The following is a 57,671-nucleotide window of genomic DNA, read 5'->3' as shown; positions in this document are numbered from 1 at the left end:
TACGATAGTCTATAGATTTCTCTATCGTTTTCTCTGTTAAAAATATAGAACTAAAGGGATATACGTGAAAGATGTAGTTATGTTTCATTAAACAAGTGCTAGATTGAAAAAATAGATACGGAGGACCGAGAATAGCTTAAAAAATACGATTTGCTGCAAGTGCAATAGACTCGAAATTGATCACCAAAGAGATGTGATGGTTGATACTCCGATGCTTGAGTGAATACAACGCTCGTTATAATAATCAATATAGGACGTGACCACGCTATAAGCTTCTGCTTTGTTAGTAAATAAATTCGAATGTCGTGGCTCAGGTTGATAACCTTCTTCGTTGAAACACCTAATCGACAAAGGTCCTCCACAATGCACCCCATTTTGTGTCAAAATCCTACAATAGGGTCACATTTGTGCATTTTTTAATGATACAATCAAACCACATAAAATAAAAAAAAGCCCAGAGAATCAGGCTTTAGTACTGTTCGTAATGTGGTACATTTGTCTCATTAGACATCATCCCGCAGAATACAAGGATTGTATCAGGAGATCCTGCCCGCCGGTCGGGAATTATTCTGGCAGCTAGTCCGCTCGAAATTGGTACCGGGGCATCGCTAAAGCCCCGGTTCTGAAACCATGGAGCCCGGAGTATAAGTACATTACTGTTGCGGCGGTTTGGGTTTCGGATTTCTCTCGCGAGTAGAAATTAGAATGTTACGCTTGTTCTGCCCAGTTAGCCGGATATGTTACATAGATAAATCGTGCATATTCTGGCACAGAAAATTGAATCCTGCTTCCATTTGGAATCAGGATCACTTCTCCTGGTTCAACTGACACCTTTGTACCATCGATGATAACATCCAGATGTCCCTCAATCACATAATCAATTTCATCGTAGTTAAGTGTCCAGTCAAAGGTTGTTTTTTTCATCTCCATGATACCGCAGCCAAGTCTTGGACTTTCCTTTAGCGAAAAAAGATCTTTACAATAGACGATATCATTAGGGTTGCCTGTATCGAGACGATCCTCTTCTGTTACTTTCATATTTGGCACTTTAATAGAAGTAATCCCTCCAGGACCTCTATGAACGTTCTGTTCAATAGCATCAGCCCCTACTTTTTCCATGATGACTTTACGAACCATCTCTTCAATCATCTTTTTATCGATACTCATGGGTACCCTCCTCTACTTCTTAGGTGCAGTTTTTTGGAACCATTTTACTTGCAATGAGCATAGCAACCATTACAGCCGTGATACACTTTTTAACATCGATTCTGTTCTCGACTAAAAGAGGTGTGAAACAAATTTTTGCCATTTCCTCATCTCCCATACCAGAGAATAAACACAAAAAGGCCTAAAGTTATACCGCTTCCTAACAAGTAGGAAAATGCTATAACCTTAAGCCTCTTTGCTTTAGTAAGACTACGCCTTTGTAGTCCTCTATTACATTTTAAACGTGAATGAAACGTTTGTTTCACACGCTGTAGATTCAAATTGCACGCTCCCTTAAGTTTATCCTTAACATAGCTATTTACAATAGATAAAACTAAACTTTTTTGTGAACATTCTTCAACGTTGAATCCTTTGCCATCATCTATAACTCCAATCGTGCAAAAGCTGTTGTTGGCAACTCATAGAAATAACGATGTGTCCATGCTCACAATCTTGAAAAGCTATGCAAAAAAAGCGCTTGAAATGGCCATTTGCATTTCAAGCGCTAATAAAATTGTAAATATGCGAATATTCAAAACGTTTTAAAAGGCATCATGGCATCGCTCCGTACCGTTCCAGCACCCGGTAAATCGCATCCGTGCCGAACCCGACCGCTTCTACAGGAATGCGTTCATCAGCCGCATGAATCAGTTTGGTAAACTGCATGTCCTTGGGCAGCGGTATTGGCAGGAAACCATAGGTTTGGATGCCGAGCCTCGCAAACCATCTTCCGTCCGTCCCTCCGGGCAGCAGCATCGGCACCGGAACGGCCTCCTTATCCGATTCTTTCAGCACATCGGACAGCAAACCGAACATCCCCATGTCGGGAACCGCGGTGCATGGGTCATGGCGCAGAACTTCCAGCTCGATCGAATCATGAATCGCGAATCGGCGCAGCTCGTCCATAAATTGCTGCGGAGTGACGCCCGGTAGCGTTCGGCCGTCCAGCTCAACCGTAATTTCGCTTGGATGAACGTTGATTTTCTCGCCGCCGCGAACAACGGTCGCGCTGACCGTATTACGCAGAAGCGGGGCGAACGTCCCGCCCTTTTCCCCCAGCAGCTTCAGGATGAAGCCGCCCACCCGGGGACGCAGCAGCCCTCTCAGCAGCAGCGCCGGCAGCAGCGGAAGTGCGGCGGCCATGCCTTCAATCATCAGCCGTGCCGCTGGTGCCACACGTATCGGCAGCTTATTCCTGCTAAGCGATTGAAGCATGTTCCCCAATTGCGCCATACAGTCGGCTCCCGGCTTGCCCATGGAGCCGTGGCCTCCATCTCCTCGAATCGTCGCTTTGAGCCAACATAGCTGTTTCTCCGCCACCATAATCGGATAAAAGGTTTTCCCCAGGGCATGAAACGCAAAGCCGCCAAATTCGCCGAGCGCATACTTGACGCCCGCAAAATAATCGGCATGCCGCTCGACCAGGAAGGAAGCCCCGTATTCGCCCCCTGCTTCCTCGTCGCTGACAATCGCCAGAATGAGATCGCCGCGCAGCGGCAGCTTGCGGACATGCGCGCGGAGGAAAGCCGATACGAGCATCGCCACGCCGCCTTTCATGTCAAGAGCGCCCCGCCCCCAGATGAAGCCGCCCTCAATGTCGCCCCCGAACGGGTCGCGGCTCCAGGCTTGCTTGTCGACACCAACGACGTCGACATGCCCGTACAACAGCAGCGGCGGTGCTTCCCCGCTGCCCTTCAACCTGGCCAGCAGATTGGGACGGGCCGGATCAAGCGCCTCAATCTGCGTCTCAATGCCCGCATCCTCAAGCAGTTGCTGGATATACATGATGCATGCGGCTTCCTCGCCCGGCGGATTGGTTGTATTGAAGCGGATCAATGCCTGCAAAATCTCCACGGGAGACGGCAGCTCCGCAAGGCGCCGGGCTCCATCCTGTTCAAACTCGTTATTGGCCAGCCGGATAACCATGTCCCCGCTCCTTCCTATAAGAGGTTGTTCAAAAAGTCCGCTTTTGATAAGAAAACCAATCGAGGCAAATTCAAGGTTGAGCGACCGCGATTCAGAGGTGGGTTTTCTTGCGATATAGAATTTCATCAACTCCGTTGATAACTTATAAATCCTATATCTAACACGAAGTAACACTGAAAGCATATTCGACATCGAATCTTGAATTCAGCCGGGCCTAAGCAGATGCTTACGAAGTCATGTTTCCTGCGGAAACATCTCAGGTGCTCACGTACCCACTACAAGCCTATGCTTCCGAGGTCGTTTTCTACGAAAACGTGTAGCTCCGCTCCTCTGACCCTAGCTTCATCCAACTGAAGCGTTTTGAAAAAACGCACATCGGAAGTATAAGCTTCGGTGCTGAAAACTGACCTTTTTGAACACGCACTATAATAGACTGCCCGCGTATGATCGGTCGGCAGGAGAAACGCCTGGCAAGCTGCGCAGGTCGAACTCACTCTGCAGTCTTGCAAGCCGCCGCTCCTGCTCTTCGGCGGACGTGCCTTTGGTGCGAAACACCGATTCCAGCATCGCCAGCGCTTGCCGAACATGCGCTTCCGCCACTTGCTCTTCCGTCTCCCGCAGCCGATCGACCAACTGCTGCACGCCTCGATAAGGAGAAGCGACGCCTTGTTCATATTCGGCCGCGTTCCAGTTGCGGTTGCGGACGCAAGTGGCGATAGCCAGACAACGATTCAGCAGATCAATCGAATAGGCGTCCGTTTGTCGGCTTGCGGCAACCAGATGTGCCTCATCCTCCTTGTCGTCAAAAGAGAATACGCGCAGTCCGTAGGGTGGAGCCAGCCGTTTCAATATATTGCCCGGCCCCAGTTCCACGGCATAGGCAATGCCAATGCTCTTCTGAAATGCAAGGACCGCCGGCCAATTGACGGGGTCCGTCAATCCCCTTGCCAGCATACCTGCGATTTCCGCCGTATTCCCGTAAGGCAGACCCGTCAAGGAGGAAACGACGGGAAAATCCATTTCTCCAAACGAGACGCAATTCAGCACTTCGGCAAATTGCGCCGCGGCCGGTGCCATCAACGGGCTATGGAACGGCGCGCTTACCTGCAGTGGAATGACTGCGGCCCCATGGGAGGAAAGTCTTTCGGACGCTTCATGGACGGCCTCGTTGTGTCCCGAAATTACCGTTTGCTGCTCTGAATTTATATTCGATACCACAACAATACGGCTACCTTCCGCGCAGCCTGCGCTGGTTTCCAAGCATACTCTGGCGACAACATCGGGACTCGGCCCATTCACGGCGGCCATCGCGCCGATCCCCGCAGCAGCGGCCCTTTGCATCAACTCGCCACGGCGGCGTACGAGCCGGAGCGCATCCGGGAACGTTATGGTCCCCGCGCAGGTTAAAGCCGTAATCTCGCCCAGGCTGTGGCCGGCAGCCATCGCAGGCAGGTATCCCCATTCCCGGCTGTACACGCGGTACATCGCCACGCCAAGCGCAAGAATGGCGGGCTGGGCATTGTCTGTTCGCGTCAGCTCCGTCATCGGTCCCTCATACATCAGGCTGTCAAGGCGCATGCCCAGCGCTTCGTTCGCTTCCTCTATCGTCGCTTTGACAACCGCATGCAGCTCGCTCAGCGTTTTTCCCATTCCGACGCGCTGCGAGCCCTGTCCGGGAAACCATATCGCATGTTTGTTCAGCATCTTCCATCACGCTCCTTACGGGTCAGATCGGGGCAGGCGCCTCGGTCAGCTTTTTGTTAATCACCGCTACAACATCGCGTTCCCGCTCATGCAGAAAAAAATGTCCGCCTTCAAACAGCATCAGCTCGCAGCCTCCCGTCGCATAACGCTCCCATTCACCGAGCGGGCCTTTGACGCAGCTGTCATCCTTGCCGCTCAAGATGGTGAGCCGGAGCGGCAACGGTGGCCGCATCCGATGCTCGTATTCGCCGACAAGCTTGAAGTCGGCTCTTAGGATCGGCATAAACATATCCAGCAGCTCCCGATGCCGGAACAGCTCGCCCGGCATGCCGCCGAGCCGTTTCAGTTCCTCCAGAAACTCGTCATCCGGAAGCTTATGGGTCCGGCGAGCCTCCTCCTGCTCGCAATGCGGCGCCCCTCTGCCGGAGAGGAAGACTGCCGCAGGCAGCGGGAATCCTTCTTCCCGCAGCGCATGCAACACCTCATACCCAAGCAGGCTGCCCATGCTGTGGCCGAATAAAGCATATGAATCGGAGCTGTGCGCCGTCTCCAGCACCAGCGGCAGCAAATCCCGCACGGCCTCCGCCGCGTCCGCATAGAACGGCTCGCCCATGCGGCTTCCTCTGCCCGCCAGTTCGGCCGGTACCAGACGCACGCCAGGATGCAGCCGGTTCGTCCAGCGCTTATACACTTGTGCGGAGCCTCCTGCATATGGCAAACAAATTAAAGATATCGTCATAACGCCCGCCTCCCGGGTAACATGTTGACGCAAGCGGCCTTTACACGCCGGCGACAAGCGTGGTCCAGAACGCTTTTTCCTTCGCGAACAAATCTTCTGCGAGCGCCAGCTCTCTGCCGCGTTCGAAGTCCCCCGTCACAAAGCGGTCCTTCACCATATCCCATCCGTCCCTCACTGCGCCAAGCTGACCGGACAGCGACTCATGCAGCGCTTCGCCGATCAGTCTCTTCTCCCGCATGGATCGGAGCAGTGACATGTTGGCGATATGCCGGTTGCAAATGATGTTGACGCCGACAAGGCCATAGGTCAAATGAGCTTGCTTCTTCTCCGGGTCGGAATCTACATTCCACATACCCTCTATTGAGAACTCGCCAAGCTCCCTCGCCAGCCGCTCCGCATTTTCCACCACTTCAGTCAGCTTCAACTCGTAGGGCTGAATTTTTTCCTGCAAGTTGTATACGTAGAAGGCAGGCCCCAAATAGCTCGGGTTCACGTTGTATTCCGAGTTGCCGTACGCCTTGAGCAGCCTTTCCTCCGGCACCTCGTGCTCCTCGTAGCCGGCAAGCGTATCGTCAATGACGTAGAAGACGCCGCGCTCCTTGTCGTATCCGTTAAACAGCGAATAATGATACCAATGGAACCTTTTCCAGGCCATGCTGCCCGGCAGCCAGTCATACAAATCGACGTTTACGCTCAGGTTGCGTCCGCCCGTAAGCATCGCCCTGATTTCATTCAGCACCGTCTCCTTGCTGCAGAAATGACCGGGCTCGATATAGCGGATCACCTGCGACAGCGGGAATCTGGCCGGGTCGTCCATATAATACAGCGTGTCAATAGTCGGATAGCGGAAGTCTTTGTCTGTTGCGGCCTCCCAAGGATAGTACCGGTAAATGTTCAAATACGCCGCGTCCCTGTAGCTGGGATCCTCGGACACCGCAATGGAAAACGCCTGGTTCAGCATGCAGTTCATCCAAAACTCGTTAAACGGTTTCCTTTTCATCGACAGCTTCATCGTTCGCCGCCCCCTTAGGCACAGAATGTTGGTTCAAGCAAGCACAGCACTGATTTTTTTCTTTGCTCCGTCTTCGACCAGCGCGTGTATGATCGCCGTATAATCATCCGCCAGCGCCCAGGCGTTCTCTTCGCGGAAAAGACTTGTCGCATATTCCAGCGTAAAGCCGATCCTGCCGTCCCGCTCCGCCGCTTCAAGCGTCAAATCGAATTTGCTGACGCCCGGATCGAATTCCTTGGGATCGAATTCAATGCCGCCCGAACGGTAAGCGACGCGATCGATATTTTGCAAAATAAACATCGTATCGAACAGCGGATTGCGGCTGCGGTCCTGTTCGATTCCCAGCTTTTGCACCAAATCCTCAAACGGGTAATTCTGGTGCTCCAGCGCTCGCAGCACATCCTCATGCAGCTCGGACAAATAATCGCCAACGGTCCGGTACGATTCCGGGAAGCTGCGAATCGCGACCGTATTGACGAACATTCCGATCAGCCCTTCCAGCTGCGCATGATTGCGGCCTGCTACCGGCGTGCCGATAATGATATCCTCCTCACCGCTCCACTTGCCCAGCAGCATCGAATAAGCCCCGAGCAGCACCGTGTACAACGTCGTGCCGCGCTCGCGCGCAAACGCCTTGATCTTGAGCGTCAGATCCTCATCAAGTATGAAGTTGATCAGACCGCCCTCGAAGTTTTGCAGTTCCGGCCTTGGCAAGGCTGTCTTGAGCTCCACCGGCGGCAGCTCCCCTTCGAACGCCTCCAGCCAGTATCGCTCATGCTCCATATAGGCCTCGCTGCCGATTTGTTCTTCTTGCCATACCGCGTAATCCCGGTACTGGATATCAAGCTCCGGCAGCTCGCCGCCGCCGTACAAAGTGGTTAGTTCCTGCAGCAGGACACTGACGGAGACGCCGTCGGTAATAATATGATGAAAGTCCAGCAGCAGCAGATGGCGCTCCTCGCCAAGCGGAATTAATCCAGCCCGGAACAGCGGGAGACTGCCGAGATCAAACGGACGGATAAAGCGCTCCATCAGCCCGCTGATGCCGCCGAACAATCCTTCGTCTCCGCCTTCCGCGAGAAGCTTGCCTGCCGCCATTCTCAGCTTGGCGCCCCGCTCCAGCGTAAATACCGGCTCTGCATGCACGCGCTGGCGGAACTCGTCCTCCTCGTGATGAAACGTCGTTCTGAGCGATTCATGGCGGCGCATCATCGCAAGGAAAGCTTCCTCCAGACGCTCCACATCGAGCTTGCCGTGCATATGCACGGCGAACGGCACATGGTACATCGTTGCCTCGCCCGAGATCAGCTCCATCATAAATTGGCGGCGCTGCGCCCTTGACATCGGGTAATACTGGCGCTCCGGCTGTTTCGGGATGCGTGCAGCCGCCACGGTTCCACTAGTGTCCAGATGAGCTGCTAAACCTTCCAGCGTAGGATTCATAAAAATATCGCGCAGCGGCATTTGGATGCCAAAGCGTTCCGCAATGCGGCTAACCATGCCTGCCGCCTTCAGTGAATGGCCGCCCAGCTCGAAAAAGCTGTCCTTGGCGCTGATCGCATCCGTACCGAGCAGCTCCTTCCAAATTTCCGCCAGCTTGCGCTCGGTATCCGTCGACAGCGGAACAAGCTCGCGTATGTCAGCGTCGCCCGGTCCCGGCTTCGGCAGCGCCCTTCTGTCAATTTTGCCCGTTGGCGTAAGCGGAACTGCATCCAGAACGACCATGAAGGCCGGAACCATATAATCAGGCAGCTTGTCCCCGAGATATTCGCGCAGCTGCCCGGTCAACCGGCCGGATGGGGCAGTGCCGCCTTGCTCCGCATCCGCTGCAGTGGCGTTCTGCATAACGACATACGCGCAAAGCGCATATTCCCCATCCTCTTCCTGAAACGCGGTGACGACCGTTTCCTTCACCTGCTCATGGCGAAGCAGCAACTGCTCAATTTCACCGATTTCAATCCGGTGCCCCCTGATTTTCACCTGAAAATCGCGGCGTCCCGCATACGCAAACAACCCATTTTCAAGCCTGCGCCCAAGGTCGCCGGTGCGATACATGCGTTTGCCCGGAGCATACGGATTCGGCACAAAAGCGACATCCCATTCGGGATGGCTGAGATACCCACGCCCGACGCCCGGCCCGCCGATACAAATTTCGCCCGTCACGCCAGTCGGCTGCAGCTTCAGTCCTTCGTCAAGCACCATCATGACGGAACCTTCGATCGGCGTACCGATCGAAATCTCCTCGCCTTCGGTCACTTCCCGGATCGAAGTCCATACCGTCGTCTCCGTCGGTCCGTACAAATTAAACAATCTGGCTCCGGTAGCGGCGCGCAGCCTGCCGAGCACATCGGTCGTAAGCGGCTCCGCCCCGATCATCAATATGCGCAGCTTTTGCAAGCCCTCCGTTTCGCCTCGCTGATTCATCCACCATTTGAAGCGCGACGGCGTAATTTGCAGCACATCGACACCGTGCGCGTCGATCAGTCCTTGCAGCAAGGCTGCGTCGCCCCGTTCCTCTTCGCTCGCGAGTACAATCCGCATACCCAGCGTGAGCGGAAGCAGATTTTCAACGACAAAAATATCAAAGGAGACCGATGCCATCGCCAGGATGCTCTGGCCCTTCTCAAACGGAATCCGGTCTCGGAAGCCTCCGATGAAATGCGCCAGCCCGCGATGCTCGATCATCACTCCTTTGGGACGCCCGGTCGAGCCCGACGTATATAGCACATACGCTAAATGGTCCGGCTTATGGACTAACTCCGGATTGCCTCTGTCCGCCACATACAGCTCCGGATCGTCCAGATACCACTCGGCAACGGCTCTCGTTACGACTCCTGCATATGCTTTTTCCGTCAGCAGAAGCGCTTCGCCGCAATCCTCAAGCATCCAGTCGATCCTCTCTTTCGGATAAGCGGGATCAATGGCGACATATGCGCCTCCGGCTTTCAGAATACCCAAAATGGCGACAAGCAGCAGCGGGCTACGGGACGCCATCAGCGCGACAATGCGCTCGGGCCCCACACCCTTCGCCCGCAAGGAATGGGCAAGCCGATTCGCGCGTTCGTTCAGCTCGGCGTACGTCACCGTCTCCGCGCCGAATTGAATCGCCGCCGCATCCGGCGTACGCGCCGCCTGGCGCTCCACCTCATGGACAAACCCCGTCCATTCCGCCGTGGTTTGCGAGGAGGCCGTCGCATCTCCTTGCTGGTCCGTCGTGTCTTTCTGGGCTCGAGTTTCCATCCTACCACTGCTCCCCTCTCTGCTAGCGGCCTGTACCGGCATGCCTCCTCCGGTCAACAGTACCAGCAATTGCTCCCGCTCGCTTTCACTCATCAGCTCAAGCTCGCCGACCGTGCGACCCTGCGATCTGCACATCTCCCGCACGAGTACGGTATAGCTCTCCGCCATGCGATGCGCGGTCTCCTCATGAAACAAATCCGTTGCGTATTCCAGTTGAAGCTCGATTTCCTCTTCCCGCTCCACCGCTTCCAGTGTCATGTCGAACTTGCTTGTCCCCGTCTCGAACGGCATCTCGCCAAAGACGAGGCCACCAGCTTCCATCACCGCCCGGTCCATATTTTGCAAGACAAACATAACGTCAAACAAAGGATTGCGGCTTCTGTCCCTGTCTGCCTTCAGCCCTTCGACCAGCTCCTCGAAAGGATACGTCTGGCGCGAAAGTGCCTCTACAACAAGATTATGCAGCTCCGCCATATAGGCCCTTACCGTCTTGTCTCTTTCCGGCCTGGTCCGCAGCGCCAACGTGTTGACGAACATGCCGATCATGCCATGTGTATCGGCATGCTCCCTGCCGGCGGCGGGGGTGCCCACAATCACTTCGGACTTCCCGCTGTATTTGGCCAGCATCGCGGCAAAAGCGCCCAACAGCACCGTATACAGCGTCGTCTTGGCTTCCCGAGCCAGCATTCGCGCCTCTTCCGTTGTTCGCGCGTCCAGACGGAACGAATGGCGGCGGCCCTTATAGCTCGGCAGAGACGGCCGCGGCCGATCCGTCGGCAGCTCCAGCACAGAAAGCTTGCCTTCGAAGATTTCCATCCAGTACTGTTCATGTTCCTCATATGCGCCATTTGCAAATCCGGCTTCCTGCCACACTGCATAATCGCTGTATTGCACTCGCAGCTCCGGTAGTGCTTGTCCGGCATACAGCTGCGACAGCTCATTCACCAGCAAACCGGAGGATACGCCGTCCGTAATAATGTGATGAACATCCAGCAACAGCAGATGATCATCCTCATTCAGTCGCAGCAGCCCAGCCCGCAGCAGCGGCAGCTTGTCCAGATGGAACGGGCGCTGGAAGACTTCCATCAGCTTCGTCACCTCGGCGCCGTCTTGCAGCGCTCCCCGCAGCGCTTCGTCACCGGTCAACTCTGCGCAATCCAGCACTTCCAGCTTGAACGCATACGGCGGATGAACCATTTGCCTGAACTCGTCCTTTGTCATATGGAAGGTCGTCCGCAAGCTTTCGTGGCGGCCGATCAGCGCCGTAAACGCGTCTTCCAGCCTCGCCGCATTCAGCCTGCCCTGCAAGCGGAGCGCGAACGGCACATGATACATGGTGGCGTCTCCGGCCAGCATCTGCATCATATATTGGCGGCGCTGGGCGCGCGACATCGGATACCACTCGCGGCGTTCTGCCTTCGGAATCGGCTCGGCCGCCGCATCTGCGCCGTCCCGCTCCTTCAGCCAGGCGGCCATTTCCGCAATGGAGGTAAGCTCGAATATCAGGCTAAGTGGAACCAGGGTGCCCGCCGCCTGCTGCAGCTTGCCCGCCAGCACGGCAGCCTTCAAGGAATGGCCGCCAACCTCGAAAAAGTCGTCGTGAATACCAATTGGTCCTGCCGTATCGCCCAGCACATCTTCCCAAATGGCGGCAACACGCTCTTCCATCCCGTCTCGCGGCAGCTCCGGCTTTCCCTGCTCCCGTAGCCCGAAGTCCGGCTCCGGCAAGGCGCGCCGGTCCACTTTCCCGTTCGGCGTCAGCGGTATTGCGTCAATCGCCGCGATATAGGCCGGAATCATCGCCTCCGGCAGCTTGTCTTCTAGCTTCCTTCGCCATTCCCGCGAAGGGAGCTTGTCCGAAGTGACCACATATGCGCACAGTTCCTTGTCGCCGCTTGCCTGCTCGCGGACGATCACAACCGCGTCCTCCACCTCAGGAAGGGAAATCAATTGCGAGCGAACTTCGTTCATTTCAATCCGCACGCCTCTGATTTTTACCTGTTGGTCGACCCGGTCCACGTACATCGCGTTGCCGTCTGGCAGCCACTTTGCGATATCGCCGGTTCGATACATGAAGCGGCCCTCATGGTACGGATGTGGCAAAAAGCGCTCGGCTGTCATATCCGGCTTATTCACATAACCGTCAGCAAGGCCACTGCCGGCAATATACAGCTCGCCAGCGGCACCGATAGGAGCAAGCTGGCCGCCATAGCCGAATATATAAATTTCAACATTGTGCATCGGCCCGCCAATCGGCACATAACCGCCGCGATAAGCGCCAGGCTTGTATGCGTACATATTGGAGCATACCGTCGCCTCCGTCGGACCGTAGCCGTTAATCATCCGAATCTCGGGATTAAGCTTCGTATACAGCTCCAGCGTTTCGTCTTGAATCGGCTCTACACCAACGAGCATTTTGTCTAGCGTAATCGCGGTAGCCGATTGCTCCAGCTGCCTCGCAACCTCTTTCAGCAAAGACGGTGGTAAATAAGCGAATGTAATCCGCTCTTCCGCAATCACCTCGGCAATTCGCCGTGGATCAAGCAATTTCGGCTCCGGGTAAAGCACCGTGCAAGCCCCGAACATCAGTGGCATAAACAGCTCCGCTACGCTGACGTCAAACGAAATATTAGTCAGGCTGAGGCATCTGTCCCTCTCGCCGTATTGCCCATCAAAAAACGTTCTGAGCGAATGTCCGAAATTGTAAAAGCTGCGGTGGGGTACAATGACGCCCTTCGGCTGACCCGTAGAACCGGAGGTATAAATGACATACATCGGATCGGCTGCGTCCTGCGGCCATGCGTCATCGTCTCCGCCGGAGAACAGCGTCTCATCCGTAATGTCCAGCACCTGCAAGGAGGCTGGCACAAGAGCCGCGACTCCAGAACGCGTGCAGTCCGCGAATACTAGCTCCGCGCCGCTGTCCTCCAGCATATAGCGGATGCGTTCCTCAGGATAATGCGGATCTACAGGCATATAAGCGCCTCCGGCTTTCATAACGGCGAGCATAGCGGTAAGCATAGGGATGGAGCGCTCCGCCATAATGCCGACGATGCTGCCGCGTCCCACACCTCTGGCGCGCAAGGTTCGCGCCAGCGCATCGGTGCGGCGATCCAGCTCCCGGTAGGTCATGGATTCACCGCCGCAAGATACAGCCGGCAGGTCGGGAACGGCCGCCGCCTGTTCCTTGAAGCAAACATGCAGACAGCGCGGCGGCGGAAAGTCCGCTTCGCGTCTCCCCAGCGCCAGCATGTGCAGGCGCTCCCCCTCCGTTAGCATCTCCGCTTCGCCAAGCGTGGCGTCGGGACGGCGCGTCACACTGCGCAGCAGCTGCACATAATGCCGCATGAACCGCTCGGCTGTCGCGCGGCGAAACAAATCGGCATTATATTCCACGACAAGCCGCAATTCCGCACCATTCTCCACGGCCTGAATCATTAAATCGTATTTGGCCGTGCCATGCTCAAAGCGCTGGTGGCGATACGACAATCCCGCAGACGAAGCGTTTGGAATACCCAGGTTTTGCATGATGAACATCGTGTCAAACAGCGGACTCCGGCTGGCGTCCCTTCTGTCCATCCATTGCGCGATTTCCTCGAATGGATATTCGGCGTGGGCGTAAGCCCCGGTCGCCATCTCTTTCACTTCGGACAAGAGGGCTCTGAACGGCTTGTCCGCGTGCGGATAAGCGCGCAGCGCTAGCGTGCCGGTGAACATGCCCGCGATCGATTCCAGCTCGCGCCTGTTCCGTCCCGTAATCGGCGTACCGACGGCAATATCCTCAGCCCCCGTATAGTGGGCAAGGAACGTGTAATACGCCGCTAGCAGCACCATAAACGGAGTCGCGCCCGATTCGGCCGCGAGGCTGTGAACTGCCGTCGTCAAATCGGCCTCGACGTACACGTCGAACGTTTCGCCGTGATTGCCTTTGACGGGCGGACGCGGGGCATCGGTCGGAAGCGCAAGCAGCGGCCAGTCTCCCCGGCATTGCTCGCGCCAATACCGTTCGGCGTTCCCGGAGAGCGGCCTGCTCTCCTGCCATACCGCATAATCCTTGTATTGCAGCGGCAGTGGCGGCAACGAACCGCCCTGATATAAAGTCATCAGGTCGGACAAAAGAATGCCCGCCGACATGCCGTCGGATGCAATATGATGCATATCAAGAAACAGCACATGGCGCTCCGGCCCCAGCGTCAGCAAGGCTGCGCGGAGCAGCGGAGCCGTATCGAGCCTGAACGGCCGGAACAAGCTTTGCAGCACGGTGTCCGCTTCCGCTTCATCAGCCTCCATGCGAATCAAGCGGAAAGAAATGGCGTCGTGAACACGCTGTCTGATCTCTCCGTCGATGACGTGGAAGGTGGTGCGAAGCGTCTCGTGACGCTCTACAATGGCTTGCAAGACGGCCTCCAGCCGATCTGCATCAATAGCCCCGTCCAAGTGCAACAATTCGGGCAAATTATAGCTGCGATCATCCGGCATCGCCTGCTGTTGCAAATACATACGTTTCTGCGGCGATGAAACCGGATAATGCTCTTGCGGAGCCGCCTTTGGAATCGGCTCCAGTGTATAGCCGAACAAAGAGTCGGACGCTTGGCTGGTCAATGGCCCGACATGCCAGTCGAACGCTCCTGATCCGTCACGGCCGCCGGCTGCCGCATGCCCATCATACCCACCGTTCGCCTCGTGTCCGCCTTTCCTAACGTTCGCCCCTTGTCTATCAAGCCCCATGTTTGTTCTTTGCGCTGTCACCGCTCCGCTCTCCCTGAGCCGCTGCTCGATCAGGGCCGTGAACGAAGGTAGATCCGCATGTCCCAGCAAATCCGCCGCCTGAATGCGGACGTCCACAAGCTCGCTGACCCGGTTTACTATTTTGAGCGCAATAATGGAATCTCCGCCCAGCTCATAAAACCCGGCATTCGCAGGCAATTCGTCATAACCGAGCAGCTCTCCCCAGACATCTGCGATATGCTGCTCCCATTCCAGGCGGGAGCGCTCCCCGGTTAACGTGACGCCGCGCCGACTCTGACTCGTCATCCCGCCGTTCCGCTGAAGCACGGCCTGCCATCTGGCAAACGTCTCGTTCATTTCTTGCCCAAGCTCCTCGGGAATATCTCCACCGAGCGAATATCCGCTCCAGGCAGCAAATGGCATATGAAGCGCTGCTCCAACCCGCGTCTCCTCCACCCAGCAACGATGAGCATCGAACGGATACGTCGGAAGCGGCAGCCGATGGCAGCGTTGTCCCCGAAAGATTGCCTTCCAGTCGATCTCGTATCCGCCCACGTAACGTTGGCCCAGCTCCAGCGCTTCCAATTCCCGTTCATTTGAACCGGGTTGCTGTCTCATATTCCCGACCGGAGCTGAGTCGGCTGTCCCGAAGAGGACGTTCGGCAGCGCAAGGCCGTTAAGGCCGCTTTCGGCAACGGAATGCAAGGTGTGGACAAGCTCCTCCCAGCCGCTTACCGCAATCGCCAGGCGATACCGATGGGCTCCCCGGCCAACGGCCAAGGTGTAGCAAAGATCGGCTAGGCTGCGGTTCTCATCACCGCGATGCTCCTGAGCCCAGTCCCGCATCAGCAGCACGAGCCGCTCCAGCGCCGTCATGCTGTGCGCTGACAAGCAGAACAGCTCCGCTCTGTCCGAATGACCCGATGGTGTACCGGTAGGAGCCTCCTCCAGCACAACATGGCAATTGGTCCCGCTCATGCCAAATGCGCTTACTCCACATCTTCTTGCTTCGCCGTTCGTCTCCCATAGCGTCAATTCGTCATTGACATAAACGGGCGAATCCACAAACGGAATGTTGCGGTTCGGCGAGCGGTAATGAAGCGTTGGCGGCAACTGCTTGTGGACAAGCGACAGGATCGCCTTGAGCAGCCCTGCAATGCCGGCAGCATGATCGAGATGTCCGATATTTGTTTTCAGCGAGCCGATGGCGCAAAATTGCCGTTTATCGGTGTATCTCCGGAAGGCGCGCGTTAGCCCGTCGATTTCGATCGGGTCGCCAAGCGGGGTTCCCGTGCCGTGCGCCTCCATATACGTCACCGTTTCAGGATCAATGTCCGCATCCTGCCAAGCGCGTGCAATGACGTCCTCCTGCGCGAGGGCGTTCGGGGCGGTAATGCCGACCGAGCTGCCGTCCTGATTCATCGCGCTGCCTTTGATGACGGCATAAATATGGTCGCCGTCCTCTTGCGCGCGGGACAGCGGCTTCAACAGCAGCGCAATCACGCCATCGCCGATGCCCGTTCCGTCCGCCGAGTCGTCGAATGTTCTGGCCCGGTTGTCACTTGACTCGATGCCAAGCCGTATGCCGGTATCCAGAGGCAGCACGTTAATTTTGACGCTGCCGGCAATCGCCGCCTCACATTCACCGCTGCGAATCGATTGGCATGCCAGATGGACCGCTACCAGTGAGGAGGAGCAGGCGGTGTCCACGCTGATCGCCGGTCCGCGCAAATTAAGCAAATACGAAATCCGGCTCGGTATCATGGAGCTAAGATTGCCGGGCGCCGCCATGGACAAGGAGTCCGGGTCCAGCGCTTCGATGATTCGCTTGTAATCATGCAGCGAGTCCCCGTTATAGCCGATATAGACGCCAGTGCGCGAACCATGCAGCGCATCTCCGCCGTACCCCGCATTCTCAAGCGCGCCCCAGGCCGTCTGCAGGAACAGGCGCTGCGCCGGACTCATCAGCGAGGCTTCCTTGGGCGAAAGCCGGAAAAAAGAATAGTCAAAACCTGAAATATCTTCGATATACGCCCCGTCAAAAAAGGAAACGGAGCCGTATTGCGTCTCCATCCGGCGCAAATACGGCTTCAATTCCTCCTTGCGGGAATCCGGAAACCCTCCTACCAGGTCCTTGCCGCTCCGCAGAAGCTCCCAGAAGGCTTCGTGCGATTCCGCGAGCGGCAGTTTGGCGGATATCCCGACAATCGCAATATCCTTGAGGGAAACATTGGAGACGGAGCCCCCGCTCCGCCCCTTCCGCCCGGATGTGTCTTTTTTGGTATCCAGCAAATCCAATTGAAACATGGCGCCCTTCCCTCCTAGCTAGTAATGGAATTACTGATGACTTGTTCTTTTTCCGCCCTCTCGCCGCTCCGGCGCAGCAGCAGAAACACATGCGCCGCGATGCCGAGTCCGCTGATCAGGGCTAATAATGCAAGCGTACCGGACTGCCAATCGTCCATCCATTGCAGTACGATATACAAGGTACCTGTGCTGCACACATGGGCCGCAAGCGACCCCCAAAGCGAATGCGAGCCGGCGCGAACGGCGCCGTATACGATCGCACCCAGCGCTGCAAATGCGCCAACCGTCATATTCATAAATACCGCACCGAACAATACGGCCTGGAGCAGAACCGTCCACAGAACCGAAAGACGTTGACGCAGCGTATGAAACAGCATTCCTCTGAACAGCCATTCCTCCAGCAAAGACCCCAGCAGCAAGCTGCCGAGCACAAAAATGATCAGGCTACCGCCGGCGACAAAAGCTACTAGATCCGAAATGGCCGGAAAGGTCGACTTTATCCACGGAAGACGGGTAAACGCGGCGATAAACAAGCCGAGCCAGACGCCCGTCCCTGTGGACAGCAGCAACGATCCGCCGCGCGCTGGAACAAACCCCAAATCCTTCAGCGAAATTTTTTGCCAGCGCAGCAGCGGAAGATAGACGGCAAGCACGATGATATTGGATACAATCAGCACAATGCCGGAATTGCCTTTGATCCAATCTTTCAGACCGGGATCACCGACCCAGTTGTAGAGCGCTTGATTGACAAGCATCACAATCGCCGCATAAATGACCAAATATATGACGGTATTTCCCGCTATTCGCAATCCCTTCACGCCGAAGTCACCGCCTCGGAAGGCAGCCGCGCGGAGATCGGAGAGCGATGTTTGACCGCAAGGAATATCCCAACCGTAATCATGGCGGCCGCCACTGCCATCACGATGGACATGACGGTGACGTCCGTCGTCTCCGGCCCGTAATGCCAAAGCAGGTACTGGCTGCCCTGACAGGCAACTTGGGCGGCAATCGGCGCCCAAATGGATTTAAACCAGACATACAAGAGCGCAAATATAACCGCGCCGAGAAAACCGTACAGCGACAGCGGAATGTCTCCGAAAAAGAACAACGTCCCGTACAACACGCCCTGAATCACAATCGCGATCCAAACCGGGAGTACGCGTCTGAACTCATTCATCAGAATGCCTCTGAACAACGTCTCCTTGTAAATATTTCCAAGAATCAGGAAAATCAGAAATACATACCATTCCGCGCGGTTCAAGTAATCAAACAATTCGCGGAACTGGTACTTGTCCGATGCAATGGCGGGAAGACGGGAGAATGCGACCGTAAACAGGCCGGCTCCAAGCCCGATCCATAAAGCGATCGCTACTGATTTGCCGCCCATCACGCGAAACTTAGCCGCCTTAAACAGATTTTCTTTGAATATAAGCCTCCAGGCCAGCAGCATGAGCGGCAAACCCACCATATCGTTCAAAATAATGACGGTTACCGTGTTCTGTTCAAACCACGTGCTTCTGGGGTACACATAATCGAAAAATAATGTCGTTACGGTAAAAAACCATGCAAAATACAGGCCGATAACAACAGCCACGCGAGCCAGCATCATTCCCCACGCCTTCATGCGGTCAGCCCCCCTTTTGTGCTGCTGACGGCATGTCAGCCGTCAGAGCTTGACCGGCGCGTGCGCCGATGCCGCCGCTGCCAGAGGTCCGCCAGACATAAACGGTACCTCCAATCAACGCAGCCAGACAGAGCGCTGTAATAATATACAGCGAAACATCGCCCAGCTTGCCAAACCATTCGTAGAACCCGATGTATTTAAACAGAAAGATTGTGCCCATGGTCGTATTCTGTACCAGAATAGGCGCCCACAGCGACCCGGTGCGCAGATACAGTGACCCGTAAATCAGGCCCGAACCGATGCTGATGACCGAAAGCGCCAGGCTCGGCTGGAAGTAGGCGTATGCTGCGGCTTGCAACACCAGGGCCACATATACCGGCATAACCCTGCGAAGCTCGCTGAAAATGAGACCCCTGAACAATATTTCTTCAAATGCCGGGCCGATCAAACCGGCGCCCAGAATGACATACCAGATCGAATCCCCCCTGATCGTATCGTTGACAAGCATGGGAATGGACGGAAATTGCCGCGCAATATCGTCAATGACGATCAGGCCGATACTGAACAAACTTCCGGCAAGACCCAAGCCAATCATTAACAAGACGCGCGAGGCTTTCAGCCGTTTAAAGCCCGACGCGCGAAACAGATTTTTTCCCGCATGGGGCCATATCCATCCTTTGATACGAAAGATGAGCAAATAAACAAGCGTAATCAACGTGAACAGAACAGCTATAAACATGGCTGGATTGCGATCCAGAAACTTGGCGAAGGACAGCGTCACTTCGTAATTGTAAGTAGAGCGAAGCAGATAGAGCAGCGCATAAAAGACCCCGAGATAAAGAGCGATATTCCCTATCATGTTCAACACTTTTTTCACAGGAAAGCTCCTTTCTTCCTTCGTCAATACGTGTTTAAAAAGTCAGACTTTCAGCGCCGAAGCTTATGCTTCCGATGTGCGTTTTTACAAAACGCTTCAGTTGGATGAAGCCAGGGACGAAAGGAGCGGAGCTACACGTTTTCGTAGAAAGCGACCTCGGAAACATAGGCTTGTTTTGGGTACGTGAGCACCTAAAATGTTTCCGCAGGAAACATGACTTCGTAAGCATCCGCTTAGGCCCGGCTGAATTCAAGATTCGATGCCTAGTAAGCTCCAGTGTTACTTCGTGTTAGATATAGGATTTATAAGTTATCAACGGAGTTGATGAAATTCTATATCGCAAGAAAACCTATCTCTGAATCGCGGTCGCTCAGCCTTGAATTTGCCTCGATTGGTTTTCTTATCAAAGGGGAACTTTTTAAACAACCTCTGTCAGATGTATTCTCAGGGGCAGGCGCAGCCCGGCTTGGCCCATGCTACGCCCCCGATTCGGCGCTACCTGTTGCGGCGCGATATTGCTCGACCACGCTCGACAGCAGCTCCAGATAAGCGGAAGCCCAATCCAGCACCGCCTCCTTGCCCAGGCGCCGGGCGTTGTACGTCCATACCCCGCCAAGCTCTGGCACTTCCGCCCCGCGTTGTGCGGCGGCAGCACCACTCATATACAACACAACATCGAATTGTTCCAATAGCTCCTCCCGCTCCTTGAACCCGTGCTGCGCTGCTCCTGCAAATAACGGGAACAAGGCAAATCCGGCTTCGACTTGCGGCTGCTTTCTGATTTGCCGAGAGGTATAACATTCTCCCGCGTTCACCCGTTTGGCAGCATACCGCATCAGCGTATCGAAATCGCGCACCTCTCCAAAGTCGATTTCCTTCGGAGCAATCAGCCCGTTGTCCGTCATTGCCGGAAGTACTAGCCGGCCCATGCCGGACTCGCCGCGCCAGAAGTATAGATATACGGCATACGCCGCGGCTTCGACCGTTACCGAGCGGGATGCCGCAAGTTCCGTAAGTCCTTCCGCAACGATCGTGTCCAGTTGGAACTGAACGCTGCCGATACGCTCCGCGGCATAACCATTGCAGACGCAGTCGTCTGCCACCGGCAAACCGCTCCAGCTCCAGCTCGCGAGCTCGCGATTTCTCGACTCCAGATAAGCCGCAAGCGATGCGATCGTCGGGTAGGTGAACAAATCCGTTACACCGAGGGCACCGGGATACAACTCCTCCAGCCGTTGATGCGCCCGTACCAGCAGCAGCGATTCTCCCCCGACATCGAAGAAACGATGATGGATGCTGAAGTCATCTCTTTGCAGGATTTCGCGCCATACAGCTGCGATAGCCAGTTCGATATCGCTTGCCGCTTCAACAAACGGAGTGACGCTGTCCGCCGCCCGTTCTGGTTCCGGCAGCGCCTTCCGGTCGATTTTGCCGTTTGGAGACAGGGGCATGGCTGGTAGTTCCACCACGGCCTGCGGAACCATATAATCCGGCAGGCGCAGCGCTGCAAAATCCCGCAGTTCCTGATGGTCCACATGTTTGGAGCAAACGATGTACGCGCATAAATATTCGCTTCCGCTTGCGGCGTCCTGCTTCATGACCAGCGCTTCCGAAACCGCCGGATGACCGAGCAGCACATGCTCGATTTCCCCGCATTCGATGCGCTGGCCCCTTATTTTTACCTGATGGTCGATTCGGCCCAAATATTCGATCGTTCCGTCAGGCAGCCATCTGGCAAGGTCTCCTGTCCGATACATCAGACTGCCCGCCGCAAACGGATTATCGACGAACTTTTCTTCCGTTAAATCGGGCCGGCCGATATAACCCCGCGCCAGACCCGCACCGGATATGCACAGTTCCCCGGCAATGCCGACAGGCTGGAGCTTCATCGATTCGTTCACGATATAAAGCGAGATGTTGTCGATCGGTTTGCCAATCGGTACATTGATCGAAATATCGTTGATCGGAATATCGCCGTCAGAGCAATCGTAATAGGAAACGTCAACCGTCGCCTCGGTCGGGCCGTACAAGTTCACAAGCCTGGCATCGAACGGAACTCCGATCCGCTCGCGGAACCGCCGCACCTGATCCGTAATCAGTGCTTCGCCGCTGGTGAACACATGCCTCAGGCTCTCCAGTCCGGCATCGCCGCGCAGCAAGCCGGGATGCTCCAGGAACAGGTGCAGCATGGACGGCACAAAATGCATCGTCGTTACGCTATGCCGCGCTATCGTATCCATCATTAGCTCAGGGTCCTTTTCGCCGCCCGGAGGCAGCAGGACCAGCTTGGCTCCCGCAAAGCTCCACCAGAACAGCTCCCAGACCGATACATCGAAGGTAATCGGCGTTTTCTGCATAATGACTCCGCTTGCGTCCAGTCCGTATTGCTTCTGCATCCAGCCAATCCGGTTGACGACGGAATGATGCTCGATCATAACGCCTTTCGGCTGCCCGGTCGATCCTGAAGTATACAGCACATAAGCAAGCGAACGTGAATCATGCAGCTTCTCCACGGGGAAGTCGTCCCGCTCCTGCGCCAGCGCCTCATGAACGTCCATAAATGGTAAAAACGTCTCCAGCCCTTCAGGGGCTTTGCCCTTCGTCAAGACAAGCTTGGCTCCGGAATTGTCCAGCATGTAGCGGATTCGTTCCGGCGGCAAGCCCGGCGCAACAGGCACATAAGCTCCGCCCGCCTTCAGCACGCCAAAGATTGCAATCATCATCTCCAGGCTGCGATCCATCACGACGGCCACGCGCTCCTCGCGCTTGATGCCTTGCTTTCTGAGCGCCTGCGCCAGCCGGTTCGACCTCCGGTTCATTTCCGCATAGGTCAACGCTCCGTCCTCCGCCGCAACCGCAACGGCCTGCGGCGTTTCCACCGCTTGTCTTTCGAGGTAAACCTCTACCGTATCGCCGCTTGCATACGGCGCGGCCGTGCGATTGAACGCTTCGCTCTGCTTCTCTGCCTCTGCGGCTCCCTGCAGCCCGATCCCTCCGAGCGGTCGCCCCGGCTCCGCCAGTGCAAGGCCGACAATACGGAAATACCATTCCGCCATTCTGCGTATGCTGTCTTCCTTAAACAGCGCCGTCGCATATTCGATTGTCAAAGCTGCGCCTTTTGCGCCCTGATCCGTAATCTCAAACGTCATGTCCAGCTTCGATACGCGATTGTCCGGAACTTGCACCTCGAATTGCAAGGCGTCCGCCGCCGTCTGTCCGGTCTCCATATGCTGCATGACAAACACCGTGTCAAACAGCGGATTGCGGCTCAGATCGCGCGGCACATCCAGCATCGTCACCATATGCTCAAACGGGAGCAAGCCGTTGTCCAGCGCCGAAAGCGCAGTTTCTTTGAGCTGCTCGGCGAACGCTCTGAACGGCAGTTCGCCGGATGGCTGGCTTCGAATCGGCAGTGTATTGACAAACATGCCGACCAGAGACTCGGTTGCGGGATGGAAGCGACCGGATATCGCCGTGCCGACAATAAGATCGTCTTGCCCCGTCATCAGATGCAATAACGTATGGTAGGCGGCAAGCCAGATATGGAATGGCGTAACGCCCCATTGCTCCGCCGCCGCCGAGATCCCCTCCGCAAGCTCCACCGGAATCGGCAGCGCAAGTTTGGCGCCTTCGAAGCTTTGTTCAGGCGGACGGGGATAATCGGTCGGCAACTGCAGCACAGGAAGCGTACCCGCTAGCTGGAAAGCCCAATATTGCTCTTGCTGCTCTCTCGCCTCCGAAGCCATCCACTCCTGCTGCCAAACGGCGGCATCCTTATAGTGAATGGGCAGCGGCTGCAAGGAGCCGCCGCGATACAGCTGCTCGAAATCGCGCGCCATCACGTTCATGGACACGCCGTCGGCGACGATGTGGTGAATGTCCAGTAGCAGTGTATGCCGACTTTCGCCGTCCGTCGCGAGAAACGCCCGAATTAACGGAGCCTTTCGCAAATCGAACGGGCGGACGACCGCGCGAGCAAATGTATTCAAGTCCGCCGCATCCATCAAGGCATGCACGGCGAGTTCAAACGAAACCGGCTCATGGACATGCTGCACCGGCTTTCCGTCTGCCCAGTCAAAGCTGGTGCGCAGCGGTTCATGGCGGTCAATCAGCCCTTGAATCGCCTCGCGAAGCCTGTCCTGATCAAGCTTACCCGTCAGGTTCAGAGCGAGCGGGAGATTGTAGGCCGTGCTGCCCTGATAAAGCTGCTGCAGCACAAACAGCCTGTTCTGCGCGAGCGACAACGGGTAGAACGGCCGGCTTTCCGCCCGGGCAATAACCGCGGCCCGCTTGGGAGCCGCGTTGTCGATGCGGGTCGCCATTTCTCGCAGCAGGGGAGCGTCGAACACATCCTTCATAGCAAACGCCGCTCCATAACGCTGTTCGATCAAGCCCGCAAGCTGCGCGGCTCGCAAGGAATGGCCGCCCATTTGGAAGAAATGGGCTTCTCTCCCGATCGCCGCCGGGTCGCCCGGGTCGCCCGGCTCGCTTGCGGCCAGACCGAGAACCTCTCGCCAAAGCTCGGCCAGCCGCTGCTCCGTCGGCGTATTCGGCGCCTCGCCGCCTGCCGCAGCTTCAGCGAACCGGGGCTGCGGCAGGCGGCTGCGGTCGGCTTTGCCGCTCGGGCTTAGCGGAAACGCTTCCATAGCAATAAAATACGAAGGAATCATATACTCCGGCAGCAGTTCCTTAAGTGTGGCCCGAAGGCTCGCTTCCTCCGGCGCCTCCCCTTCCGCTGTCACTAGATATGCGCAAAGAGCTGGCTCTCCCGCATGGTCCGTCACTGCCGTCACCACGGCATCGCGAACTTCCGCCTGTAAGAGCAGTGCGTGCTCGATCTCGCCGCATTCGATGCGGAGACCGCGCAGCTTGACCTGATGGTCAAAGCGTCCCAAATATTCAATATTACCGTCCGGTAGCCACCTTGCGCGATCGCCAGTACGGTACAGCTTCTCTCCTGCGGCAAACGGATTCGGAACAAAGCTTTGCTCCGTCAAATCCGGCCTGTTGCGATATCCGCGCGCAAGACCGGCACCCGCGATGCACAGCTCGCCGGACACGCCGATCGGCTGCGGTCTCATCCGCTCGTCCACAATGTAGAGCCGGATGTTATGGATCGGCTTGCCGATCGGAATCGTACCCGCTCCAGCGTCGGGGCAATCGTAATAGCTGACATCGACCGTCGCTTCCGTCGGGCCGTACAGATTAATGAGCCGGCATTGGCCGCCGCCGCGTTCCATCAGGCTGTAAAAACCTGCGACATGCGCGGGCTTGAGCGCTTCGCCGCTCGTAAATACGTATCGCAGGGAACAAAGCTCCCCGCCTCTGCCGCTTTCCGCCGCATAGGGTAAAAAGACACCCAGCATGGACGGCACAAAATGCACAACCGTAACCGCCTGCTCCTTAATCGTGCGCAGCATGGAGGGCGGCTCCTTCTCCCCGCCGGGCTCTAGCAAATAAAGCGAAGCGCCGGCAAAGCTCCACCAGAACAGCTCCCATACGGAAACGTCGAACGTAATCGGCGTTTTTTGCAAAATAACGTCACGCTCATTCAGCGGATAAGCCGTCTGCATCCAGTTCAGCCGGTTGATCGCGGCGCGGTGCTCCACCATAACGCCTTTGGGTTTGCCGGTGGAGCCTGACGTATAAATGACATACGCCAAATGCTCGGGGCCCGCTTGAGGCGACAGGTCCGTTTCTTCTTCACCCTTTGGCAGCTCCGATTCGGCGGCAGCCGCAAGCGCGTCCAGATCGATCGTTTCTCCCTGGAAGGCCGGGAGCGTATGAATCCACTTGGCCCCCGTCAGAAGCAGCCTGGCCCCGCTATCCTCCAGAATGCTGCGGATCCGCTCGGGCGGATGCTCCGGGTCGATCGGTAAATAGGCCCCTCCCGCCTTGAGCACCGCCATGATCGCAATCATCATGGACAACGAGCGCTGAGCGGCGATCGGCACAATCGTGTCGATTGCAACCCCCTTGCCTCTTAGCACGGCAGCCATGCGTTCGGCGCGGTCATTCAGCTCCCCATATGTCAGCGAACCTTCGGCCGACCGCACAGCCGGGAGGTCCGGCCACCGCCGGGCGGACTCGGCGAACCACCCGTGAATCGTCTTCTCCGCCGGGTACGGATGTCCCGTATCATTCCATGTTGCAAAGGCGGCTTCTTCGGCAGGTGTCGCCATTGCGACGTCGCCACAGATCAGGTCGGGGCTGGCAGCCATTTGCTCCAAAATGTAAAGCAGCCGCGCCGCCAACCGCTCCATCGTACCTTTATAGAACAATCCGGTATTATACTCCAGCTCCGCCCGCAGACCGCCTTCGCCATCGCTGTACAGATCGAGCTTGAAGTCCAGCTTGGATGTTCCGTGGCTGACGGGCAAAGGCTCCATGCTCCAGCCGTTGCCGCGCGCCAACAGCTTCTCGTCTTCAAACTGGTTGTGAACGATCAGCATCGTATCGAACAGCGGGTTACGCGACGGGTCATGGGGATCCCGGGCCACTTCCATCAAGTGCTCGAAGCTGACATCGCCATGCTCGTATGCGGCAAGCAAGCGCCCATGGGTCTCGCCGACAAACGCCAGGATTGGCAGTTCGTCCGCCACACGCATCCGAATCGGCAAAAACTGGTTGAACATGCCGATCATCCGGGCCGTGTCCGGATGCGTCCGGCCTGCCGCCAAAGAACCGATTGCAAATTCCGACTGATGCGTCGTTCCCTTGAGCAACAGCGCGTAAGCCGCAAAAAGCAGGCTGTTCATGCTCGCTCTGGCGCTTGCGGCCGTCTCTTTCAGCCGTGCGGCGAGTACCGCCGGAATATGGAAGGTATACGTATCGCCCGCAAATGTTTGACGGTCGCCACGCGGCCGATCCAGCGCCATATCAAGCGGCGCCAGCGGCTCTGCAAGCTGCTCCGTCCAAAACGCTCGGCTTGCCCTGGCCCGCTCCGAGCCAGAATGTCGCTCCTGCCAAACGGCATAATCCTTGTAATGCAGAGCCGGTGACGCAAGTTCCGCGCCGTCGATCAAAGCGGTCAACTCCTCCAGCAGCAGCTTGACGGATATGCCGTCCGCCGCGATATGGTGGATGTTGAGCAGCAGATAGGCCTCCGCTCCTTCCGATTCGGGCCGGCAATAACATGCGGCGAGCTGCGGCGCTGCGGCAAGTTCAAGCGGACGGAAAAACTCGTTCAAGCATTCCGGCAGCGTCGTCTCCGCGAGCTCCGCCGTTTGCAGAACAAAGGCGGCCGTATCGTGCACGATCTGGGCCGGAACGCCGTCGATCCAATGATAGGAGGTCCGCAGCGGCTCATGCCGTTCGATCAACTTCCGAAGCGCTGGCCCGATTCTGGTCTCACCCACCGCACCCGACAGTTGAAGCGCAAGCGGAATATGGTAGGTTAGTCCGATATCAGCCATGCTTTCCGCCAAAAACATGCGCCGCTGCGGCGGGCTGAGCGGATAGGATGCGGCTTTCGGCGCGTCCGCAACAGGTTCGTACGCTTCCTTGGCAGCCCTGTCGATCCAGGCCGCCTGCTCTCTGACTGTCGGCAGCTTGAAAATTTCCTGAAGCGGCATGCGCACCCGGCAATGCTTGTAGATGGCCGAGGTCAATGCAGCCGCCTTCAGGGAATGGCCGCCATGCTCAAAGAAGTGGTCAAGCGCGCCAACCTGCCCCGCATGAAGCACTTCTTGCCACAATCCTGCGACAATAATCTCCGTATCTGTGGCGGGCGCTTCATATGAGACCACGCGCTCCGGCGCAGGCAGACGTTTTTTGTCCACCTTGCCGCTCGCGTTCAGCGGCAGCTTCTCCAACTGCACAAACGCAGCGGGAATCATAAATGCCGGCAGCTTGCCTGTCAGTTGGCTCCGAACGCTTGCCTGCCCTTCGGTTTGCTCCGCAACGATATAAGCGCATAAATACGGCGCGCCGTCATTCTCGATCAGCGCCACAAACGCTTCCTTGACGCCCTCGCAATCCAGCAGCCTGCATTCGATTTCGCCCAATTCAATCCGGTAACCCCGCAGCTTGACCTGGCTGTCGATCCGGTCCAGAAACTCCAAATTTCCGTCAGGCAAGCGGCGCACCAGGTCGCCGGTTCCGTACACGGTTTCGCCTTCCCGGAACGGATGCGGCCGGAACTTTGAAGCGGTCTGCTCCGGCAAATTCACATAGCCGGATGCGACACCGTCTCCCGCAATCCACAGCTCGCCCGGCACCCAGTCCGGCTGCAATCGGCCCTGCTCGTTAAGCACCAGCGTTTCCGAACGCGCGATCGGCGTACCGATCGGCACGGTGGCCGTTCCTTGTCCGTCCCATGTCTCCGTGACCCTGTAACAGGTAGCGAACACCGTCGTTTCCGTAGGGCCGTAGACATGCAGCAGCACGCCCGGTCCATGCGCGCGGAGCGCTTTGCGGATATGCGGCACGGAAGCCCGTTCACCGCCAAATAAAATATGGCGCAGGCCGCGCAGCGACTCCAGCCCATGATCGACCAGCGTATTAAACAGTGCCGTCGTCACAAAGAATACGGTAATGCCTCTGCCCTCAATCAGCTCGGACAGCCGCACAACGTCGGCAACCTCTTCCTCGCCGACCAGCGTCAGCTTCGCGCCGTTCAACAGCGCTCCGTACAAATCGAACGTTGAACCGTCAAAGGCGTAGTTGGAAAGCTGCAACAGCGCATCGTTTTTCGAAATGCTTACATAATCGGTATGAACGGCAATCCGGGACACATTGCGATGCGTGGTCCTAATCCCTTTCGGCTTGCCCGTCGAGCCGGACGTGTACATGATATAAGCGAGATCATCCGCCGAACCGTCGATGTCCAGATCATGGACGGACTCGCCCGCCCATTTCGTATCGAGTCCATCTATGTCGACGACATCTATGCTGTCTCCGGCAAGCCGTGCGCCCATCTCCATCGTCGCAGCCGCAGCCACGATCGCCCGCGCTTCCGTATCCTGCAGCATAAACAAAATCCGCTCTTCGGGATATTGCGGATCGATCGGCACATAGACGGCTCCTGCTTTCAGCACAGCTAATATCGCCGCAACCATATCGGGTGAGCGCAAGAGCAGCAGCGCCACCTTCGCCCCCGGCGCGATGCCGCGACGCGCAAGCGCGCGCGCGAACTGGTTGGCACGTTCGTTCAGCTCTCTGTAGGTATACGCCCGCTCGCCCATTTCAACGGCAATTTGCAGCGGTGTCTCCACAGCTTGCCGCTCAAAAAGCCTGTGCAGCGACAGCTCCTGCCGCGGTGCGGCGAATGAACGGCCAAGCCGGAGCAGCCGTTCCCGCTCCTCTGCATCGACTGGATCAAGCTCGCCAAGCGCCGCATGCGGCTGCGCGGCGACTGCCCGGGCCAGCGTTATATAATGCCGGGCCAATTGCGCGGCGGCCCGCTCATCGTACAAATCCAGCGCGTACTCCAGCGTAAATTGGATATTAACGCCGTTATCCGCGCACTCCCAAGTCAGGTCGAACTTGGCCGAACCACTGTCCATTGCTTGGGGCGTATAAACGACATCCTTGCCCCGCCATTCTGGAAGCTCCATATTTTGCAGCGTAAACACCGAATCGAACAGCGGATTCCGCCCGTATTCCCGTTTCACATTCGCCAGCTCGGCTATTTCTTCATAAGGCACATCCCCGTTGCCGATAGCCGCCAGTGCCTCCCCATTGACCTGCTTCAGCCATTGATCGAAGCGCAAACCGCTTTGCCTGCGCAGGCGGATCGGAACCATGTTGACGAACATCCCGACCACGCTTTGCAGCTCCGGCCTCATCCGTCTCGCGGCTGCCGTACCGACAACGATGTCGGATTCGCCCGTATATTTCGCAAGCAGTGTATAATAAATCGAAAGCAGGACGGTGTATAACGTTACGCCCTCGCGTCTAGCCAACGCCCGCAGCGATCCGGCAAGCTCCGGCTCCAGCTCAAAGCGCTCAATTGCCCCGCGATAGCTTGGCGTTTGCGGCCTTGGACGGGGGGATGGAAGCGCCGGAGACGGCACGCCATCCCGAAAGATTTCGCGCCAATAAAGCTTCTGATGCTCCAGCCAGCCGCCGCTTCGGCCCGCTTCCACCCACAGCGCTATATCCCCGCCATGAATGGACAATGGCTCGGGAGGGTTCCCCTCGTAAAACCTCGTAAGATCGGACATCAAAATGCCCATCGACGTTCCGTCCGTAATGATATGATGCATATCCAGCAGCAGTACGCTTGACTCGTGCTCCAGGCGCACAAGCTCCATGCGCAGCAGCGGCGCTTGCTCCAGACGAAATGGTTGCAGGAAGCTACGCTGCCGCAACGCCAGCGCAGACGCCGGCCAGCCACTTCCATCAACGACGGCAAGCGGCGGCTCGACCGCCTGCTCGATGCGCTGCATCACATTGCCATCTTCCATATAAAAGGACGACCGCAGCGCCGGATGCCGCTCTATCAGCGCCCGCCACGCAGTGCGGAATCGTTCGATATCGAGCGGGCCCTTCACCTGGACCGCAAACGGCAGATTGTAGCCCAGCAGCCCTGGATTCAGCTCTTCCAAAATGAACAGCCGCTTTTGCGCCGAGGTCGCCGGATAAACCGTCCGCTCCTCCGCTTTGGCCACCAGCGGAGGAGCGGCGGTTGCAGTTCCTTCCCCCTCCTTCACCTTTTGCCCCAGCAAAGCGGCCAGCGAACTCACCGTATCATGCAAAAACAGCTCGGTAAGCGTAAGCTCGACGCCAAACGTCTCTTGCAGCCTGGCGGCGGCGTAAGCCGCCTTAAGCGAATTGCCTCCTTGCTCGAGAAAGCCGTCCTTCCGGCCTATGTAATCCTTTTTCAACACCTCGCGCCAGATGGACATAATCCGCTCTTCCGTCTCCGTGGCTGGCTCCAAGCCGACATCCTCGCGCAAGGCATCTCCGCCTTCCGCATCATGCCGCTCTAACGCGGTCGCCGCTTCCAGCTCCGCCAACTCGGCAAGCGCTTCGGCAAACTCACCTTCGCGCAGCGCTTCCGCCAATACGTAGCGCCTGATTTTGCCGGAGGTCGTTTTCGGAATTCGCCGAACGGGGACAACAAAAGCAACGTCCAGACCGGCCGATCCGTTCAGCAGTTTTTTCACCTCGACCATCAGCGGTACAAATCCACCGGTCTTGCCGCGATGTTGAATAAAAACGGCGATCGCATCCCGTTTGGTCGTCGCATCCTGAACGGCGGCAATCGCTGTTTTCCCGATTTCGGCCCCTTTCAGGCAGCTGATCAACGCCTCCAGGTCATGCGGATACACATTTTGCCCGTTGACGAAAATGACGTCCTTCATGCGGCCCGTCACATATAAACGCCCTTCCAGCAAGAAACCCAAATCTCCTGTATTCAGCCAGCCGTCCGGGGAAATCGTCTGCTTGTTTGCATCGGGCCGCTTATAGTAGCCGCTTGTAACGTTGCGCCCTCTAATATGAATCAAGCCTACGCTGCCTGCTGCCGAAAGGTTTCCCGCTTCGTCGCAAATGCGCACCTCGCACTCTTGTACGGGGAAACCCAGCTCGACGATCTCGATCGCGGCATGATCCCCGTGCGCGGCCATTCGTACAGGCTGTCCGACAGTGAGCGATTGGCGTTCAAGCAGGGCAGTGTTCAGGTGATCTTCCGTCCCCGGGAACGTCACGGCCAGACTCGCTTCCGCAAGCCCGTATACCGGGAAAATGCAATTTCCCTTTAACCCGTACGGCTTCATCGCCTCCAGAAAATCACGGCAATGGGGTGCCGATATCGGTTCGGCCCCGTTAAAAATCAGCCTGACGCAAGACAAATCCCAATCGTCCGCTCCTTCCGGCTTCCAATGCTGCAGAAAATGCACATAACCGAAATTCGGTGAAGAGAGGCATGTCACCCGATGCTTATGCGTTAATTCCAGCCATTTCATCGGATGAAGCACAAACGTCGAGGTCGGCAGATGCAGCTGATTCATGCCGCAAAACAGCGGCGAAAGATGAAACCCAATGAGTCCCATATCATGCGTCAGCGGCAGCCAGCTTAGCGAAGAATCCCTCTCCGTCGACTGCGCCCCAAGGATAATGGCGCGCATGTTCGACAAAAGATTGCCGTGCGTCAGCACGACCCCCTTCGGATCTCCGGTAGAACCCGATGTAAACTGGATGAATGCGGTGTCCGTCTCGGCAGCGTCATATGGCTCAGCCTCGGGCCGGCCTGCATCCGCAGCCGCCGCAAATATCTCCGTAACCGGCACGCTGCCAGACTCGAGCTGGGCCAGCGCCTCAGACTCCCCGTGCTTCAAAACGTAGCTTTGAATTCCCGGCCAAAGCTCTTCATCACAGAGCAATCTCGGCGCTTCCAACTGCTTGCATACCTGGATCAGCTTTTTGCGTCCTTCGTCCGTACGCGCCGCCGTCACAGGTACAGGGACAATGCCGCCGAGCACGCAAGCCCAGAATAGAAGGATAAACCGTTCGTTATCTTCCGTCTGCATGACGGCAAAGTCGCCCGGCACAAGGCCCTGCTCGCGCAGCAGATGGAGCGCCCTTCCGGCCAATGCAAGTAATTGGCCATACGACAAGTAGCGCTCCTGACCGCTTTCGCAAAATAAAATTCCCGCATCGTTTTCCTTGCGCGCCAGCAATACGCCGGACAAATTACGAATGGTTCTCATCGTGGGCAGCCCTCCGTTCTGTTCTTTATCACAGCGTTGTGGAATGCAGTTCTTGATAATCCTCTGTTACGATGCGATTATGCTCGTCCATAATGACGACATGCGGACGATACGTGCGGGCTACCGATTCCTCCATCATCGCGTAAGAAATAATAATGACGCGGTCGCCCGGCTGCACCAGTCTGGCAGCGGCGCCGTTCAAGCAAACCATTCCCGAGCCTCTTGGGCCTGTTATGACATACGTCTCCAGCCTCGCTCCGTTATTTATATTGACAACTTGGACTTTTTCGTTCTCCAGGATGTCCGATGCATCCAAAATATCCTGATCGATGGTTATGCTTCCTACGTAATTCAAATTGGCCTCCGTCACGACAGCACGGTGAATTTTGGACTTATGCATCTCTCTAAACATGAATACACTCTCCTTGTGGAGTAGTCTTTGAAAAAATAAAACCTAGCTAACTTCTTATAACGAACGTTATTTTCCAACTATTCTTTTTAAGGAACATTCATAGTGCAAACAAACCTACATTGTTTCTCTGTCTAATTTCGTGCCAATGTAGCTGTTTGTACGGAATAAGCAAGTTCATGCTTATGTGTGGGATCATGCTGAGTGGGTTATTTCATGCCATTGGGAGGGGATCATGTTGACTGGCAGCTCATGCTTTTGTGTGGAATATTGCTGATTCGGCAAGCTCATGTTATTGGACGAGGTCATGCTTATTAGGCAGGTTAATACTTTGTGCGGGTTCCAGTTGAGTGAAAATTCTGACAGTAGAAACAAAAAACGTGGCTTGTACATCGCAGCAGCTTATCATACAGGCAGTTCAGTGCTGCGCAGGGGAGGAAATTATGCTGTGTAACCGGGTGTAGCGGTAATGTACTAAAGTGTTTCTGTGCAATTTTCTCAAATCTCTTACAACCTACCCTTATAGTAGTGCTAAACTTTCACTTGTGATAGGGAGATAATCTTTCAACAGAGGGGTAAATTCTTTTACTTTTTTGAGAAGTCCTCCCATAAATTAAGAGCCCTATGAAAAAGTTCCTGATTCCACCTATACCCATAAAATAAAAAAGCCCGAACGATCAGGCTTTAATGTTTTATTGAGTGTTATGTTAGTTGCATCGTTGTGATACAAGTATTGTCATCTTTAAAAGTAGCGATTTCAGATTCTATTGTTTTGCCATCATACTCAATTTTCACTTGATATGTCCGATCTCGCGGTAACCATAGATCAATAAAACCATTCTCTAAAGAAGTAATCGTTTCATCCATCAATACATCACCTTCTTCATCCTGAATAAACACATCGAAGTTTTTTTCTACTAATTCCCCTTGGCACCCCGTTAAATTGTGGATAGCACATTCATGTGTGTATTCAACAAACGGTGCAATTGAAACAAAAAATTCGTTCTCTGGAAGGTCAAAAGAAGTCTTTTTACCATTATCAGTCACAATTAGTTCATGTGATGTAATAGATGCCGTTACATCCTCAAAGTTACCAACACTATACGAATGGACTTTTTCTTTAATTTCCTGTGTCCCCACTTCATTCGATGCACTATTATCGTTGTTACAAGCTACTGACACAAGACTTAGAAATAAAACCGAAACTATGAGCAAACCCTTTTTCATACATTATTCCACTCCCTTTTTCTTGTCATATTGAAAGGCCAAACTTTTTTGATTGTATCACATATCCACTTAAGTAATCGGTGCTCAAGTTCACATCAATTCCTCCATCTTCTTATCCTGATTATAGATAGAGGCAGCACCCTCAAACTTTACTCTAATCATTTAAATTTGACGATTATATCCAAAATTCCTTGAAATGCACAATTTCCGGGTGTTACATTTAGATAGTTCAGTAGAGTCACTACTAAAAATGGAAAGAAGGATGACAACATGGGGATGTATGGATATTACTTTGCTATTGATGACGAACTGGTGCAGCAAATCGCTGCCGGCGAAATTGCATTGACGAATTTGAAAATAGACGATTATCCCGGACTGGATATTGATAGATCCTGGGAGGCGATTCACTAGAAGCGCAGCTCCGCTTGCGATATGATTTTCCGACCATGATCAAGGACGAGGTATATCCTCTTGAGCCTGACATCGTTTCAGTCGAAGATGAGGACGAGTTCTTTGCCTACATACTGCAGCATTTTAACGAAATCCGGCGTTTCTACAGTCAAACTGTAGCCGAGGGCATGGGTTTAATCTTCTACATTTTTTGAATCCAATCATATCGTAAGCGTAACAAAAACCATTACAGGCTCATGGGTTTCCTCCCCTAACTTCATATGCTCGCAATCAATTCGTGATTTTGTCCAGCTTTTCGTTTTCTTCCACTCTAACATGAACTCCGCACACGTTCACTGTCCTCCTTCATTAAAATCTTTTTAATATGTGGTCACTTTTTTTAGTTTTGATGCTTAAACTTTTGATTGATTCTTATCATCACCCGCTTTTTCGCGGAATGGCGTTACATATATCTTGTGATCGAAATATTGGGTTCGGGAGCTCAGCATGCCGTCTCCGTCTTGAGGCTGAGACGAAAACCATTCTGTCGCCCGTCACTTCTTGGCAGAGCAATACGATATCTTAATATTAACGCCTGCTGATTTACCGTTAAGTATACTTAGGCACCATCTCAACCAAAGCATTGATCAGTCAAAGAATACATACTCTCTCGAGGTTCAGACACGCAGCAGCAAAACCATAGTACGAGCAGAAAGGGGCAAGAATGATGAAGCTGATCTATCAATTAGAGCATGTGAATAAAACGTACAAAAAAGGAAAGGTTGTCGCCAATCAAGACATAAGCTTCGACGTTCAACAAGGGGAGATTCTCGGTTTGCTCGGTCCGAATGGAGCAGGCAAATCCACGCTAATCAAGCAGATGGTAGGCCACCTTGCTCCCACCTCAGGTACGGTACGTTATAAAGGAACCAGCGTACAGACCCAAACCAAGCGAGTTGCCCAGGAGGTGGCCTATTACTCACAAGAGCCTCACGCCCTAACCAGTTTAAAAACCTGGGAAGCTTTGTATTTTACTGGAAGATTGCGGGGGTTGACGAAGGAGTCCTCCGTACAGCAAACAGAGGAATTGTTGGAACGCTTTGGAATGCAGGACCTCCGTCATAAGCTGCTGAAAAACGTTTCCGGAGGACAGAAGCGTTTAATCGGGATTGGAACTTGCTTGATCGGCTTTTCCCCCGTCATGATCCTGGATGAACCGACCAATGAGCTGGACCCTAAAAAGAGAAGGCTCGTATGGGATCTGATTCAGGAACGCAATCGCCAAGGAGTAACCGTAATCTTGGTGACACACAACGTGCTGGAGGCCGAACAGGTCGTGGACAGAGTAGCTGTTGTAAATCACGGCAAGCTATTGGCCATCGATCATGTCAGTGTCTTAAAACAAAGGGTCGATCAGCGAATGAAGCTGGAAATTACGACTTCCTTAGGCGAAAGCGATTATGTTTGCCGAAGCTTAAGCGCGCTGGGACAGTGGACCAAAATGGGAGAAAACCGAATCAGAGCACTGATCGAGAAGCAAAACGCCAGCTACGCGATTGACTGCCTGACTGAGCAGCATTTACCGATTGAAGAATATTCGCTCGTCCCACCCAATCTTGAAGATGTCTATTTTCATATCGATGACGAACAAGATCAGCCTGCCAAAGCGGAGGTGGTCTAAACATGGAACAGATGAAACCTTCCATGCAAAGCCATGACTTGCAACTGCAAGAAGCGGTCTTTCTCCAAGGGCACCAGCAGCAGAGCATAATCCAACGCAGAATGACGGAATGGCTGATTCTGGCCCGCATTCAATTCACGATTATCCGCGAGGCATGGGTTTGGATTTTCATCATGGCATGCATGTTTCCATTAACGACGCTGCTATTTCTCAAATTTTTTACGGTCGACCCAACACCGGCTGTCATGACCCGTATTATTACGGGAAATATGCTCTTCGGCTTAATCGTCATGGGACTCAATTCCATGGCTCAGGAGATATCTTGGCAGAAGCATCAAGGCCACTTCACGTACTATTCGTCCCTGCCGATTGCCAAGGTAAACTTCATCTTCGCCAATTTGCTGCGCGGCTTGATTATGTGCGTACCGTCTTTTATTATCCTGGCGATAATTGGTCAACTTGCTTACGGCATTCAATTCCACTACAGCTGGGGACTTGTACCTGTATTGCTGCTCACCGTCTTTAGCGTGGTTGGCGCGGGTGTACTGATCGGCTTCTGGTCGCCTAGCCATCAATTGACGAATATGCTGGTTCAGGCGTTGATGATGTTCATCTCGTTTTTGACGCCAGTCATGGTGGATATGGATCAATTGCCTGTGATCCTGCAATGGTTCTCTTATATCTTCCCAACCACCTACGCCGCTGAGGCCATGCGGGAGGTGCTGATTTCGGGCTGGTCCGGGTCTATCGCCTGGAACACGTTTGTTCTCTTGCTTTTCTCGCTGATTTCCATCATATTGATCTTGAAAAAGGTAGATTGGCGTGTTGAGAAGTAGAGAAATGTTCTGTCCCTGTGCCTCGATTATTAGATGGAAGAGTACCTTTCCCCTCCTTGTCCGCTTATAGGCGTAGTTCATTTTTTTTGAAAAAACGAGAAGGCAACTGATCACATTGGTCGGCTGCCTTCTCGTTTTTATTAAGCTATCGTTCCCCGTAAGCTTAATCATTAATAACTAATAATGGTTTCTTCATTCCAAAATTCTTTTACTTCGTCTAGTATTTGAGCAGCAGGCGTTATTGTGGCCTCGAAAATCGTTCTTCCTGTTTTTCTTAAATAATATTGGATTAAATAATATCCGCAAGCGTATCCGGCACTATAAGGCATGTTAACCGGTGTAAAGTTTTGAAGTTTTGCGATCTCGTCACCGTAAAGATACGGAGCAAATTGATCAAACCCAGTTAATTGCAATCGCTCTCTAAGCACAGGCTTTATGCGCTTGTTCAGTGTTTCTGCGTTTGTTTTCGTTACCCAAGGGCCGAGCAATTCTTCTCCAAACATGAACGTAGCATAGTTTTCAGCTAATCCTTCACTTACAATGAGCTCGCCCAAATTAACGGTGTGATCCCACTGAATAAATTGATATCGCACATTATGGTTGCATTCGTGCGCCAGCGCAGCCTTCATTCGAGGAATCGTGTACTCATTTGGCAAGAGTGTACCCCAGATAAACCCGGGAATGCCCCCAAAGCCGCTATATCCTTCGTTTATTGTTAAGGCACGGTTTTCCGGATTCCCTAGTTGAATGGTAAACAAATATTCAGATACGGGGAGACTTATTTCATGTTCTATAAATAGATGGAGGCTTTTCCTTACAGCGTGCTCACACTCTAACCAAAAAGAATCTGACGAAATCAACTCTACCTCAGGTGAAATCTGCTGGGTAATCTGATCAGGAGATCGATGCATCATACTATTAAACGTAATAACGTCAAAACCATTCGCTTCTTCAGCTCTAAAAGGGATTTGTTGAATTTGCCATTGTTTCATAAAGGGAGCCATCATTTCGTTTCTGAATAATTCAAGCTTTTCCTCGGGCGAAGCTTGGGCAACTTTTTGATAAATATGATCTGAGCGCAGTGATTTTATATTCATTTCTCTCACTCCTAGTTATGTATTCATAGAGAACTATGCACTATGACCTAACGTCATAGTCAAGAACTTTATTATCTTCTAACATGAATCCAACCACAGTCCTGAGTGTGGATGATTTATCGAATAATACACAAACATCATATTTGAAAAGAAGACAACGATGATAGGTCGACTATGGTTATATTCATTTATTATCTCTTCTGTGCCCGTTGGCTAGAATGTATTCCCTTTTATTAAAGGGATTTAAATCATCATTGGGTTAGCCACAAGATGCCCAGTGATACAATCAGAGCCACTGTTCATGGCTAACGGGGAAGAAACGAAGCGAAGCAGTGATCCAGAGAAAGAAGCGCATTAAAAATATGCAAAAAAAAGCGCCGCCAGCGCGAACCTTTATGGTCCGGCTGGTCGGCGCTTTCTTGATCTGCCTCCCGCAGTCATCCAGGCGGCAATCCGGCGGTTTCAACCGCAGTACATATTTATTCAACAATCAAGGTCCCCTTCATATCGCTGTGGCCGGCCCCACACATGACGGAGCAATGGAACTCATGCTCACCGGCCTGATCAGCGGTAAATTCAGTCGAGCCTGGCTGCTGCAGGTCAACGTTGAAATCGGGAATGGCCAGGCCGTGATTTCCATCTTTGTTCTCCAGCGTAATTTTGACCTTTTCGCCCTTTTTAACTTTGATCTCGGAAGGCTCGAACTTAAAGTTTGACGCCGTCACCTTGATTTCTTTTACACCATCCGATCCGCCTGAAGACGAGGACTCGTCCGACGAGCTGCCGCCGCTTCCGCATGCGCTCAGCACCACAACCAGCAGTAATGTAAGTCCAATCAGCATCCATTTTTTCATGTCAAATCCCTCCAGATGAAATAATTAAGTTGCCGTCTTCGAAGCAAACAAACTATTCTTAGTGATCTTCCTGGCGGCGCCCCGCGTCCTGCTTCTCTTCGTCGTCTTCCGTCAGATGACGAGCGGAGCTGCGGAATTCGTGAAGCGTCATTCCCACCGCCCTGCCAAGCTGAGGCAGCTTGGACGGTCCGAACAGCAGCAGGGCGAGCAGCAGCAACAGCAGCAGTCCCGGTATTCCAATCGTCGAAAGCATGACCGATCCCTCCCTTTCCATGAAGTCTCATGAAGTAGCATTGTTAATCGCATGAGCATGGAAGGACTTGCCCGTTCAGACAAGCATGCCTCCCTGTTTCAAATATTTCTGGATCCCTTCCGCTGCCCTGTAGGCGAGCGCGCCGACGGTATCGGTCGGATTGTATCCACTGTTATGTGGGAATGCCGAAGCACCCACCACAAACACATTTTCCGCTTCCCACATCTGCAGGTAACTGTTCACCGCCGACGTTTCCGGGTCCGCACCCATAATGACGCCGCCGGTATTGTGGGTGGACTGGTAAGGAACGATATTATACGGGTCCAGCTTGTCCTTGATCTCCACATGGGAAGGCCCCATTTCCTTCATGACCTCGCCCGCCTTGTCTGCCAGAAACTTCGTCAGCTCTCGGTCCTGATCTTCGAAATCAAACGTAATCCGCAGCAGCGGTTTGCCGTATATGTCCCTATAGGTCGGATCCAGGTCCAGATAATGGTGCTTCCAGGGCAGGCTGGCGCCTTGCGTCGCCACGGTCAGCACCCGGTTGGCATACTTTAGTGTGGTCTCCTTCCACTTCTTGCCCCAGGTCGGCGTACCCTGCGGCGCCGGATTGTTCTCGATCGGACGTAGGCCGTTCTGGCTGATCCGGATTCCTGCCCCGTGCAGAAACTTCAATTCGGAATGGTCGAAATTATCCCCGTTGAAGTCGTCGAACTCCATCCCGAGTGCCCCGGCGCCCATGAACGTGCTGAACTCTTCGTCATCGTAAAAGCCGACCGCATGACCGGAGTTGACCTGATACGCATAATTCCGGCCAATGGCCCCCCGTCCGGTCTTCCAGTCGTAAGGCGTCCCGAGCTTGGAATTCAGCAGCAGTCGCACATTGTTCAGCACGAAGCTGCCGAGAATGACCACGTTCGCCGGCTGGGTCACCTCTTCCCCGGTCACCGTGTTGATGTACACCACGCCGGTCGCTTTTTTGCCGTCATGGAGAATTTCGGTCACGTTCGAGAAGGTGCGCACCTCCAGCTTGCCGGTGGCCATCGCCGTCGGAATGACGGTAACGACAGGATCCGCCTTGGCGCCATACTCGCAGCCGAACCGCTCACAAAATCCGCAATACTGGCAGGCTGCCCGGGATACGCCGTCGGGATTTTTGTAGTTCTCGCTCAGGTTTGCCGAAGGGATCATGTACGGATGGTACCCGAGCTTCTTCGACGCCTCTTCGAACCGCTGCAAGATCGGCGTTTTCTTCATTGGCGGGGTCGGAAACGGATTGGACCGTTTGCCAAGCATCGGATTGGCTTCCGATTCCCCCGAAATGCCGGCTATCTGCTCAAACTTGTCGTAGTACGGTTCGATTTCGTCATACGTGATTCCCCAGTCCTGCAACTGCATGCCCTCGGGAATTTTGCCTTTTCCATACCGCTCCACCGTCTGGTTGTAGATTTCAAAGTCATACGGCAGGAAACGGTGCGTCTGCCCGTTCCAGTGCGATCCGGCGCCGCCGAGCCCCTCCCCTAGCAGAAAGGAGCCATAGCTGCGCATCGGCAGCGCCCTCATTGACTCCGAATTGCGAAAGGAGATCGTTTCCTTGGATAGATCCTGCATCAGTTCAAAACGCCGCGCGTACCGGAGCTCGTCATGATCCATGAAATAATCCTCTGTGCTCCGGCTCTTTCCGCGCTCCAGTCCGACTACCTGGATGCCCGCTTTGGTCAGTTCGGCCGCAATAATGCCGCCGACCCAGCCCATTCCAACAATAACCACTGGTACTTTAGGTAATTTGGCCACGTCTGATGTCCCCTTATATCTGTGAAATTTATTCGCTCATGTGAGCCTGCAGGCTTTTCGGCTGGATCTGGACCAGCCCTTCCTTCGTAATCTGCTGGGTATAACTCATCTGGTTGCCCGGAAAATTCCGCATCTTCCATCCGTTCATATTCCGGTTGCCGCCATAGAGCGGATCCGCGTAGACCCCTTCGATCGTCAAATTTCTCAGCATCTTGAAGAAACTGCTGCTCGTCACCCCACGCATGGGAAATTTGTTCCCTTTTTCCATGGCGGTCAGCACTTCATCCTGTTGCTGGGCCTCAAGTTCCGTAAAAACCTTTTTATACTTTTGCTGGCAGTAGCTCTTAAGCCCCTCCAGGCCCAGCGTGAACATTTCATTGCGTTTCAGGCGCGACTGTTCTCCCTGCGTTGCCTGGGCTTGGACGAAAGGACCCATCATATAGTCCCGCGCATTATATCCCCAAGGGCCTGCAAGCTGATGATCAATAAAAAAGGCTACGCCCAGCGCCTTGGCTCCAGGACCGTTCTCATCTTCGGGATAAATCCGTTCGACCGCCGCTTCGGTCATTTTAAACTGCTCCTGATTAAAGAACATTAGCGCATCCTGTAACGAAGCTTCCTGCTTGCTGCTGGCCGGCGCGGGGGAGTGATTTTTCTCAAGATTGTCCGTCAGGACACCCCCGAACACGCTGCCGACGATCAGACCGCCCAGCGTCATACCTGAGGCTTTCAAAAATTTCCGCCGGGATTCATCCGGTTGTTCAGACCGGGCCGGCTTGCTGCTCTTTCCCAATTTCAGTCCTGGCAACATGATCCCTCCAATTGTGAATATAGTGGATACAATAATATAAAGACCACTTTGAATCAGTTACCCAAAATGTATCTGTTTAAAAAGCAACATTTGACATCAGGCGTCAAAATGCAACTAAATGCCTAGTAGGACCACCGGCGCTTACGTTAGCCTCGCCTGGCTTTCCATAAAGGACCGACGCACGCAGCGCCAGCCCTATTTACGTCAAGATAAGAATAGAGAGCCTAGCTGCCTGCTTTTTTTTTGGAATCAAAAAAGAGCCCCCCGGTTTTCTACCGGAGGGCTGGCATGACCACTGATTCAACGATGTGGTAACATCGTGATTTCAAAATGTTGCAATTGTATTTTAGTGTAAGCGGCTCTTTGCTGGTCGTAGAGCCCACGAAAAGATATTTAGTGCAGCATATGAAAGCGGAAGGATAAGATTAAAACCGTAATCACCATAATCGTTAGCAAATGCATGAGATAATGCCGCACCCGTCATCAAAAAGAAGATACCAGCGTGAACCCATTCTTTAAGTCGAGGTAGACCTGGCACGACGAGAGAGACGGCTCCAAGCACTTTCCATATCCCGAGAATGGTCAATATATATAATGGGTAGCCCAGATTCGTCACTAAATCGAGGTTGCCTCCAAATTGCATCAGTTGGCCGATACCACTTAACATAATAGCTGCTGCAAGTAGTAATGTGACTGACCAATAAGCAACCATTTTTCCCTGGGGCTGGGTATTTACTTTCATGGTCGTTTCCACACCGATCATTTTACTCATTTGTTTCCCTCCTCATAACTATAATTTCTATTAATTACAAAAACGAGTCCCGTTCCAATTCCTAAAACGATAAAACTGTCTTTTTCCTCTAGCGTATAAGTTGCCATATTCAATCCCTTCCTTTTCTTAGAGTTTTCAATGATTTGTCATTTCGCTTGATGGGTAAATAATAACTTTAAATTATGTCAAAAAATGATACTGTTTTGGGGAATCGTATCAGCAAATTTAAAAACCAGAAAAACGCTGCTTGAAAGCGGCTATTCATATAGCGTGATGACCTTAGTTAAGTTTCGGTGTATCCCATTTGCTTTAAAAGAAAAGTATGAATTGATAATTGATACTTAGCTTCGGATTTTAAATGAGAGTCCTTATGGGCATACTAGATACACGATAAACGTAAGGGGAAGAATGGATATGGCAAAGATGAAAGAGCTGTTTGCACGATTGGGGAAGTTAAAACTCATTTCTACATTATATCGCCTAAAAATTGTGCAGATCTTGATTCCGATGATCATCCTCGGAATGATTGTTTGGGCGGGACAGGCCGAGCTGCGCCGTATTGACTGGGCTGCCACGCTGGATATCCTTAGGCATCTCGACCCTACACGAATTTTCCTGCTATTGTCTCTATCCCTTGTCGCAGTCGCATCGGTTAGCGGCTATGAGTTTTTGCTTCGGCGCCATTTCAAGCTTTCTCTCGGGATTTGGGCAACTTTCCGCTATGCATGGATTGCTAATACATCAAACAATGTTTTAGGATTTGCCGGGATCGTTGGTGCCGCGCTTCGTACCTTCCTATACCGAGGGCGAGGAGTTTCGATACCAACCATAACAGCTTGTATTGCCTTTCTGGCTACTATTACAATTACGGGAGTTTCGCTGCTGGCTTGGGGGGATTTGACCGGGCTGTTTCCGATCGATGCGGTGATTCAATCTCATCGTTGGACCTTGTATGCTGTCTGGGCGATCGCGCTTTATCTGCCGGGGTACCTGCTCTTTCAGCGGACTCCCTTCTATAGCAAATGGCTGAACCGCAATCTGCCCCAGATGAATCTGTCCATAATCGTTGCAGCTGTAGGTGTCTCTGTCGTGGAGTGGCTATTAGCAGGCGTTGCCTTCTGGGCGATTGCGGCGACTCTACTTCCGGATTTTCCTCTTCGAACGGCATTAGGCATTTACACCGTCGCCGTAGCGACTGGTCTTGTCAGTATGACACCTGGCGGCATTGGCGGTTTTGATCTCATTACCCTGCTTGGTCTTCAGGCCCTAGGATACCCTCCTGAAACAAACGCTGCGGTTCTTGTATTATTTCGTTTGATGTACTATTTGATCCCTTGGCTCATTGGACTGGTAATGGGAGGCATTGAGTTTGCACGAGGTCGATACCGTACCCAGTTTGATGTATAAACTTCCGGAAAGATTTTAGGGCCATCCTTTTGTGGGATGGCCCTCTCTTTTTTATCGCTTGGTTCGATTTGCTTATGAGAAAAATTAATGTTTATCGTTAGTAGGACGAGCCTCCTTACTCTTCTGCCTTTCCCATACTTTCATAGTTACTTGCTGATGGTCTTTACTGCGTAAATAAGTAGCTTTATCATCAACAAACGCAGCTTCCTTTTTAAGAGTTAGATAGCTTTCCCACCGTTCATAGGCAAGGTTTCCGTTCTCAATCGCCATTTTTATTGCACAACCAGGCTCGCTTTGGTGCTTACAATCTGAAAATTTGCATCGTCCTAAAAACCGCTTTACATCAGAAAAACTCTCTCTCAAGCCCTCAGACACATTCCACATTCCAAGCTCACGCATACCAGGGGTATCAATAATCATCACCCCGCTGTCCAATCTAATCAACTGACGATGCGTGGTGGTGTGTCTTCCTTTGCTATCATCTTCTCGAATTTCTTTGACAGACATCACCTTCTTGCCTGCCAAAGCATTGACAAGGCTGGATTTTCCCGCACCCGACGATCCGAGAAAAACAACGGTCTTTCCTTTTTTAAGATAGTCTGCAAGTCCGTCAATGCCATAGCCCGTTTTTGCACTGATAGCGTGAACGTCCACGCCAATAGCAATCTGTTTGACTGAAGCAAGTTGTGAAGAGTAGTCTTCTATTAAATCTGCTTTCGTCAGCACCACGACAGGCACTGCGCCCGACTGCCATGATAGAGTTAAATAGCGTTCTAATCGCTTTAGATTCAAATCGTGGTTAAGGGATTGCATGATGAATACATAGTCAAAATTGGCAGCAACCGTCTGCTCTTTAATGGTTTTGACATATTCAGACCCATGACCGGATAAGTCATTTCTCGCAAATTTGGATTTGCGTTTTAACGTTTTTAATATAAGGCTTTCACCCTCTGTGTTGTATTGAATTTCTACAAAATCACCAGTAGTGGGGAATTCCTCCGTGCAGTTGTTGAAATAAACACTCGATTTTAGTTTTGCGGAGCATTCGCCATACTCGGTAACAAGGCTGTAGCTCCCTTTATGCACAGCAGTAACTCTTGCATAAGTCCCCTCTGTGTCTGTTGAATAATTTTGCGGTAGAAAGCCGTAGTTTATTAGATTCATGATACCTCCAATTGTCATTGTTCATTCCTTATCTCAAAGATTTTTTGCAGGGTATGAATGTGCAGCGTTCTTTCATCATCCGTTTCTTGGAGTTTGTTTGCCGATCCTGCGTCCATATACCACTCTACAAGCCTGTATCCGAACATAAGTAGAATCAACTCATAAACGCAGTTATCCGTTATGTGAGAAATATCCGCATATTCCGAAAAGCCCTTGTAATACGCCGGGATACATCGATGGTAGTATTCAACCATGTTTTCAATATCGGCTTCGTCCGCGATAAGACTTGCCATATCTTCACCTAAATAGCCCCACCCGGTGGTATCCCAGTCCATGAGTATGGTTTTACCGTCTGAATAGAATATGTTTGCCACCCAAAAATCCCTGTGGCACAGCACGATGGGCAGCTTTTCAATACGGTTGAATATTTCGTCTGCGTTTTCATCAATGTCGATGAGCATTTTACATAGGTGTTTCGGGATTTCGCAATCGTCGGAGCGTATATAATCGTACACTCTATTCCATGACCGATAATGAAGATAGAAGTTCTTCATACAATCCACTTTACTCAGGTTGGTCAAGTGCTGTAAAACAGCTGGCTGTTCGGCATATAACTTGCCTTGGAACCGTCCTAATTCCTCAGCTGCGCGTTCATACATATCGCTGGTCAAGTCTAAACCCGATATGCCGTCGATATATTCCATCCATATCTGCGTTTCGCTTTCTTCTTCGTTCATCTCGGCATGATAACATTCAGGCCAACGGAATGATTCAGAAAACAGAGCGCCGAAATTGGATTTATAAAAATCATATTCCCTACGCCATGAATCGGGATCGCTGTAGCGTTCCCACTTCTTCTGTGTTTTTAAAACGATTTTATAGGGCAACGTCCCGCCGCCAGTGGTTTTGGCATTGCCCGTTACAAGCTGTACATCACCCACTGTACCGCCATGTAATGGTTTGGTTTGGAAATCGGTGGAGATTATTGGTGTACCGAGCATTTTACTTATGATCGGTGTCAAAGTTTCGGCTGTTATTTCGCTCATTATGAAGTCCTCCAATCGTTTTTTAACAAAGTGAAACATTTTTGCGGCTGTTGTTCGCCGTTCAAATTTACCCAACCGCGTAATACTCCATCAAGTGAAAACCCAATGGATATAAGTAGTTTTTCAGAGGCTGTGACTACCGATAAACACCCCTGTCGATTTGTCCGTTATACAGTATCTGATTTGCTTGTCGCCATTTTTATGTCGATCCCTGTAATTAATGTAATGCTTGGATTCACCACTAACATAAAATCACCGTCCTTTAACGTAATACATAAACATCATATTTCAAAAGAAGACAACGATGAAAGGTTGACTATAGATATATTCATTAATTACCTCTTCCTGCCAGTTGCCTTAATGAAATCGCGATTGGAAAATGATTAGATATCGTCTAACCGGCAAAACAAAAGCCGCTAAATTAGCGACTTTCAATGCCTATATATTCTTGTCGTCGGACACAAGATTTGTTTTTATGTGGTAAAATGTATATCATTACAAATGAAGGGGCTGATTTTATGAATATATCGATCTTAGCTCTAATCCTTGTTGGGATAATCACCATATATGCCATTGCATTTACCATGATAATTAAGTTACTTGGGCGGAAATTTAAAGACAAGTCTAATATGTATTTTCTATATGCATCCATTATCTTGGTTATCCAATCTTATCTTATAATCAAGGGCTTTTTAGGAAATCAGCCTTTAAGTTCAGTCAATATTTTATTTTTCTTAATGGCGTTTATGCTGATTTTCCAAGGAATAAAACGAAAAAAATCAAATATGTAGAATCGTAATACTTCGGAAACAGAATAATCCCCTCTGGTCGAACAGTGTTAAATCCATGATACAATGGACTTTTTTTCACTGTCTACCATGAGGGGAAATGACTACGAAAAAGCACTCTTTATTTCACGTCCTTATTCCTAATCAAAATAAACGGTTTTGCCTGTATCTGCGGATATATACACAGCTTCTAATATTAGTGAAACAATCATAGCTTCCCTCGGTTTAACCAAGGGTTCGGTATCGTTCACGATACTGTGAATCCATTGTTTGGCTTCATACTCGAAATCGGTCATTTCTTCTCCCCTGAAAAGTTCTCTTGCATTCGGATTCACCTCAATTTTATTCAGGAACAAGCTCCCGTCCCTCTCGCCATTGATCCGCAATTCATTTTTAGCAAAATCTGCTCCTCCCTTCGTTCCGCACAGCAGGTTGCCGCTACCTTCCGCAATGTTAAGGGCCCAGCTGGTTTCAATGATAACCGTAGCTCCATTTTTAAATTTCACATACCCGAACGCCGAATCTTCTACCTCGAATTCGTTGGGATCCCAGGCCCCCCATTCGTTCGCGGCATTTTCCGTGTGCTTCAGTTTATGGAAGACACTGCCGACGACACTTTCCGGTTCATAGTTATCCATCAACCATAGGACCAGATCAAGGGAGTGGGTTCCAATATCGATCATAGGACCGCCCCCCTGTTTCTCTTTATCCAGAAACACGCCCCATGTAGGTACGCCTCGTCTTCGGGTAGCGACAGCTTTTGCAAAATAGATATCTCCAAGTTCCCCGTCGGCGATCATCTTTTTTAACAGTTGGCTTTTGGCGTTGGAACGATTCTGGTACCCGACGGTTAGTTTCTTGCCTGTTCGCAAGTGGGCTTCGTACATCGCTTTGGCCTCCGCACCTGTGACGGCCATTGGCTTTTCGCACATGACATGCTTGCCGCATTCAAGAGCATCAATTGAAATCGTCGCGTGGGAGCTGTTCGGTGTTAGCACATGTACGACCTCAATATCTTCCATGGCAAGCAGATCCTTGTAATTTGTAAACACCTTTGCGCCTTGCGTTCCGTATTTTTTGGCGGCTTCCTCGGCTCTTTCCGGCTTCAAGTCGCAGAAGGCCACCATCTGTACGTTATCTAACTTGGACAAACACAGCATATGTTTGCCGTTCGCAATCATTCCGCAACCGATGATCCCTACTTTTACGGTTCTCATGGTATCCCCTCCCCCGCGTTATTTGAACTCTACTGTTCGGTTTTCCTTATGAGCGATGTATGCCGCTTCTAATAGCTCTGTCAATTTCGTCCCCTCTTCCAGTCCGAAGGGCATTGGCTTGTCATGAAGCAATGCATCTGCCCATTGGATGATCGGAAGCGGCTGCTCTTTAGGTAGTTGATTGGGTGAAATCCATCCGGAAAAAGGGTAATCGAGCTTCTTGGAGCTGACTCTAACGGTATCATCTGAGATGATCAAGGTGCCCTCCGTACCGTAAATCTCAAGAGCAGAAGGGGTTTTGTACGTAACCAGGCTTGTTTCGACCAGTGCGACCGCGTTGTTTACGAACTCAATGGAGCACTGCGCGTTATCTTCTACTGCCCGATGGGTGAAATAATGAAACATGGATGTGATTCTTTTGGGCTTACCGAGCAGCCAACTTGCGATGTACATCGGATGACAGCCCAAATCCATCATGGCTCCGCCCCCTGTTTGCTTCTCATCATACCAGTAATCCGGGAGCCAATTATTCAATGCACCGTCGTGGCCGTTACGAATGCGCAAAAGCGTGATGTCTCCTAATACATGGTCATCTACTAGCTGCTTAGCGAACAATTGGTGCGGCCTTGTGCGAGCGGGAAATGAAATGCAGAACTTGACGCCTGCTTTGCGTACTGCTGCAGAAATCCGATCGCATTCTGCTACGGTAAGAGCCATGGCTTTCTCGGTAAAGATGTGTTTGCCGGCCTCAGCAGCTGCTACCATTACATCTGCGTGCATGCTTGTAGGGGCATCAACCACGACGCCATCGACGTCTTCCCGCTCTAGCAGCGTGTCCAAATCCGCTTCAAAATCCGTTCCCAATTGGGCAGCCCATTCGCTTCCGCGTTCAGGCTGTTCGTCCCAAACTGCCGTGATCTTAACGTTTCCGTGAGATTGTAACCTTCTGGCGTAATCAGCTGCATGCACATGCCACTTACTTAACATCGCAACGTTCAACATTCGTTTCCCCTCCGTAATCGTTTAATGAGATCATGTGAATTTGAGTACTGTTAGAAAGTGATTTGGGATGGCTGTGACACCATCCCATCATGGATAAACTTCCTTCACTAGAACCCTACATCATCTCGTTCTGCAGCTTTTTGTGCCACGAACTCTGACATTTCTTCCACACCGGCAGCTCTAAATTTTTCTTGAACACTATGAAGCAGATTTAGAGCTTCTTCATCTGACGCCGCAAAAAATGCTTTCTTAAATTCCTCATCGAAATTCAAACTGCTGGTTTTACTTATAAATTCCTGATATTTGGGCCACTCTCTTGCAAGGTAGCTGGCGCTTACTTTGTCTATGATTTTGATAGGCATTTTTGCTGAGAAACTCTCCTCCAGCTTTTGCCACTCCGTTTTTTGATCCTCGGGCGTAGGCCAAGTGACCTCATTGGAGAATGCGCCGATGAACCTTCCTGGAAGATAATTGAGCCCTGCGTCTCTTTTCAGATCCGGGTTTTCATCGAATTGTTTTTTCACATCAGGAATCCATTGGGGGATCCCGTTTTCCAAGGTGTAGTGCGTTCCTTCGTTCCCAAAATAGGCAAGCAATCGGCCTTCTTCGCTGTTGACATAATCAATGTACCGCAATGCCGCATCGGGATCTTTGATGTTAGCGCTTAAGAAAAGGACAGGGAAACCGGAACGGCCGGGTTTTTCAACTTGCGTTCGAATGTCTCCACTCTTATTCTTCATCGGTCCGAGTAGTTCATATTGCATTTCCGGATTCGTCTTATAAAGTGTTTTTTGTAAATCAGCTAACATCGGTTGGGCTCCGAATATGGCAAGCTTGCCCGTAGTAAGCTTTTCATTCGCTGTTGTACTCGTATTGTTGAAGGCTTCAAGATCAAACAAACCTTCCGTTAATAACCTTCTCATGTATAACAACCTAGCTTCATGATCCTTGGATTGCGTCCAGTGGATCAGTTTTCCATCCACTTCACGGAAGTCCGAAATGGTGTAATCCGTCCACCCGGCAAGGAATTGGCCGTAATCCCATCCATTCCACATGGTTCCGGCCGGGATGACTGGCTTCCCGCCTATATCCTTGAAACCGCCATCTCTTATCTTGACCAATAGATCATATAGTTCTTCTTGCGTATCAATATCCTCCGCTTTTACATTTAAAGCTTTCAGGATATCACCCCTGGCAAAAAGGCCGTAATTCCAATTATGAATACTCTCGGGGGTTCCGTCCGGGGTTTCCGTAGGAATGAGATAAGTCTTGCCTTCAAATTCGGGACTATTGAGATCGAACTCGGCAAAATCCTTCGCAATCCCGGTAGTCACAAGTCGTTTAATATTCGGGTATTTATCGAGATAAGGGGTTAAATCCAGAAGCTGTCCTTCCATGGCCGCCTTCTTGATGACTTGTCCTTCTCCTCCTGTAGTAGACCAGAAAGGTGCATTAACAATATCCGGAACCGTACCGGAAGCAAATATGGTGTTTAATTTTTCTGCTTCGCTTGTTGTGATGGATTCCAGGTTTAACGTTACCCCGGTTTTTTCCCTAATTTTTTCAGCTACGGGATTATTTTTCTGATCCTGCGGGAAACCGGCACCGCCACCGTTCCAAGCACTCAGGAAAGTCAAGGTTACCGGCTTCATTTCTTCAGTACCTGACTCATTCGGTCCCGTGTCAACCGTGCCTGCTCCCTCTTCTTTGCCTGTTCCCGTGCATGCCGTCATTGTCACGAAAAGCAGTAAAGCGATTAGTGTCATGCCAAGAATACTCCTATGCCTGTTCCTCCTCATACTACAATCCCCTTCCATTGGAAGTTTTTATATAAAAGGCATTGCCCTTCATACCAACTACTCCTTAAGAGAACCTACCAGTACACCTTTCACAAAATATTTCTGAAGAAATGGATACACACAGATGATCGGGGTCGTTATAATAATGACGAAAGTCATCCTCAAGGCTTCCGGAGTTACTCCTCGCAGCTCCATTTGAGTCTCGGTCATGTTTTGAATTGCGGATCCGCTATTTCCCGAAGACGACGTCATCGACTGGAAAGAAGCTTCGCTGATCATCTTGTTAAGGAACGTAGCTGCAGGCTGCAGTTTTTCACTCTGTATGAAAAATTGTCCGGTAAACCAGTCATTCCACACGCCCACCCCGACAAACAAGGCAATGGTAGCAAGCACCGGCATCGAAAGAGGCAGTATGATTCTCGCAAATACCGACAACTCACTTGCTCCGTCGATTCGAGCCGATTCCGACAGACCTTCAGGAATCCCGTCGAAGAAGGTTTTCATGATAATCGCATTGAAAAAACTATATAGGGACGGCAGCACCAACACCCAAAACGTATCCAGGATGTGTAATTGCCGGAACAGGATAAAAGTCGGAATAAGTCCTCCGCTGAACAAAGTGGTAAAGAAAAAGAAGAATACAATATATTTTCTTCCAGGCAAACCCTTCCTCGAAAGTGCGTAGGCTAATAAGGCCGTCAAAAATACGGAGGCAACCGTTACCACAAGGGTTCGGGTAATGGAAATATAAAACGAATTTAAGATCAATGAGTTGCTAAAAGCTTTAGCATAGTTTTCTAATGTAAACACTCTAGGAAAAAAATAGATTCCACCTTTCATCGCATCGTAGCCGTCATTGAAAGAAAGGGCTAGAAAATAGATAAATGGATAGAGTGCCGTAGCGCAGAATAAAAGCAGCACCGAATAGTTAAGCGTCATATATATCTTATCTGCTGGCGTCAGCCTTCTCGCATCCATACACACACCTCCTCATCTTGAGTGCCAGCTTATTACCATAACGATACGTTACTCACACGTCTGGATATATTATTGACAGCAACAATGAGCAGCAGCGAAATCGCAGATTTGAATAAACCAATGGCCGTGGAATATGCTAATTGCCCCTGTTGGAGACCTGTTTTTAAGACATAGGTGTCCAATATCTCCGAAACGCTTAATGTTGCCGGGGACTGCATCAGCCAGATTTGGTCAAAACCCGCGTTCAGTATTCCGCTGAGGGAGAATATAAGCAATATGCCGATCGTTGGAGTAAGGCATGGAAGCGTGATCTTAAACAGTTTGCTCCATCGTCCTGCCCCGTCGATTTCCGCAGCTTCATACAAGTGCGGATCGATATTCGTTAACGCGGCTAAATAAATGATCGAACCCCAGCCTACACCCTTCCAAATGTCGGAAATGATGACCAATGGATAGAATAATTCCGGCTTTCCCATAAAAAAGATCGGATCCAAGCCCATTTGGTACCGAATGTCATTGATAAGCCCAACGTTCGGAGACAGGATTTTTTGAAGTAAGGTAACGACAACGACCCACGAAACGAAGTGCGGTAGATAGGAAATCGTTTGAAACACTCTTTTGAATTTTTTGTGCATGACGGCATTGAGCATTAAGGCTAGGATCAATGGAGCTGGAAATCCGAAAAAAAGTTTAAGGGCACTAATGGATAACGTATTTCGGAGTACATCGTAAAAACTGGAATCGTTTAAAAACTGTTCGAAATATTTAAAGCCTGCCCACGGACTCCCCAGTATTCCCAGATTGAATTTGTAATCTTTGAACGCTATTAAAATGCCGTACATCGGATAGTAAGCAAAAACCAGAAACCAGATGATAGCAGGAAGCAAAAATAAATATATATGCCTGAAATACCATATTCTACTCAGTTTCTTGTTCTTCTTTAATTGCTCAAATCCGTGGATAACCACACCCTTTGGTACCATTCCCCGTACACCTCCTACATCTTCGTCATATCGGATTTTTACGAATCCATTCCCGATAGCTTGGGAACAGTGCTAATGCCAATGGTTTTCGATTTTCAACGGTAGATAGCGGCTGTCTCCCCTCCTTATTTGCAAGCGGTTTCATTCATTTAGTTTAAATATATTCAATATGGTGTAGGAATCATTCCATAATTTTATTTTGTACATCGTGCACACTGCTCCCTGGGCGCACGATGCGTGGTTCGGGGCAGGCTTGATGGCTGTCGCCCATATTCAGGTGTTTTTATTTCTTGGCAAGAATACATTATATTCAATATATACTTATGAAATTGTTTGATAAAAATGTTACTGAAATAAAGCAACCTGTGAATGGTTTGAGAGATTCTGCTGGATTTCTTTACGGATTTGGGACTTATTATGGGAGGATTTCATGAGAGGAAGTTGCATCCGACGTAGTAGAAGAGTCCGGGGAACCGTCGCTTCCATTGTCAGATTTGAATAGAAAGCGCGCCGGACTCGTTAATAGGTTTCATATATAGGGGGAAGCGGGTGTTGATATCAAGAAATGGAGAAAACGTTTTTTCCCGTCGTCTCGCCAATTACCAATTCCGGCTCCACTAGGGTTTTAAAGTATTTTCCTTGTTGCCCGTCATCACTGTTAATGACCTCAACCAGCGTGTAAGCCGCGCGGTAGCCCATGTCCCGTTCAAACTGTTTAACATGTGTGAACGTGCTGTATCCTTCAATGATTGAAGTCGGATCGTCAAAACTGATAATGGAAATGTCCTCAGGCACCTTCAATCCAGCTTGACGCGCAATCTGATAGATTTTCACTCCAAGACTTCCATTCAGCGTAATATAGGCCGTAGCCATTCGATTTTGGATATAGCGGTACAGTGGATGTGTTTCAGCTTGCTCAAGACTTCCGATTTCGAAACCGGTCACGATGTGGGCAGGGTTTATGAGTGATCCCTTTTCCTTGAAGGCATTCATATATCCATCGATCCGCTCTTGAACGGTGACGGTTTGTATGGGCGAATCGGAGCATATGGCAATTTCACGATGCCCCAGCTCCCACAAGTAATTTACAGCCATGTTAACGCCAAGTCTTCCGTCTGATGCTATATAATGAGTTTCCACCCCAGGAAGGTAACGGTCGATGAGAACGAACGGAAACCCCGCAAATTTCATGCTTAAGATTTCCTCGTTGAATAATTCCTCGTCAACCGGGAAAATCAGTAGCCCTTCCACTCCGATTTTACTACATGTCTTAATAGCCTCTTTTTCCTTATCCAGGTTGCCCTCTGATAAATAAATAACGCAACGGTAATCGCTTTCATTTAGCGCTTGCTGGATACCTTGTATAAGTCTAATCGTAAAATAGTCATAAATGCTGGGCAGAATTAGGCCTATCAACCGCGTTCCCATTTCTCCGCTAGTTTTATGGATAGGCTTTAAGGCAATCTTAGGAGATGTCGTCGGCATTTCATATTCAGGCTCGCTTACAAAAGTCCCCTTTCCAGGCACCCTGGTTATGATTCTTTCGTTAACCAAACCGGCAAGGGCATTAACGACAGTAATCTTGCTTACTCCGAAACGCTCCATGAGTTCCTTTTCCGTAGGTATACGGTCTCCAACCTTCAGTACTTTCGACGTTATCAAGTCGCGTATATACTCTTGAACCCTCTGATACAAAGGTATTCTTTCCGTAGAGCTCATCCGAATCACCACATTTCATTCAATATGTTCAATATATAAATTACGAAAGACATAACCGTTTTATTCCATTCCCTTTCTTTGTTTGTGGTTGTCGCTGCGCCCACAGAAGGTTGCGTTATTTTGTACAGTAAAACAATCCCCGGCCGGTTTCAGTGCATACCAAGCGAACCTAATCGACCGTGCCTGGGCAATTTTGGGCAAATCGGAGCGATTCACAGGAATGTTTAGTGAAGATAGCAACACCTTAACAGGAAGTTGGGAGCTGTCAAACGACGGTAAGAATTGGGTACATTGGATGGACATCAAATTGACTAAAGTCATCTAGCTAATACCGAATAATTTGGTCTGCTCAACGATTAGCTCACTCTTGTTGTAAATGTAAAAACACCTCCAAGGTTGTCTCTATTGAAGCATTCCCTTGAAGGTGTTTTGATTGATCCCACTCTATGGGGTCAGAACAATGTTATTTTTTCACCACTGCTTTCAAAATTTTTCTCGATTTCACTGTTTATGCGGCTGAGGTCGTAGCCATTGGTCGCACGGGTAGGTTAGCTCATTGGCAATCCCAAATACCCATTCTTTTAAGTGTATAAATTTACTATGTACAGCCTTAAAACTCTTCCAAAACCTTGGATTTGTCACCATAAACCCTTTCCAGGTGATCCTCTCCCCAATAGCATAAATAGTCTAGCGCGGGCTTTAATCCCCACCCGTAGGCCGTTAACTCATACTCCACTTTAGGTGGGATCTCTTTATAAACCTTTCTTGCAACAATCTCATCCTTTTCCAGGCCTCTTAGTTGAGTGGTCAGCATTTTTTGAGTAATGTCGGGTATTAACCGTCGAAGCTCAGACGTCCGTTTCCGGCCAGTCATCAAATGATAGATGATTAAGGGCTTCCATTTCCCCCCCATTACTTCTAATGCCGCCTCCACTCCAACTTTATACTTCTTTTGAACGTTATTTTTACTCTTTTCAGTCATCTCTTATTCCTCCGTTAAAAGGCTGTATTTTTGCTAGGAACATAAGATTCTTTCATTTCAGTCCGTTATTCAGGTAAGTTTCTAGGGCATCTTTCTAGGGCACTTCCATGTTTCTATGGCACCTCTATCATCCTATAGAACTTGAAAGTGCGTACTTCCAGAGTATTTTATTACTGTTTATAATAGCATCAGCCATTGATCGTGGCTACGAGTTTAGCTGTTGAGAAAGGTAGTGAAGATACAAGTATGAGAGTATTAAGCGTTGTTTCGCACCCAAGAAAGGATTCCTTGACCTTTGAGGTTGCCGATCGTTTCGTAAAAGGTCTTGCCGAGGCTGGCCACGACTATGAGATATTGGATTTACACGAGATTGGCTTTGACCCTGTTTTAAAAGACGTAGATGAACCTGATTGGTCAGCTGAGGAACAGTCCTTTTCCCCTGAGGTAGAAGCGGAAATAAGGCGAATGAAGGAGCATGATGCCTTGGCATTTATTTTTCCAATTTGGTGGTGGCATTTGCCAGCCATGCTAAAAGGTTATATTGACCGTGTATGGAACAATGGGTTTGCGTACGGTTCGAACCAGCTTCATCATCAGCATGTTTTGTGGATTGGTTTGGCGGGCGTTTCGAAAGAACAGATGAAAAAGCGTAACTATGATGAAATGATGACGAATCTGCTCAATGTGGGAATTGCAGATTATTGCGGTGTATCCAATTCCAAGGTAGAATTTTTATACGAGACTTTGGATTCCAATCCCAAGCATTATGAGATGCTGCTTAACCAAGCTCATCACTTAGGGTTGAATTATGCCAAGGAACAGTAAACTTTAAGTTTAGTTCTCCTTTACGGCAATCCGTACAAGTTCTTGTCCTTGAATCGGGGCACGAACTTGTACCGATAAAACAAAAAAACGCTAAATTAGCGACTTTCATTGGGACTATGTCCTTGTTTTAGAACTTACATTGTTAACAGAAAAGTCGCGATTTCCGCGACTTCATATCCATATATGTTTTTGTCCTCCAAACAGGATCCGAGAATAACCTCCTGCATCGGCACTATTAGAGATGAGCTCCTAATTATATCGATTGACGTACAATGATTTGGTAAGGAATCTCTACCTTATCCTTTGATTTCTCAATTGTAAGATCAAAGGCTTGTTCACCGACTTTCACCAATTGATGATCAACCGTAGACAGGTGTAACCCAATTCCAACAGGCTGGTTCTCTTGGCCAATGATCGCCAGATCCTCTGGCACCCCCAGTTGTATGCTCCTTGCATACTGATAAACACCTGTTGCAACCTCATCGCCGTTCGCATAAACAGCGGTTGGTCTAAGATCCATATTAAGTAGTTGTTGTGCTGCTCTTATCCCGTCATCAATGCTGTAGCAATCCGTAATATGGTATGCTGGCGGCAGATTACCAAATATATACTGATACGCTTTTATTGTCAGCTGTGTACTATTACTCTCTTCTCCTCTTGCTGTCGTAAAAGCAACTCGTGAATGCCCTTTATCCTTTAAGAGTTGAAACGTGTCTACATAAGATGCATATCGATCCATGTAAGCACAGCCAATCTCAGGATGATCCGTAAACTCGCACGCGACGATCGTCCCATACTTGGTATATGGCATGATGGCATCCCAAGTGTTCGAACGAGAGGTAATGATAATTCCATCCAGTTGTTTATTTCTCAGCATATTTAAGCAGCTAAGCTCTTTTTCCGGATCGTACTTTGTAGGGAGCACCATCACGGAATAATCACGTTCAACCGATCGATTAAGTACACCATGAAGCAGTTGATCAAAGGCTTGATTGTTGTTGTACGGCATGATCACACCGATACTTCTTGTTTCCTTACGAATTAAATCGACAGCTAAGCGATTTGGCGTATAGTCCATTTCATCAATCACACGCTGAACAGTTGCCCGCTTCGATTCAGATACATAAGGATGTTGATTCAGCACCCTTGATACTGTTGATACGGATACTCCTGCACGCTTTGCAATATCATTAATATTTGCCATTGTCACCTTCTCCTATATCTCACACTTCATACACTAGTCTTACACCAAATCAGCATGTAAAACAACAATCAGCTTCCCACAAGTGTAATCACACTAATGAGGACCTTAACCTAGATTGGCCGCTTATATCCAATATTCCTTGAAATACACAATTCCCCGGATGTTACATTTAGTTTGTGCAATATAACTCTACTAAAAAAATCAAGAAATAAGCGCAAAAAAGACCCCACCGGTGCCGAGGCCACTGAAGAACTTGCGTTTTTCTTCGGAGGCGGTGCAAATAGTGTAAAAAGAAGACATTCACCCCGCGTTTTGGAGATGAATGTCTTCTTTTTGTCTTCATAATGCTGTATTCACCAGTAGTTCTTAGTCTACTAATTTCATTATTCGCTTGAGATTTACATCGAATATGGC

The 57,671-nt window shown here is 51.4% G+C and carries 35 protein-coding genes; 6 read left to right on the top strand and 29 right to left on the bottom strand.

Annotation, left to right across the window (positions count from 1 at the left end; all coding sequences use genetic code 11):
• Positions 1–708: 708 nt before the first annotated feature.
• From J7E85_RS09875 to J7E85_RS09820, 12 genes are all read right to left on the bottom strand, one after another.
• Complete coding sequence (locus J7E85_RS09875) at positions 709–1,167, bottom strand: cupin domain-containing protein (RefSeq protein ID WP_215157323.1); 459 nt, start codon at positions 1,165–1,167, stop codon at positions 709–711.
• 591 nt (positions 1,168–1,758) lie between these two features.
• On the bottom strand, positions 1,759–3,132 hold the full coding sequence (locus tag J7E85_RS09870) for a M20/M25/M40 family metallo-hydrolase (RefSeq protein WP_215157321.1): 1,374 nt from the start codon (positions 3,130–3,132) through the stop codon (positions 1,759–1,761).
• 423 nt (positions 3,133–3,555) lie between these two features.
• Entirely contained in the window at positions 3,556–4,836 is a 1,281-nt protein-coding gene (gene fabD / locus J7E85_RS09865; protein WP_215157319.1) for an ACP S-malonyltransferase, read from the bottom strand.
• 22 nt (positions 4,837–4,858) lie between these two features.
• Entirely contained in the window at positions 4,859–5,575 is a 717-nt protein-coding gene (locus tag J7E85_RS09860) for a thioesterase II family protein (RefSeq protein ID WP_215157317.1), read from the bottom strand.
• Positions 5,576–5,615: 40 nt separating this feature from the next.
• Complete coding sequence (locus J7E85_RS09855; protein WP_215157315.1) at positions 5,616–6,587, bottom strand: hypothetical protein; 972 nt, start codon at positions 6,585–6,587, stop codon at positions 5,616–5,618.
• A gap of 33 nt (positions 6,588–6,620) precedes the next feature.
• Positions 6,621–16,862, bottom strand: coding sequence for a non-ribosomal peptide synthetase (locus J7E85_RS09850; RefSeq protein ID WP_215157313.1), 10,242 nt, complete (start codon positions 16,860–16,862; stop codon positions 6,621–6,623).
• A gap of 14 nt (positions 16,863–16,876) precedes the next feature.
• Complete coding sequence (locus J7E85_RS09845; RefSeq protein ID WP_215157311.1) at positions 16,877–17,680, bottom strand: CPBP family intramembrane glutamic endopeptidase; 804 nt, start codon at positions 17,678–17,680, stop codon at positions 16,877–16,879.
• Entirely contained in the window at positions 17,677–18,486 is an 810-nt protein-coding gene (locus tag J7E85_RS09840) for a CPBP family intramembrane glutamic endopeptidase (protein ID WP_215157309.1), read from the bottom strand. The genes J7E85_RS09845 and J7E85_RS09840 overlap by 4 nt, the downstream gene beginning before the upstream one ends.
• 4 nt (positions 18,487–18,490) lie before the next feature.
• A complete protein-coding gene (locus tag J7E85_RS09835; RefSeq protein ID WP_215157307.1) occupies positions 18,491–19,363 on the bottom strand; it encodes a CPBP family intramembrane glutamic endopeptidase in 873 nt (290 codons plus the stop codon).
• A gap of 476 nt (positions 19,364–19,839) precedes the next feature.
• Positions 19,840–32,019 (bottom strand): non-ribosomal peptide synthetase, encoded by a 12,180-nt coding sequence (locus J7E85_RS09830; protein ID WP_215157305.1) that lies wholly within the window; start codon positions 32,017–32,019, stop codon positions 19,840–19,842.
• A 28-nt stretch (positions 32,020–32,047) separates the two neighbouring features.
• Positions 32,048–32,431 (bottom strand): aspartate 1-decarboxylase, encoded by a 384-nt coding sequence (gene panD / locus J7E85_RS09825; RefSeq protein WP_215157303.1) that lies wholly within the window; start codon positions 32,429–32,431, stop codon positions 32,048–32,050.
• Positions 32,432–33,130: 699 nt separating this feature from the next.
• Positions 33,131–33,655 carry a CueP family metal-binding protein gene (locus J7E85_RS09820; protein ID WP_215157301.1) on the bottom strand — a complete coding sequence of 175 codons (525 nt, stop codon included), beginning with the start codon at positions 33,653–33,655 and terminating at the stop codon, positions 33,131–33,133.
• 270 nt (positions 33,656–33,925) lie between these two features.
• On the opposite strand from J7E85_RS09820, the gene J7E85_RS33980 reads away from it, so the two are divergent.
• The 4 genes from J7E85_RS33980 (at position 33,926) to J7E85_RS09805 (ending at position 36,562) form a co-directional block, all read left to right on the top strand.
• Positions 33,926–34,066, top strand: coding sequence for a DUF1877 family protein (locus J7E85_RS33980; protein ID WP_251035614.1), 141 nt, complete (start codon positions 33,926–33,928; stop codon positions 34,064–34,066).
• 14 nt (positions 34,067–34,080) lie between these two features.
• Complete coding sequence (locus J7E85_RS33975; RefSeq protein WP_251035613.1) at positions 34,081–34,260, top strand: DUF1877 family protein; 180 nt, start codon at positions 34,081–34,083, stop codon at positions 34,258–34,260.
• Between the two features lie 509 nt (positions 34,261–34,769).
• Positions 34,770–35,726, top strand: a complete 957-nt coding sequence (locus J7E85_RS09810; protein WP_215157299.1) for an ABC transporter ATP-binding protein — start codon at positions 34,770–34,772, stop codon at positions 35,724–35,726.
• Positions 35,727–35,728: 2 nt separating this feature from the next.
• Positions 35,729–36,562: an ABC transporter permease gene (locus J7E85_RS09805; RefSeq protein ID WP_215157297.1), complete on the top strand. Its 834-nt coding sequence runs from the start codon at positions 35,729–35,731 to the stop codon at positions 36,560–36,562.
• Between the two features lie 170 nt (positions 36,563–36,732).
• On the opposite strand, the gene J7E85_RS09800 is transcribed toward J7E85_RS09805, so the two are convergent.
• The 7 genes from J7E85_RS09800 to J7E85_RS09770 all read right to left on the bottom strand — a co-directional run bounded on the left by J7E85_RS09800 (position 36,733) and on the right by J7E85_RS09770 (position 42,143).
• Positions 36,733–37,659: a DUF2268 domain-containing putative Zn-dependent protease gene (locus tag J7E85_RS09800; RefSeq protein ID WP_215157295.1), complete on the bottom strand. Its 927-nt coding sequence runs from the start codon at positions 37,657–37,659 to the stop codon at positions 36,733–36,735.
• A 286-nt stretch (positions 37,660–37,945) separates the two neighbouring features.
• Positions 37,946–38,146, bottom strand: coding sequence for a hypothetical protein (locus tag J7E85_RS09795; RefSeq protein WP_215157293.1), 201 nt, complete (start codon positions 38,144–38,146; stop codon positions 37,946–37,948).
• Positions 38,139–38,513: a cupredoxin domain-containing protein gene (locus J7E85_RS09790; protein WP_215157291.1), complete on the bottom strand. Its 375-nt coding sequence runs from the start codon at positions 38,511–38,513 to the stop codon at positions 38,139–38,141. The genes J7E85_RS09795 and J7E85_RS09790 overlap by 8 nt, the downstream gene beginning before the upstream one ends.
• Before the next feature lie 58 nt (positions 38,514–38,571).
• Complete coding sequence (locus tag J7E85_RS09785; protein WP_215157289.1) at positions 38,572–38,766, bottom strand: twin-arginine translocase TatA/TatE family subunit; 195 nt, start codon at positions 38,764–38,766, stop codon at positions 38,572–38,574.
• A gap of 75 nt (positions 38,767–38,841) precedes the next feature.
• A complete protein-coding gene (locus tag J7E85_RS09780) occupies positions 38,842–40,521 on the bottom strand; it encodes a GMC family oxidoreductase (protein ID WP_215157335.1) in 1,680 nt (559 codons plus the stop codon).
• A gap of 67 nt (positions 40,522–40,588) precedes the next feature.
• Entirely contained in the window at positions 40,589–41,368 is a 780-nt protein-coding gene (locus J7E85_RS09775) for a gluconate 2-dehydrogenase subunit 3 family protein (protein ID WP_251035612.1), read from the bottom strand.
• 349 nt (positions 41,369–41,717) lie between these two features.
• The gene (locus J7E85_RS09770; protein ID WP_215157285.1) at positions 41,718–42,143 is read right to left on the bottom strand and encodes a DoxX family protein; all 426 of its coding nucleotides are present in this window, start codon (positions 42,141–42,143) and stop codon (positions 41,718–41,720) included.
• Positions 42,144–42,557: 414 nt separating this feature from the next.
• Between J7E85_RS09770 and J7E85_RS09765 the strand changes: the two genes are divergently transcribed.
• Entirely contained in the window at positions 42,558–43,550 is a 993-nt protein-coding gene (locus J7E85_RS09765; RefSeq protein WP_215157283.1) for a lysylphosphatidylglycerol synthase domain-containing protein, read from the top strand.
• Positions 43,551–43,634: 84 nt separating this feature from the next.
• Here J7E85_RS09765 and rsgA read toward each other — a convergent pair whose 3' ends face one another.
• From rsgA to J7E85_RS09720, 9 genes are all read right to left on the bottom strand, one after another.
• A complete protein-coding gene (gene rsgA / locus J7E85_RS09760; RefSeq protein WP_215157281.1) occupies positions 43,635–44,714 on the bottom strand; it encodes a ribosome small subunit-dependent GTPase A in 1,080 nt (359 codons plus the stop codon).
• 14 nt (positions 44,715–44,728) lie between these two features.
• Entirely contained in the window at positions 44,729–45,760 is a 1,032-nt protein-coding gene (locus J7E85_RS09755) for an aminoglycoside phosphotransferase family protein (RefSeq protein WP_215157279.1), read from the bottom strand.
• A gap of 928 nt (positions 45,761–46,688) precedes the next feature.
• Positions 46,689–47,765, bottom strand: coding sequence for a Gfo/Idh/MocA family protein (locus tag J7E85_RS09750; RefSeq protein ID WP_215157277.1), 1,077 nt, complete (start codon positions 47,763–47,765; stop codon positions 46,689–46,691).
• Positions 47,766–47,783: 18 nt separating this feature from the next.
• Positions 47,784–48,767, bottom strand: a complete 984-nt coding sequence (locus J7E85_RS09745; RefSeq protein WP_215157275.1) for a Gfo/Idh/MocA family protein — start codon at positions 48,765–48,767, stop codon at positions 47,784–47,786.
• Positions 48,768–48,874: 107 nt separating this feature from the next.
• The gene (locus tag J7E85_RS09740) at positions 48,875–50,533 is read right to left on the bottom strand and encodes an extracellular solute-binding protein (protein WP_215157273.1); all 1,659 of its coding nucleotides are present in this window, start codon (positions 50,531–50,533) and stop codon (positions 48,875–48,877) included.
• 90 nt (positions 50,534–50,623) lie between these two features.
• Positions 50,624–51,544, bottom strand: a complete 921-nt coding sequence (locus tag J7E85_RS09735) for a carbohydrate ABC transporter permease (protein ID WP_215157271.1) — start codon at positions 51,542–51,544, stop codon at positions 50,624–50,626.
• 32 nt (positions 51,545–51,576) lie between these two features.
• The gene (locus tag J7E85_RS09730) at positions 51,577–52,527 is read right to left on the bottom strand and encodes an ABC transporter permease (protein WP_098745220.1); all 951 of its coding nucleotides are present in this window, start codon (positions 52,525–52,527) and stop codon (positions 51,577–51,579) included.
• Between the two features lie 558 nt (positions 52,528–53,085).
• Positions 53,086–54,246, bottom strand: coding sequence for a GntR family transcriptional regulator (locus J7E85_RS09725; RefSeq protein WP_215157269.1), 1,161 nt, complete (start codon positions 54,244–54,246; stop codon positions 53,086–53,088).
• 610 nt (positions 54,247–54,856) lie between these two features.
• A complete protein-coding gene (locus J7E85_RS09720; protein WP_215157267.1) occupies positions 54,857–55,228 on the bottom strand; it encodes a winged helix-turn-helix transcriptional regulator in 372 nt (123 codons plus the stop codon).
• Positions 55,229–55,474: 246 nt separating this feature from the next.
• Here J7E85_RS09720 and J7E85_RS09715 point away from each other — a divergent pair, with 246 nt between their 5' ends.
• A complete protein-coding gene (locus tag J7E85_RS09715; protein ID WP_215157333.1) occupies positions 55,475–56,053 on the top strand; it encodes an NAD(P)H oxidoreductase in 579 nt (192 codons plus the stop codon).
• A gap of 253 nt (positions 56,054–56,306) precedes the next feature.
• On the opposite strand, the gene J7E85_RS09710 is transcribed toward J7E85_RS09715, so the two are convergent.
• Positions 56,307–57,257, bottom strand: a complete 951-nt coding sequence (locus J7E85_RS09710; protein ID WP_215157265.1) for a LacI family DNA-binding transcriptional regulator — start codon at positions 57,255–57,257, stop codon at positions 56,307–56,309.
• Between the last annotated feature and the right edge of the window lie 414 nt (positions 57,258–57,671).

Source organism: Paenibacillus sp. ISL-20, from assembly GCF_018613005.1.
Taxonomy (GTDB): Bacteria; Bacillota; Bacilli; order Paenibacillales; family Paenibacillaceae; genus Paenibacillus_AQ.
This window is presented reverse-complemented; position numbering and strand designations above follow the sequence as displayed.

Coding starts and splice junctions, on each gene's coding strand:
- J7E85_RS09840 (WP_215157309.1), bottom strand. CDS start 18,486: ATGAAGGCGTGGGGAATGATGCTGGCTCGCGTGGCTGTTGTTATCGGC.
- J7E85_RS09720 (WP_215157267.1), bottom strand. CDS start 55,228: ATGACTGAAAAGAGTAAAAATAACGTTCAAAAGAAGTATAAAGTTGGA.
- J7E85_RS09730 (WP_098745220.1), bottom strand. CDS start 52,527: ATGGTACCAAAGGGTGTGGTTATCCACGGATTTGAGCAATTAAAGAAG.
- J7E85_RS09785 (WP_215157289.1), bottom strand. CDS start 38,766: ATGCTTTCGACGATTGGAATACCGGGACTGCTGCTGTTGCTGCTGCTC.
- J7E85_RS09790 (WP_215157291.1), bottom strand. CDS start 38,513: ATGAAAAAATGGATGCTGATTGGACTTACATTACTGCTGGTTGTGGTG.
- J7E85_RS09830 (WP_215157305.1), bottom strand. CDS start 32,019: ATGAGAACCATTCGTAATTTGTCCGGCGTATTGCTGGCGCGCAAGGAA.
- J7E85_RS33980 (WP_251035614.1), top strand. CDS start 33,926: ATGGGGATGTATGGATATTACTTTGCTATTGATGACGAACTGGTGCAG.
- J7E85_RS09770 (WP_215157285.1), bottom strand. CDS start 42,143: ATGAGTAAAATGATCGGTGTGGAAACGACCATGAAAGTAAATACCCAG.
- J7E85_RS09850 (WP_215157313.1), bottom strand. CDS start 16,862: ATGTTTCAATTGGATTTGCTGGATACCAAAAAAGACACATCCGGGCGG.
- rsgA (WP_215157281.1), bottom strand. CDS start 44,714: ATGAATCTAATAAACTACGGCTTTCTACCGCAAAATTATTCAACAGAC.
- J7E85_RS09750 (WP_215157277.1), bottom strand. CDS start 47,765: ATGAGAACCGTAAAAGTAGGGATCATCGGTTGCGGAATGATTGCGAAC.
- panD (WP_215157303.1), bottom strand. CDS start 32,431: ATGTTTAGAGAGATGCATAAGTCCAAAATTCACCGTGCTGTCGTGACG.
- J7E85_RS09725 (WP_215157269.1), bottom strand. CDS start 54,246: ATGAGCTCTACGGAAAGAATACCTTTGTATCAGAGGGTTCAAGAGTAT.
- J7E85_RS09755 (WP_215157279.1), bottom strand. CDS start 45,760: ATGAGCGAAATAACAGCCGAAACTTTGACACCGATCATAAGTAAAATG.
- J7E85_RS09715 (WP_215157333.1), top strand. CDS start 55,475: ATGAGAGTATTAAGCGTTGTTTCGCACCCAAGAAAGGATTCCTTGACC.
- J7E85_RS09820 (WP_215157301.1), bottom strand. CDS start 33,655: ATGAAAAAGGGTTTGCTCATAGTTTCGGTTTTATTTCTAAGTCTTGTG.
- J7E85_RS09710 (WP_215157265.1), bottom strand. CDS start 57,257: ATGGCAAATATTAATGATATTGCAAAGCGTGCAGGAGTATCCGTATCA.
- J7E85_RS09745 (WP_215157275.1), bottom strand. CDS start 48,767: ATGTTGAACGTTGCGATGTTAAGTAAGTGGCATGTGCATGCAGCTGAT.
- J7E85_RS09735 (WP_215157271.1), bottom strand. CDS start 51,544: ATGGATGCGAGAAGGCTGACGCCAGCAGATAAGATATATATGACGCTT.
- J7E85_RS09875 (WP_215157323.1), bottom strand. CDS start 1,167: ATGAGTATCGATAAAAAGATGATTGAAGAGATGGTTCGTAAAGTCATC.
- J7E85_RS09855 (WP_215157315.1), bottom strand. CDS start 6,587: ATGAAGCTGTCGATGAAAAGGAAACCGTTTAACGAGTTTTGGATGAAC.
- J7E85_RS09800 (WP_215157295.1), bottom strand. CDS start 37,659: ATGAATATAAAATCACTGCGCTCAGATCATATTTATCAAAAAGTTGCC.
- J7E85_RS09870 (WP_215157321.1), bottom strand. CDS start 3,132: ATGGTTATCCGGCTGGCCAATAACGAGTTTGAACAGGATGGAGCCCGG.
- fabD (WP_215157319.1), bottom strand. CDS start 4,836: ATGCTGAACAAACATGCGATATGGTTTCCCGGACAGGGCTCGCAGCGC.
- J7E85_RS09765 (WP_215157283.1), top strand. CDS start 42,558: ATGGCAAAGATGAAAGAGCTGTTTGCACGATTGGGGAAGTTAAAACTC.
- J7E85_RS09860 (WP_215157317.1), bottom strand. CDS start 5,575: ATGACGATATCTTTAATTTGTTTGCCATATGCAGGAGGCTCCGCACAA.
- J7E85_RS09780 (WP_215157335.1), bottom strand. CDS start 40,521: ATGGGCTGGGTCGGCGGCATTATTGCGGCCGAACTGACCAAAGCGGGC.
- J7E85_RS09740 (WP_215157273.1), bottom strand. CDS start 50,533: ATGACACTAATCGCTTTACTGCTTTTCGTGACAATGACGGCATGCACG.
- J7E85_RS09805 (WP_215157297.1), top strand. CDS start 35,729: ATGGAACAGATGAAACCTTCCATGCAAAGCCATGACTTGCAACTGCAA.
- J7E85_RS09810 (WP_215157299.1), top strand. CDS start 34,770: ATGATGAAGCTGATCTATCAATTAGAGCATGTGAATAAAACGTACAAA.